General features: G+C 68.3%; 56 protein-coding genes, 1 tRNA gene and 1 pseudogene (1 of these 58 only partly in view). 39 read left to right on the forward strand and 19 right to left on the reverse strand.

What is annotated here, in order from left to right; all coding sequences use genetic code 11:
- Together ABD210_RS04310 and ABD210_RS04315 are read left to right on the forward strand one after the other, a co-directional pair.
- A pseudogene (locus ABD210_RS04310) lies at positions 1 to 766 on the forward strand (hypothetical protein); the annotation flags it as partial.
- Positions 767 to 1,427: 661 nt separating this feature from the next.
- Positions 1,428 to 2,054, forward strand: coding sequence for a hypothetical protein (locus tag ABD210_RS04315; RefSeq protein ID WP_344108973.1), 627 nt, complete (start codon positions 1,428 to 1,430; stop codon positions 2,052 to 2,054).
- An 8-nt stretch (positions 2,055 to 2,062) separates the two neighbouring features.
- On the opposite strand, the gene ABD210_RS04320 is transcribed toward ABD210_RS04315, so the two are convergent.
- Positions 2,063 to 2,824, reverse strand: coding sequence for a polysaccharide deacetylase family protein (locus ABD210_RS04320; protein ID WP_344108975.1), 762 nt, complete (start codon positions 2,822 to 2,824; stop codon positions 2,063 to 2,065).
- A gap of 90 nt (positions 2,825 to 2,914) precedes the next feature.
- On the opposite strand from ABD210_RS04320, the gene ABD210_RS04325 reads away from it, so the two are divergent.
- The gene (locus ABD210_RS04325) at positions 2,915 to 4,768 is read left to right on the forward strand and encodes a bifunctional metallophosphatase/5'-nucleotidase (RefSeq protein ID WP_344108977.1); all 1,854 of its coding nucleotides are present in this window, start codon (positions 2,915 to 2,917) and stop codon (positions 4,766 to 4,768) included.
- On the opposite strand, the gene ABD210_RS04330 is transcribed toward ABD210_RS04325, so the two are convergent.
- The 5 genes from ABD210_RS04330 to ABD210_RS04350 form a co-directional block, all read right to left on the reverse strand.
- The gene (locus ABD210_RS04330; RefSeq protein ID WP_344108979.1) at positions 4,761 to 5,336 is read right to left on the reverse strand and encodes a nicotinamidase; all 576 of its coding nucleotides are present in this window, start codon (positions 5,334 to 5,336) and stop codon (positions 4,761 to 4,763) included. The two genes, ABD210_RS04325 and ABD210_RS04330, sit on opposite strands and share 8 nt — an antisense overlap.
- Before the next feature lie 235 nt (positions 5,337 to 5,571).
- Positions 5,572 to 7,098, reverse strand: a complete 1,527-nt coding sequence (locus ABD210_RS04335; protein ID WP_344108981.1) for a hypothetical protein — start codon at positions 7,096 to 7,098, stop codon at positions 5,572 to 5,574.
- A gap of 99 nt (positions 7,099 to 7,197) precedes the next feature.
- The gene (locus tag ABD210_RS04340) at positions 7,198 to 8,529 is read right to left on the reverse strand and encodes a carboxyl transferase domain-containing protein (protein ID WP_344108983.1); all 1,332 of its coding nucleotides are present in this window, start codon (positions 8,527 to 8,529) and stop codon (positions 7,198 to 7,200) included.
- Entirely contained in the window at positions 8,517 to 9,665 is a 1,149-nt protein-coding gene (locus tag ABD210_RS04345; protein WP_344108985.1) for a CaiB/BaiF CoA transferase family protein, read from the reverse strand. Before ABD210_RS04345 ends, ABD210_RS04340 begins: the two co-directional genes overlap by 13 nt.
- Before the next feature lie 3 nt (positions 9,666 to 9,668).
- Complete coding sequence (locus ABD210_RS04350; protein WP_344108987.1) at positions 9,669 to 10,991, reverse strand: SLC13 family permease; 1,323 nt, start codon at positions 10,989 to 10,991, stop codon at positions 9,669 to 9,671.
- A 73-nt stretch (positions 10,992 to 11,064) separates the two neighbouring features.
- Between ABD210_RS04350 and ABD210_RS04355 the strand changes: the two genes are divergently transcribed.
- Complete coding sequence (locus ABD210_RS04355) at positions 11,065 to 11,766, forward strand: FadR/GntR family transcriptional regulator (protein ID WP_344108989.1); 702 nt, start codon at positions 11,065 to 11,067, stop codon at positions 11,764 to 11,766.
- Positions 11,763 to 12,527, forward strand: a complete 765-nt coding sequence (locus ABD210_RS04360; RefSeq protein WP_344108991.1) for a sulfite exporter TauE/SafE family protein — start codon at positions 11,763 to 11,765, stop codon at positions 12,525 to 12,527. The genes ABD210_RS04355 and ABD210_RS04360 overlap by 4 nt, the downstream gene beginning before the upstream one ends.
- A 105-nt stretch (positions 12,528 to 12,632) precedes the next feature.
- Here the strand turns inward: ABD210_RS04360 and ABD210_RS04365 are convergent, their stop codons facing one another.
- Positions 12,633 to 13,661: a hypothetical protein gene (locus ABD210_RS04365; RefSeq protein WP_344108993.1), complete on the reverse strand. Its 1,029-nt coding sequence runs from the start codon at positions 13,659 to 13,661 to the stop codon at positions 12,633 to 12,635.
- Between the two features lie 108 nt (positions 13,662 to 13,769).
- Here ABD210_RS04365 and ABD210_RS04370 point away from each other — a divergent pair, with 108 nt between their 5' ends.
- The 3 genes from ABD210_RS04370 (at position 13,770) to yicI (ending at position 18,339) form a co-directional block, all read left to right on the forward strand.
- Entirely contained in the window at positions 13,770 to 15,008 is a 1,239-nt protein-coding gene (locus ABD210_RS04370) for a D-arabinono-1,4-lactone oxidase (protein WP_344108997.1), read from the forward strand.
- A gap of 86 nt (positions 15,009 to 15,094) precedes the next feature.
- Positions 15,095 to 16,120, forward strand: a complete 1,026-nt coding sequence (locus ABD210_RS04375) for a LacI family DNA-binding transcriptional regulator (protein WP_344108999.1) — start codon at positions 15,095 to 15,097, stop codon at positions 16,118 to 16,120.
- On the forward strand, positions 16,117 to 18,339 hold the full coding sequence (gene yicI / locus ABD210_RS04380; RefSeq protein ID WP_344109002.1) for an alpha-xylosidase: 2,223 nt from the start codon (positions 16,117 to 16,119) through the stop codon (positions 18,337 to 18,339). The genes ABD210_RS04375 and yicI overlap by 4 nt, the downstream gene beginning before the upstream one ends.
- Here yicI and ABD210_RS04385 read toward each other — a convergent pair.
- Together ABD210_RS04385 and ABD210_RS04390 are read right to left on the reverse strand one after the other, a co-directional pair.
- Positions 18,322 to 19,029, reverse strand: a complete 708-nt coding sequence (locus tag ABD210_RS04385; RefSeq protein WP_344109004.1) for a cache domain-containing protein — start codon at positions 19,027 to 19,029, stop codon at positions 18,322 to 18,324. The two genes, yicI and ABD210_RS04385, sit on opposite strands and share 18 nt — an antisense overlap.
- Before the next feature lie 2 nt (positions 19,030 to 19,031).
- Positions 19,032 to 19,775, reverse strand: coding sequence for a FadR/GntR family transcriptional regulator (locus tag ABD210_RS04390; protein ID WP_344109006.1), 744 nt, complete (start codon positions 19,773 to 19,775; stop codon positions 19,032 to 19,034).
- Between the two features lie 131 nt (positions 19,776 to 19,906).
- Between ABD210_RS04390 and ABD210_RS04395 the strand changes: the two genes are divergently transcribed.
- From ABD210_RS04395 to gabT, 6 genes are all read left to right on the forward strand, one after another.
- A complete protein-coding gene (locus tag ABD210_RS04395) occupies positions 19,907 to 21,340 on the forward strand; it encodes an aminobutyraldehyde dehydrogenase (protein WP_344109008.1) in 1,434 nt (477 codons plus the stop codon).
- An 11-nt stretch (positions 21,341 to 21,351) separates the two neighbouring features.
- The gene (locus ABD210_RS04400; RefSeq protein ID WP_344109010.1) at positions 21,352 to 22,437 is read left to right on the forward strand and encodes an ABC transporter ATP-binding protein; all 1,086 of its coding nucleotides are present in this window, start codon (positions 21,352 to 21,354) and stop codon (positions 22,435 to 22,437) included.
- Between the two features lie 31 nt (positions 22,438 to 22,468).
- Entirely contained in the window at positions 22,469 to 23,680 is a 1,212-nt protein-coding gene (locus tag ABD210_RS04405; RefSeq protein ID WP_344109012.1) for an extracellular solute-binding protein, read from the forward strand.
- Between the two features lie 746 nt (positions 23,681 to 24,426).
- The gene (locus ABD210_RS04410; RefSeq protein WP_344109014.1) at positions 24,427 to 25,287 is read left to right on the forward strand and encodes an ABC transporter permease; all 861 of its coding nucleotides are present in this window, start codon (positions 24,427 to 24,429) and stop codon (positions 25,285 to 25,287) included.
- On the forward strand, positions 25,287 to 26,096 hold the full coding sequence (locus ABD210_RS04415; protein ID WP_344109016.1) for an ABC transporter permease: 810 nt from the start codon (positions 25,287 to 25,289) through the stop codon (positions 26,094 to 26,096). The genes ABD210_RS04410 and ABD210_RS04415 overlap by 1 nt, the downstream gene beginning before the upstream one ends.
- Positions 26,093 to 27,412: a 4-aminobutyrate--2-oxoglutarate transaminase gene (gene gabT, locus ABD210_RS04420; RefSeq protein ID WP_344109018.1), complete on the forward strand. Its 1,320-nt coding sequence runs from the start codon at positions 26,093 to 26,095 to the stop codon at positions 27,410 to 27,412. Before ABD210_RS04415 ends, gabT begins: the two co-directional genes overlap by 4 nt.
- A gap of 392 nt (positions 27,413 to 27,804) precedes the next feature.
- Here the strand turns inward: gabT and ABD210_RS04425 are convergent, their stop codons facing one another.
- Both ABD210_RS04425 and ABD210_RS04430 read right to left on the reverse strand, forming a co-directional pair.
- Positions 27,805 to 28,293 (reverse strand): MarR family winged helix-turn-helix transcriptional regulator, encoded by a 489-nt coding sequence (locus ABD210_RS04425; protein WP_344109020.1) that lies wholly within the window; start codon positions 28,291 to 28,293, stop codon positions 27,805 to 27,807.
- On the reverse strand, positions 28,290 to 29,579 hold the full coding sequence (locus tag ABD210_RS04430; RefSeq protein WP_425552634.1) for a nicotinate phosphoribosyltransferase: 1,290 nt from the start codon (positions 29,577 to 29,579) through the stop codon (positions 28,290 to 28,292). The genes ABD210_RS04425 and ABD210_RS04430 overlap by 4 nt, the downstream gene beginning before the upstream one ends.
- A 97-nt stretch (positions 29,580 to 29,676) precedes the next feature.
- On the opposite strand from ABD210_RS04430, the gene clpS reads away from it, so the two are divergent.
- The 9 genes from clpS to ABD210_RS04475 all read left to right on the forward strand — a co-directional run bounded on the left by clpS (position 29,677) and on the right by ABD210_RS04475 (position 35,915).
- Positions 29,677 to 29,964 (forward strand): ATP-dependent Clp protease adapter ClpS, encoded by a 288-nt coding sequence (gene clpS / locus ABD210_RS04435; protein ID WP_344109024.1) that lies wholly within the window; start codon positions 29,677 to 29,679, stop codon positions 29,962 to 29,964.
- On the forward strand, positions 29,961 to 30,518 hold the full coding sequence (locus tag ABD210_RS04440; RefSeq protein WP_344109026.1) for a DUF2017 domain-containing protein: 558 nt from the start codon (positions 29,961 to 29,963) through the stop codon (positions 30,516 to 30,518). Before clpS ends, ABD210_RS04440 begins: the two co-directional genes overlap by 4 nt.
- Positions 30,519 to 30,569: 51 nt before the next feature.
- Positions 30,570 to 31,727 carry a baeRF10 domain-containing protein gene (locus tag ABD210_RS04445; RefSeq protein WP_344109028.1) on the forward strand — a complete coding sequence of 386 codons (1,158 nt, stop codon included), beginning with the start codon at positions 30,570 to 30,572 and terminating at the stop codon, positions 31,725 to 31,727.
- 10 nt (positions 31,728 to 31,737) lie between these two features.
- Positions 31,738 to 32,715: an aldo/keto reductase gene (locus ABD210_RS04450; protein ID WP_344109031.1), complete on the forward strand. Its 978-nt coding sequence runs from the start codon at positions 31,738 to 31,740 to the stop codon at positions 32,713 to 32,715.
- Between the two features lie 70 nt (positions 32,716 to 32,785).
- On the forward strand, positions 32,786 to 33,241 hold the full coding sequence (locus tag ABD210_RS04455) for a M67 family metallopeptidase (RefSeq protein ID WP_344109033.1): 456 nt from the start codon (positions 32,786 to 32,788) through the stop codon (positions 33,239 to 33,241).
- A gap of 1 nt (position 33,242) precedes the next feature.
- Positions 33,243 to 33,521: a MoaD/ThiS family protein gene (locus ABD210_RS04460; protein WP_344109036.1), complete on the forward strand. Its 279-nt coding sequence runs from the start codon at positions 33,243 to 33,245 to the stop codon at positions 33,519 to 33,521.
- Between the two features lie 2 nt (positions 33,522 to 33,523).
- Complete coding sequence (locus ABD210_RS04465; RefSeq protein WP_425552623.1) at positions 33,524 to 34,471, forward strand: PLP-dependent cysteine synthase family protein; 948 nt, start codon at positions 33,524 to 33,526, stop codon at positions 34,469 to 34,471.
- A 102-nt stretch (positions 34,472 to 34,573) separates the two neighbouring features.
- Positions 34,574 to 35,350, forward strand: coding sequence for a DUF2267 domain-containing protein (locus tag ABD210_RS04470; protein ID WP_344109038.1), 777 nt, complete (start codon positions 34,574 to 34,576; stop codon positions 35,348 to 35,350).
- Positions 35,351 to 35,360: 10 nt separating this feature from the next.
- Complete coding sequence (locus ABD210_RS04475) at positions 35,361 to 35,915, forward strand: hemerythrin domain-containing protein (RefSeq protein WP_344109040.1); 555 nt, start codon at positions 35,361 to 35,363, stop codon at positions 35,913 to 35,915.
- A 3-nt stretch (positions 35,916 to 35,918) separates the two neighbouring features.
- Here ABD210_RS04475 and ABD210_RS04480 read toward each other — a convergent pair whose 3' ends face one another.
- Positions 35,919 to 36,287, reverse strand: coding sequence for a hypothetical protein (locus ABD210_RS04480; protein ID WP_344109042.1), 369 nt, complete (start codon positions 36,285 to 36,287; stop codon positions 35,919 to 35,921).
- A gap of 168 nt (positions 36,288 to 36,455) precedes the next feature.
- On the opposite strand from ABD210_RS04480, the gene murI reads away from it, so the two are divergent.
- Both murI and ABD210_RS04490 read left to right on the forward strand, forming a co-directional pair.
- Positions 36,456 to 37,259: a glutamate racemase gene (gene murI, locus ABD210_RS04485; RefSeq protein WP_344109044.1), complete on the forward strand. Its 804-nt coding sequence runs from the start codon at positions 36,456 to 36,458 to the stop codon at positions 37,257 to 37,259.
- Between the two features lie 96 nt (positions 37,260 to 37,355).
- Entirely contained in the window at positions 37,356 to 38,102 is a 747-nt protein-coding gene (locus ABD210_RS04490) for an MBL fold metallo-hydrolase (protein ID WP_344109046.1), read from the forward strand.
- 289 nt (positions 38,103 to 38,391) lie between these two features.
- Here ABD210_RS04490 and ABD210_RS04495 read toward each other — a convergent pair whose 3' ends face one another.
- On the reverse strand, positions 38,392 to 39,573 hold the full coding sequence (locus ABD210_RS04495) for a Gfo/Idh/MocA family protein (protein ID WP_344109048.1): 1,182 nt from the start codon (positions 39,571 to 39,573) through the stop codon (positions 38,392 to 38,394).
- A gap of 145 nt (positions 39,574 to 39,718) precedes the next feature.
- Between ABD210_RS04495 and ABD210_RS04500 the strand changes: the two genes are divergently transcribed.
- From ABD210_RS04500 to ABD210_RS04515, 4 genes are read left to right on the forward strand one after another with little or no spacing between them, the layout of a single operon-like run.
- On the forward strand, positions 39,719 to 40,543 hold the full coding sequence (locus tag ABD210_RS04500) for an SGNH/GDSL hydrolase family protein (RefSeq protein WP_344109050.1): 825 nt from the start codon (positions 39,719 to 39,721) through the stop codon (positions 40,541 to 40,543).
- A 10-nt stretch (positions 40,544 to 40,553) separates the two neighbouring features.
- Positions 40,554 to 41,270, forward strand: a complete 717-nt coding sequence (rph, locus tag ABD210_RS04505) for a ribonuclease PH (protein ID WP_344109052.1) — start codon at positions 40,554 to 40,556, stop codon at positions 41,268 to 41,270.
- Complete coding sequence (gene rdgB / locus ABD210_RS04510; RefSeq protein ID WP_344109054.1) at positions 41,267 to 41,875, forward strand: RdgB/HAM1 family non-canonical purine NTP pyrophosphatase; 609 nt, start codon at positions 41,267 to 41,269, stop codon at positions 41,873 to 41,875. The genes rph and rdgB overlap by 4 nt, the downstream gene beginning before the upstream one ends.
- A complete protein-coding gene (locus tag ABD210_RS04515; RefSeq protein ID WP_344109056.1) occupies positions 41,875 to 42,459 on the forward strand; it encodes a hypothetical protein in 585 nt (194 codons plus the stop codon). The genes rdgB and ABD210_RS04515 overlap by 1 nt, the downstream gene beginning before the upstream one ends.
- 37 nt (positions 42,460 to 42,496) lie before the next feature.
- Here ABD210_RS04515 and ABD210_RS04520 read toward each other — a convergent pair.
- The 3 genes from ABD210_RS04520 to bcp all read right to left on the reverse strand — a co-directional run bounded on the left by ABD210_RS04520 (position 42,497) and on the right by bcp (position 45,069).
- A tRNA-Leu gene (locus tag ABD210_RS04520) sits at positions 42,497 to 42,577 on the reverse strand.
- 50 nt (positions 42,578 to 42,627) lie between these two features.
- Positions 42,628 to 44,256, reverse strand: a complete 1,629-nt coding sequence (locus ABD210_RS04525; RefSeq protein WP_344109058.1) for a substrate-binding domain-containing protein — start codon at positions 44,254 to 44,256, stop codon at positions 42,628 to 42,630.
- Positions 44,257 to 44,601: 345 nt separating this feature from the next.
- On the reverse strand, positions 44,602 to 45,069 hold the full coding sequence (gene bcp, locus ABD210_RS04530) for a thioredoxin-dependent thiol peroxidase (RefSeq protein ID WP_344109060.1): 468 nt from the start codon (positions 45,067 to 45,069) through the stop codon (positions 44,602 to 44,604).
- Positions 45,070 to 45,264: 195 nt separating this feature from the next.
- Here bcp and ABD210_RS04535 point away from each other — a divergent pair, with 195 nt between their 5' ends.
- Genes ABD210_RS04535 through ABD210_RS04545 form a run of 3 tightly spaced genes read left to right on the forward strand, consistent with a single transcriptional unit; the run spans position 45,265 to position 46,964 of the window.
- A complete protein-coding gene (locus ABD210_RS04535) occupies positions 45,265 to 46,308 on the forward strand; it encodes a glucose 1-dehydrogenase (RefSeq protein ID WP_344109063.1) in 1,044 nt (347 codons plus the stop codon).
- A gap of 57 nt (positions 46,309 to 46,365) precedes the next feature.
- Positions 46,366 to 46,629, forward strand: coding sequence for a DUF3618 domain-containing protein (locus ABD210_RS04540; protein ID WP_344109066.1), 264 nt, complete (start codon positions 46,366 to 46,368; stop codon positions 46,627 to 46,629).
- Entirely contained in the window at positions 46,626 to 46,964 is a 339-nt protein-coding gene (locus ABD210_RS04545; RefSeq protein ID WP_425552625.1) for a GroES family chaperonin, read from the forward strand. The genes ABD210_RS04540 and ABD210_RS04545 overlap by 4 nt, the downstream gene beginning before the upstream one ends.
- A gap of 9 nt (positions 46,965 to 46,973) precedes the next feature.
- Here ABD210_RS04545 and ABD210_RS04550 read toward each other — a convergent pair whose 3' ends face one another.
- Complete coding sequence (locus ABD210_RS04550; RefSeq protein ID WP_344109068.1) at positions 46,974 to 47,351, reverse strand: DoxX family protein; 378 nt, start codon at positions 47,349 to 47,351, stop codon at positions 46,974 to 46,976.
- Positions 47,352 to 47,440: 89 nt separating this feature from the next.
- On the opposite strand from ABD210_RS04550, the gene ABD210_RS04555 reads away from it, so the two are divergent.
- The 7 genes from ABD210_RS04555 to ABD210_RS04585 all read left to right on the forward strand — a co-directional run bounded on the left by ABD210_RS04555 (position 47,441) and on the right by ABD210_RS04585 (position 54,162).
- Positions 47,441 to 47,911: a MarR family winged helix-turn-helix transcriptional regulator gene (locus ABD210_RS04555; protein ID WP_344109070.1), complete on the forward strand. Its 471-nt coding sequence runs from the start codon at positions 47,441 to 47,443 to the stop codon at positions 47,909 to 47,911.
- A 41-nt stretch (positions 47,912 to 47,952) separates the two neighbouring features.
- The gene (locus ABD210_RS04560) at positions 47,953 to 48,549 is read left to right on the forward strand and encodes a TetR/AcrR family transcriptional regulator (RefSeq protein WP_344109073.1); all 597 of its coding nucleotides are present in this window, start codon (positions 47,953 to 47,955) and stop codon (positions 48,547 to 48,549) included.
- A 36-nt stretch (positions 48,550 to 48,585) separates the two neighbouring features.
- Positions 48,586 to 49,494 (forward strand): alpha/beta fold hydrolase, encoded by a 909-nt coding sequence (locus ABD210_RS04565; protein WP_344109076.1) that lies wholly within the window; start codon positions 48,586 to 48,588, stop codon positions 49,492 to 49,494.
- Positions 49,491 to 50,600 carry a succinyldiaminopimelate transaminase gene (gene dapC / locus ABD210_RS04570; protein WP_344109078.1) on the forward strand — a complete coding sequence of 370 codons (1,110 nt, stop codon included), beginning with the start codon at positions 49,491 to 49,493 and terminating at the stop codon, positions 50,598 to 50,600. Before ABD210_RS04565 ends, dapC begins: the two co-directional genes overlap by 4 nt.
- Before the next feature lie 229 nt (positions 50,601 to 50,829).
- Positions 50,830 to 51,984 (forward strand): amino acid deaminase/aldolase, encoded by a 1,155-nt coding sequence (locus ABD210_RS04575; RefSeq protein WP_344109080.1) that lies wholly within the window; start codon positions 50,830 to 50,832, stop codon positions 51,982 to 51,984.
- The gene (locus ABD210_RS04580; protein WP_344109082.1) at positions 51,981 to 53,282 is read left to right on the forward strand and encodes a D-arabinono-1,4-lactone oxidase; all 1,302 of its coding nucleotides are present in this window, start codon (positions 51,981 to 51,983) and stop codon (positions 53,280 to 53,282) included. The genes ABD210_RS04575 and ABD210_RS04580 overlap by 4 nt, the downstream gene beginning before the upstream one ends.
- Before the next feature lie 157 nt (positions 53,283 to 53,439).
- Positions 53,440 to 54,162 carry a PIG-L deacetylase family protein gene (locus ABD210_RS04585; RefSeq protein ID WP_344109084.1) on the forward strand — a complete coding sequence of 241 codons (723 nt, stop codon included), beginning with the start codon at positions 53,440 to 53,442 and terminating at the stop codon, positions 54,160 to 54,162.
- A 40-nt stretch (positions 54,163 to 54,202) separates the two neighbouring features.
- Here the strand turns inward: ABD210_RS04585 and ABD210_RS04590 are convergent, their stop codons facing one another.
- Both ABD210_RS04590 and ABD210_RS04595 read right to left on the reverse strand, forming a co-directional pair.
- Positions 54,203 to 54,739, reverse strand: coding sequence for a DUF6817 domain-containing protein (locus ABD210_RS04590; protein WP_344109086.1), 537 nt, complete (start codon positions 54,737 to 54,739; stop codon positions 54,203 to 54,205).
- Between the two features lie 227 nt (positions 54,740 to 54,966).
- Positions 54,967 to 55,026 carry the 3' end of a DUF6319 family protein gene (locus ABD210_RS04595; RefSeq protein ID WP_344109088.1) on the reverse strand. 417 nt of this gene lie beyond the right edge of the window, so only the last 60 of its 477 coding nucleotides appear in the window; its start codon lies beyond the right edge, outside the window — the gene reads right to left on this strand; its stop codon occupies positions 54,967 to 54,969.

Consider the following 55,026-nt stretch of genomic DNA (forward strand, 5'->3'; position numbering starts at 1 on the left):
AGCCGACCGCGACACCCCCCACCCCAGCCACCCCGCCCACCCACTCGACCCACCCCCACGCCGACCCCACACCCACACCCACACCCGCGCCGGCACCGGCACCGGCACCGGCACCGCCGAACAGATCGTCTACGGGCTGGACACCGCCGCACGCCAGGACCTGGCCGCGAAACTGGCCGCGATCAAACACGCTGCCGACACCAACATGAGCAGCAGCAGCGGCGGCGGTGGCGGTGGTGGTGGGTCCGGTGGTGGTGGGTCCGGTGGGCGTAGACCCGGGCGGATCAAGCTGTATGTCCACATCACCGACGAGACCCTGCTCGCCGGTGCCGGAACCGCGCGCGTCGAAGCCTTCGGACCCGTGTTCGCCGCCAAGCTCGCCGAACTGCTCGGCCACGACCGCATCACCGTCCAGCCCGTGATCGACCTGAACGACCACGTCAGCGTCAACGCCTACGAAATCCCGCACCGGATCCGGGAACGCATCAAACTCACCTACCCGGTCGAGCAGTTCCCCTACGGCACCCTCGAAACCACCACCAGCACCGACCTCGACCACGTCACCCCGTTCGACCCGACCGGACCCCCGGGACAAACCAGCACCAGCAACCTGCGACCCCAAGGCCGCCTCAGCCACCGCATCAAAACCCACGGCGGCTGGAAAGTCCGCACCCTGAACAACCACGCCCTCGAATGGACCACCAAACACGGCTACAAATTCCGCGTCGACCACACCGGCACCCACCCCATCACCAACGACGACTAGCCGGCTACAACGAGCCGACCTGACGCCCTCTCTATGTCGGCGATTTCTGGAGGTGGTCCGACTCACCGGCCCAGGGTAGAGACGCCGCCAGCCGGCGAATCGCGGGCGCCGCGCCAGCTGCCCTAGCACCGGGGGTTCCGCGCTGGCTAATCGGGCCTTGGAGATCGTTAGGGCTGGCCTCGAGTGGTCCACCGGCCGCAAGCGACCGGATGCCGCATTGGCCGCCCTGCAGTGCGTGCCAAGCCCGGCTCGACAGCCTCCCGCTGGCATAGCGACCGCCTGCGAGACGCCGCGCACGGCGACATAGGAGTCGCGCTTCGTGAGGTCAGCAGCGACGCAGGGCGGCATGAGACCCTGCGGTACGCGTCAGGCCGAGTTCTCCTGCAGACCAGGCCGGCACCCCCTTCCAGTTGCCAGTTGCCAGCGCCGCTGCCGGGGATGCATCAGCCGCACTCCACGGTGGGGGCGTTCGCAACGGGGGAGGGTTTGCGCCAAACCACCACACTCCGCGGCGGGCCGCGCTGCACTACTGGATGGCATATGCGGCGACGTAAGACGCGCTCACCGGGTGGGTGGGAGGTGCGACGGAGGAGCGGCGCGGGGGCGTCGTACGGGGACTAGGTCGGCGGGGCGGTGAACCCCCGGGTGAGAGGCTGGGGGAATGAGTGAGCGAGTACCGGTGCAGACGTTTGTTGTCGGCGTCGATCGTGCGGCCGTGTTGGCTCGGCGGGACCATGTCCGGCGGCTTCAGCGGCGGGGGGCGTGGGTCACCCTGGGGATCGGTGCTGTCGGGATCCTCGCCGCGCTGTTTGCGTTGATCGTGTTCCGGGGTGCGGGACTGTGGCCGTTCGCGGTGTTGCTGATCCTGAGCATGCTGCCGCTCGTCGCAAGCACCGTGCTCGCCCTGCGCCTCAACGCGGAGCGCCAGCGCTGGTACGCCGCGAGCGAGTTGCCGCCGGTCGCCATGCGGATGTCACCCAAGGGGCTGGAGCTCGCCTGCGAGGGAGCGAAGTACCCGGTGATCCTGCCCTGGCCGACAGTGCGCGGGTTCAAGCAGGAGAAGGTGTTCGGGCAGTTCGTGCTCGACTTGCGGCTCGCGCCGGGCATCGGGGCCACCACAGCCGGAGTACGAGGTCTTGATCAGGCGGCGGTGCGGGCGGTCGTCAAGCCCAGCCCGCTGCTGAAGCCGACCGGGCTCTACTTGGTGAGCGCCCTCGACCAGCCGGTGCACGTCATCGACCAAGCCCTCAAGCACTTCTCCGATGGTCAGGCGGGCATCAGTCGGTGAGCCCGGGCTCAGCAGGGGAGTGAACGGAAGGCGTAGCCCTGGGCGGCTAGTTGGGTGAGTGCGCGGTCCAGCGCTGCGACCGTTTCGGAGCGGTTGCCGCCGCCGTCGTGCAGCAGGATGATCGCGCCCGGTCTGGCTCCGCGGAGGATCGCGCGTTCGATCTTGGCCGCGCCCGGCTTCGTCCAGTCCTTGGTGTCCACGTCCCAGAGGACCTGACGCAGGTGGTACGACGCGGCGATGGCCGCGACCCGCGCGTCGGTGTCGCGGAACGGCGGCCGGAAGCACTTCGACTGCACGCCTGTGGAGATCTCCTGCCGGATCCGCGCGTCCGTCAGGTGGGTGAGCATCGGGTGGTCCCAGGTGTGGTTGCCGACGTGGTGTCCGTAGCTGCGCTCCAGCTCGACCAGCCCAGGGTGCGCGGCGACCTCACGGCCGAGCACGAAGAACGTGGCCTTGGCATGGTGCTTCGCCAGCACGGCCAGCACCTTCGGCGTGTAGATGGGCTGCGGACCGTCGTCGAACGTCAGGTAGAGCACCTTGCCGGCGCTCAGATTCCAGTCGGGCTCAGCCGGGTGCGAGGTTCGCGGGTTCTTCCGGGTGGTCGAGGTGGTCCGTCTGCTGAGCTGCAGCGTGAGGGGCGGGTGCGAGGCGGGGTGGACGCTTGGGGCGGCCTGCGCGGTGGTGTCCTCGACGGGCTTCGTCGGCTGGGTGAACGCGGCGGCGAAGAGGATGACGGCGGCGAGCAGGAGTTTGCCGGGCGGCAAGGTCATGGGCGGCATCTTCTAACGCGGACAGGGCCATCCGGGCACCGGCCCCGTATCGTTCTGCCAGCCACAACCCAACGACGCGTGAGGCGGAGCATGACGGACAACGGTGACTCGAGGACCATGGGCAGACGAACGGTGATCGGCGGCGCCGCCGCGACGGCTCTTGCCGCGGCCGGCTTCCAGGCAGTTCCCGCGTACGCCGGGCCGCTGGGCAAGCACGATCCCCGGACGGTCCGCCTGAGCGTGATGGGCACCACCGACCTGCACGGCAACGTCTTCAACTGGGACTACTTCAAGAACACCGAGTACGACGACTCCGCGCACAACGACATCGGCCTGGCCAAGATCTCCACCCTCGTCACAGCGGTCCGCGAGCGGATCGCACGGGAGGGGCGGACCCCGGCTCCGCTGATGCTCGACGCGGGCGACACGATCCAGGGCACGCCGCTGGCCTACTACTTCGCCAAGGTCCAGCCGATCACCGGCGGCCACCTCCACCCGATGGCCGCCGCAATGAACGAGATCGGGTACGACGCGGCCGCCCTCGGCAACCACGAGTTCAACTACGGCCTGGACATCCTGCGCAAGTTCCAGCGGCAGCTGAAGTTCCCGCTGCTCGGCGCGAACGCGCAGGACTGGACCACCGGACTCCCCGTCTTCCCGCCATACGTGCTGAAGCGGGTCCATGTGCCCGGCGAGCGCCCGATCACGGTGGGCATCCTCGGGCTGACCAACCCCGGTATCGCGATCTGGGACAAGGCGAACGTCGAGAACAAGATCAAGTTCGGCGGCATCGTGGAGCTCGCGAAGTACTGGGTGCCGCGGGTCCGCCGGGCCGGCGCCGACGTGGTGATCGTGGCGGCGCACTCCGGAGCGGACCTGTCCTCCTCGTACGGCGATGCGCTGCCGGTCCCGGAGAACGCCTCCGCCCTGATGGCCGAGGAAGTCCCCGGCATCGACGCGGTACTGGTCGGGCATGCCCATCAGGAGATTCCCGAGCGGCTCGTCACGAACAAGGCGACCGGCGATCAGGTCGTGCTCACCGAGCCGCTGAAGTGGGGTATGCGGCTCGCTGTGATCGACCTTGATCTGCAGAAGGTGCACGGCCGCTGGAAGGTGGTCGCCCGGCACAGCCAGGTGCTGAACGCGAACACGGTCGCGGCGGATCCCCGCGTCACGGACCTCCTGCAGAAGGATCACGACAAGGTTGTCGAGTACGTCAACGCGAAGGTCGGCACCTGCACCGAGGCGATGTCGGCTGCGACCGCACCTTGGGAGGACACGGCCGCGCTCGACTTCGTGAACTTCGTCCAGGCCGACGCAGTCAGCAAGGCCCTGGCCGGTACTCCGCAGGCGTCGTTGCCGGTGCTCGCGATCGCGGCGCCGTTCAACCGGGGCGCGGCGATCCCGGCGGGAGACGTCTCCGTGCGGGACGTGGCCGGCCTCTACATCTTCGACAACACCCTGCTCGGGGTGACGATGACCGGAGCCCAGGTGAAGGACTACCTCGAGTTCTCCGCGCAGTACTTCAAGCAGGTCAGCGGTTCCGGCCCGTTCCCGTCGGACCAGGTCACGAACGCGCCGACCTCCACCGCGCCCACCGGGACACCCGACTACAACTACGACATCCTCGGCGGCCTGACGAAGCCGATGTCGTACCAGATCGACATCGCCAAGCCGGTCGGCTCACGCATCACGGACCTCCAGTACGGCGGGGTCGCGGTGGCGGCGGACCAGCAGTTCGTCGTTGCCGTGAACAACTATCGGCAGTCCGGCGGCGGGAACTTCCCGCACGTGAAGACGGCGCCGGTGGTCTACAACCGCCAGGTGGAGATCCGCCAGCTGATGATCGACTACGTCAGCACCACCGGCGAGGTGAACCCGGCGACCTTCCACACCACCGACTGGTCGCTCACCTCCAACGGCAGCCCGATCGTCGTCAGCTGAGAGTCACACCCGCTGTGCGCAGGTCGTTGATGGCCTGCTCGGTGCTGGCCGGCGCCACCCCTGCGGTGAGGCCGGCCAGCACCGTGGTACTGAATCCTTCGGTCCGGGCGTCCAGAGCGGTGGCCCGGACGCAGTAGTCGGTCGCGATGCCGCAGACGTCGACCTGGGTGACGCCCTTCTGCCGGAGCCAGTCGGCGAGGCCGTTGCCGTCCTGGCTCTTCCCCTCGAAGCCGGAGTACGCCGCGGCGTACTCGCCCTTGTCGAAGATCGCGTCGAACGGCTGCGGATCGAGGTTCGGGTGGAAGCCCACGCCGTCCGTGCCCGCTACGCAGTGTCGCGGCCAGGAGTTCACGAAGTCGGGGTTCTCGGAGAAGTGGTCGCCCGGGTCGATGTGGTGGTCCCGGGTGGCGACGACGTAGGAGTACTCCTTGTCCTCCGGCTCGGCCTCGTGCCACTTGTGCAGCAGTTCGCCGATCCGGAACGCGACGTCCGCCCCGCCGCTGACGGCCAGGGTGCCGCCCTCGCAGAAGTCGTTCTGAACATCGACGACGATCAGTGCCCGGGCCATCGCAACGCTCCTTCGGGGTCTCCTTCGCCCCACGTTACAGTCCGGGCCCGGTTTCAGGCGGCGATGACGCTGCCGCCGTTGACGCGGATGATCTCACCGCTGGGTAGCGGTGGTGCGGGGCGAGCAGAGGAACACGATCGCCGCCGCCACGTCCGCGGCCTCCGGCAACCGCCGCGCCGTGAACTGCCGGCACCCACTGCTCGGGCTCGGCGTCGGCCCGCGCAAGCGATGAGGTTCAGGCGGTGAGGCGTTTGCGAAGTTCTTCGAGGTCTGTGGCGATCGAGGCTGCTCGGTCGGCGTCCGTGGCGGTGTACGCCGCGAGTTCTGCTGCGGCTTCGGCGGACTTCTCGCGGAGGCGACCCATGCGAGCGGCGGCATCAGCGTGCTCCGCCGCCTTCCGCTTGCGGGCCTTCAGGTACTGGTAGGCGCCGGCCGCGACGACCGCCAGGCCAACCACGATCCAGAACGGGTGCAGCAGCGAGAGTCCGATCGCGATCACGACACCGGCCGCCGCGGTCGTGAACGGGCCGACGAGGTCGCCGGTCGACAGCGGTTCCACCTTGCCGACGATCGCGGACTCGGCCCATTCCATCGACTGTGCCTCCGGACCATCCGGCGTGAGCGTGATCCGCTGCCACTCGATCTCGCTGGTGACCTGATTCGGGGTGGGCCGGCTCGCGTTCCGGGCCAACTCCTCGGCGCCGGCAACTACTCCGGCGGTCACTACTCGCAGCGCGGCCGCGGCCAGGTGCGGTTCGTCCGAGCGTCGGAGGTCCGCCTCGAGCAGCTTCTGGACTGTTCCGGCCGGGTCGTCGATCGAGCCGCCGCCGATCGCGTTCGCGCCGCCGATCCGTGCCCGTAGTTCGGTGATCCGCGCCAGGGGAACGCGCTCGGGTTCGCTGCCTTCGGAGATCAGCAGGCGCAACAGGGCGGAGGTGCTGTCCGAGTCGGGCCCCTCGGACGCGCCGTACGCGAGGTCGCGATCGGGCTCTAGTACCGCGGTGTCGCCGGTTATGGTCTCGACGGCTGCGCGGAGTCGGCTGAGCCGGGCGCGGGTCTTGACCTGGTCGACGAGCTCGGGGAAGGGCGGAGCAGGTGCCAAATCCAGGTCGGACCTGGACTCCACAGCTGCGAGCCACCGCTCCGCAGAAGCCGTTTCCGGCACTTGCAGCCGCTGGACGATCATGTTCAGCCCCTCTGCACCGAACCCGCCGCGGGCGCCCGCAGTCCACAGCGCGCGCTGAACGCGGGTGACGGTTCCGTCGGGAGCGAGAGCGGCGAACGCCGTGTTCAGCCAGTTTGAGCTCACCTGGTTCCGGCGCCCGAGGGCAGCGAGCGCGAGGCAGAGGAAGATCGAAGTACGGCGTTCGTCGAGCGCCATCGCCTCGTCCAACGGTCCGCCGGCAAGGTCGTCGGATGCGGGTCCGCTGAGTGCCTCCACCGCGGGCCCGAGCCAGTAGCCCGCTACCTTGCGACCGGGTGCGGGCGGCTCGTCGCCGGAAGCCAGAGCTGACAGCACCTGCCCGGCGTGACGCCGGACCTCTGCGGCGTCAGCGAACCCGATCAGTTCGTAGCGGATGTCGGACAGCTCCACGAAGGCATCGAAGGCGGCGGCCAGGCTCGACAGCCTGGACTCCATGCCGCCCTGCAACTGTGAGAGCTGGGAGCGAAGAGTCCACGTCTCCGATGACGCCCGGGCCATCTCGTCCCGCAGTTCTTCGAGCTGCTTGTTCTGGCGGTTCTCGGTGTACCAGTCCGTCATGCCCGCGGCTCCCGTCCGTTCGGATCTTCCGCCGCACAGCATCTCGCGACGCAGGGGTCAGTCCCTTGCTGGACACGGAGGACGCGGACGCCCTGTTCGTCAGCGGGCTGTGAGGTGGGTGGCGCATTCGGCGGCAACCGCGAGGGCGAGTGACTCCGGGGTGTCGTCGTCGCGTTCGGGAACGATGTGGTGGACCGTGCCGGTCTCGCGCAGTGCGGTGGCGGTGATGCGCTGGGCTGACGCGAGCTCGGCGGCGTGGGTGACATCGCCGTAAAGGATCGCGCTGGCGCCCTCGGGCGGCAGCGGCGCCAGCCAGGCGTGCTCTGCCGCGATCACGACAGTTGCCGGGAGCAACGCCAGCGCGCCGCCGCCGGTACCTTGACCCAGCAGGACCGAGACGGTCGGAACCGTCAGCGTGGTCATGGTCGCGATGCATTGCGCGATCTCGCCGGCGATCCCGGCTTCCTCGGCGGCAGGGGACAGCTCAGCGCCTGGTGTGTCGATCACGGTGACCAGCGGAAGGCCGAGTTCCTGGGCGAGGCGCATCCCGCGGCGCGCCTGCCTCAGGGCGACCGGGCCGAGCAGGGTCGACTGCGAACGATCCTGGCCGACCAGCACGCACGGCTGCCCGTCCAGTCTGGTGAGAGCGACGATGACGCTGGCATCGGGCTCGGTCAGCCGGACCGTGCAAGTTGCGCCGTACCGCAGCAGATCCCGGACCCCCGCGCGGCCCGGGCGCCGGGTCCGCAGTACAGAGCTCCAGCCGTCGGTCGCGTTGGTTTCTCCCGTACGCCGAGGCAGCGCGGGCGCGGTCGCCGGATCGACCAGTACGCCGAGAGCGCGATCCAGCAGCACCGGGAGCTCCGCGGACTCGACCACGCCATCGATCACCCCATGGGCGGCGAGGTTCTCGGCGGTCTGGACGCCGGCTGGAAACGACTCTCCGTTGAGGGCCTCGAAGACCTTAGGGCCAAGGAAGCCGATCAGCGCGCCGGGCTCCGCCACGGTCAGGTGTCCGAGCGACCCCCAGGACGCGTAGACGCCACCGGTGGTCGGATGCCGGAGGTGGACCAGGTAGGGCAGGCCCGCCGCGCGGTGATCCATCAGCGCACGCGAGATCCGGACCATCTCCACGAAGGCGGGCGCGCCTTCCTGCATCCGGGTTCCACCCGAGGCGGTCGAAGCCAGGATCGGAAGTCGCTCGGCGGTCGCCCGTCGTACGGCGTTGGTGATCCGGGTGGCGGCGACCTCCCCGATGGAGCCCGCCTGGAAGGCGAATTCGCTGACCAGTACGGCGACCGGTCGGCCGCGCATGACTCCGCGTCCGGTCACCACCGACTCCTCGGTGCCGTCGTCGAGGGACTCGAAAGACCCAGCATCGAGCACGACGTCGATCAAGTCGCGCGCGCCCGGCCGCTTCACGACAGCCATGCTCGGATCGCGTCGCCATGCTGATCAAGCGTCGGGGGAGCGGTGTGCTCGCGCGGCGTCGTTTCCGCAGTGCCCGCGAAGAAGCGCAGCGGCGGCCCCGGCAGCGTCAAAGATCCCAGCGTCGGGTGCTCGACGATGACCAGGAGTCCTTGGCTCGCCGTTTGGTCCCACGCGTACACCTCGTCGAGGGTTCGCACCTTCCCGGCGGGGATGCCGGCCTCGCCCAATCGCGCCAGCAACTCCTCGGCCGGCCAATCGGCGAACGCCGCCTCGACCACCTCGATCACCCGCGAACGGTTGGCGACCCGCTCCGCATTGGTGCTCAGCCCGTCCACGTCCAGCTCGAAGGCCTCGCAGAACCGTTGCCAGAGGCCCTCACTGCCGACCGCGATCTGAACGGCACCGTCGGCGCAGTGGAACAACCCGTACGGCGCGATCGACGGATGGTGGTTGCCTTGAGCAACGCCGACCTCGCCGGCCACGGTGTATCGCGTGCCCTGGAACGCATGCACCCCGACGACGGCCGCAAGCAGGGACGTCCGTACTACGCTGCCGGTCCCGGTGCGGGAGCGTTCGTGCAGCGCGGCGAGCACCCCGTACGCCCCGTACATGCCGGCGAGCAAATCCCCGATCGGCGTACCGACGCGTTGCGGGTCGTCAGGACCCGAACCTGTGAGCGACATCAGGCCGGCCTCGCCCTGAGCGATCTGGTCGTAGCCCGCGCGGCCGCCCTCCGGGCCGTCGTGGCCGAAGCCGGTGATCGACAGCACCACCAGGCGCGGGTTGCGGTCCCGGAGTTCGTCGACGCCGAGTCCGAGCCGCTCGAGCACGCCGGTCCGGAAGTTCTCCACCAGCACGTCCGCACGATCGACCAGGCGTAGCAGCAAGTCCCGATCGGCGTCGTCCTTGAGGTCGAGGGTGATCGACTCCTTGTTGCGGTTCGCCGACAAGAAGTAGGTCGACTCGCGGGGTTCGCCGACGAACGGTGGTCCCCAGCCGCGGGTGTCGTCGCCGCGGCCGGGTGCCTCGACCTTGATCACCCGGGCGCCGAGGTCGCCGAGCATCATCGTCGCGTGTGGTCCGGCGAGTGCCCGGGACAGGTCGACCACCAGTACGTCATCAAGGGGTCCGGTCATCCTCTATCGCCACCCCGGCAGCACGAGTGCGGCCCAGACCAGCAGCGGGCCGACGACGACCACGATCGTGCTGTAGATCAGAATCTGCTTGTAGTAAACGGGTTCCGAGATCGTGTCCGGCTTGTTCGCCAGCATCAGCGCGCCATTGGTCGAGAAGGGGCTGACGTCGACGATCGTGGAGGCGATGGCCAGCGCGGCGACGAAGAAGCCCGCGCTGATCCCGCCGTTGGCGATCAGTGGGACGGCGATCGGGATGATCACCGGCAGCAGGGCGGTCGAGGACGCGAAGGCCGACACGACACCACCGACGTAGCAGAGGATGAGCGCGCCGATCACCGCCGCGCCGAGCCCCGCCGCCCAGTTGCCGACGAACTCGGGGGAGCCCGCCTCGGTCAGGATCGCCGCGTAGGTGCTGACGCCGGCGACCAGCAGCACGGTCGGCCAGGCGATCTGCCGGACCGCGTCCTTGTGCTCCTTGGGGGCGAGCATGGCCAGGATCACCGCCGCCGTGATGGACACGAAGCCGATGTTCTTGTCGAAGACCAGCGCGACCAGGGCGACGCCGACGAAGGCGATCAGGGTGAGCACCTGGTCCCGCCGTACGCCGAGGGCCTGGGTGCCGGTCCGCGGGGCCGCGCCGAGACCACGGGCGGGCACGGTCGCGCCTCCCTTGTGCAGGTCCTCTGCCACGGTGTCGGGATCGTTCGGGTCGACGCGCTGCGCCATCAGCCGGCGTCCACCCAGGACGAAGAACAGGATGGTCGCCATCACCAGGTTGACGACCAGGCTGGACAGGAAGATCGTCAGCGGGCTGGACGGCAGTTTGTTCTGCTCCATCACCGAGTTGGTGATGGTCCCGTAGATACTGATCGGCGAGAAGCCGCCGCCCTGGGCGCCGTGCACGACGAACATGCCCATCATCAGCGGGTTGATCTTGTAGCGCCCCGCGAATCCGAGGGCGATCGGCCCGATGATTGCGCACGCGGCGGGACTGGCCGCACCGATCGCGGTCAGCAGCGCAGTCACCGCGAACATCACCCAGGGGATGAGTGCGACCCGGCCGCCGACTGCCCGGACGGCACTACTGACTATCAGGTCGACGGTGCCGTTGTTCTTGGCTATCGCGAAGAGATAGGTGACCCCGATCAACGTCAGGATCAGGTCGCCGCTGACGCCGGCCAGGATCTCCTTCTCGCTCAGATCGAGCGAGTACATTCCGACGAGCCACGCCGCGACATATGCGAGCGCGCCCATATTGATCGGCAGCACCGTGCCGATGACGAAGAGCGCGACCAACGCGATGATCGCTACCCATTCCGGTCCCATGTGAAGTCCTTACTCCGGTGGCTCAGTGGCCTAGCCAATAGCTCAGTGGCCCAATTGTCAATACTCTGTTCTCATGGACGACGGCAGCTTTCCCAGACCTGTGCTCCGTACCCGTTTGTACGAGCAGGTCGCCGAACAGATCACCGGGTGGATCGCGGAGAACGACCTCCGCGCGGGTGATCGGCTGCCACCCGAGCGGGAGCTGGCGGTCCGGCTCGGGGTCAGCCGGGCCACGTTGAGCCAGGCACTGGTGGCTCTCGAGGTGATCGGCGTGGTGGTTGTCCGGCACGGTGACGGCACCGTGCTGACCGAACGCGCCCGGACCGGGCCGGTGATCGAGGCGATCCGCGCGCATGCGGATCGACTGCCGGAGATCATCGAGGCACGCGACGCCTTGGAGTCGAAGCTCGCCGCGCTCGCGGCAACCCGTCGTACGGATGCGGACCTGGCCGCGATCCGGGCCGCGCTGGAAGAAATGGAGCGCGAGATCGAGGCGGGCGAGCGTGGGGTCGACGCGGACGGGCAGTTCCACGCGGCCGTCACCGCAGCGGCCCGGTCGGACCTGCTCGCGCAGATGATGGCGGCGCTGGAGGGCTTGATCAAGGAGTCGCGGATCGAGTCGCTGTCCCAACCCGGCCGCCCGCGCGACTCATTGGCCGGACACCGCCGGATCGCCGACGCGATCGCGGCCGGGGATCCGGAGGGCGCGGCGCAGGCTATGCACGACCACGTGATGCTGGTCAGCGACGTGGCGCTGCTTCGCGAGCAGTCGTGACGGGACTCGAGCATCTCGCCCTCCTGGGCGCCGGACTCGGCGCGGGCCTGCTGACGTCAACGGTCGGAGTCGCTTCGCTGCTGAGCTTCCCGGTGCTGATCGCCCTCGGCATCCCGCCGGTCGTCGCCAACGCGTCGAACACCCTCGGCCTGATCCCGGGCAGTTTGAGCGGTTCGTTCGGCTATCGGCGCGAGCTTCGGGAGCAACCACGCATCATGTGGTTCGTCGTGGCCACCTGCGCGATCGGCTCTGTCGGCGGGGCGGCGCTACTCCTGGCTCTCCCCGCTGAGGTGTTCGCCGTCGCAGTACCGTGGCTGATCTTGTTCACCTGTCTGATCGTCGGCGTGCAGCCCTGGATCTCGCGCTGGCTGCAGTCGCGGCACGACGAGTCGCACACCCTTAGACCCCGTACTTCGATGTCGCCGGCAACCACCGTGTTCGCCACTCTGACGGGCGTCTACGGTGGGTACTTCGGCGCCGGCGCCGGGGTGATGATGATGGCCGTGCTCGGGCTGGGACTCGACCTGGAGCTGCGGGTGATCAACGCGCTCAAGACGATCGGCCTGCTGGCCGCGAACCTCGTCGCCGGGGTGATCTTCATCTTCGTCGCCGAGCTCAACCTCACCGCGGTCGGACTCCTGGCCGCGGGCTCCGTCGTCGGCGGCTACCTCGGCTCCCACATCGGTCGCCGCCTGCCGGCCACCCTCCTCCGCATCCTCGTTGTCCTTGCGGGCGTCATTGCCGCCATCCTGATGTTCTGACGCTGTGGCACTCGACCTGCAACGTAGCCGGATCAAGGAAGCGGCGAGGACCGTTGGGGCACTGCATCTCGGCCACCAGCGCGCTCCATGGTTACGTGCAGGCACCTAGCCGTGGGTCTTCGGCGGGGGGATGGTCTGGAGTTTCCGGTGCAGGAGGATGAGGGTTTTGGGGGTCTGGTGGTCCAGGGCAAGGGCGATCTGGTCGAGGATCAGCCAGTACTCCTGCTTGTGTTCCCACTCGAGGGGCAGTGAGGTGATCCGGGCGGTGGCGCAGCGCAGCTGCAGGCGGAACTCGATGATGGTGTGCTCGCCGGCGTAGGCGGGCGACTTGGAGAGGTTCCGGGCGAGGGACAGTTCCTCGAGGAGGGCGGCGTGCATGCGCTGGGCCACGGCGTACGGGTCGTGGTCCTTCTGCCATTCGCGGGCGAGGTCGACGCCTTGTTGCAGCCCGAGGGCGACGAGAGCGATGACGCCGGTCTTGATGGCTTCGGAGAGCACGGAGTCGCCGACCGCGAGGGCGCCCAGTGGTGTCGCGGCGACGGCAACGCCCACCAGCAAGGCGATCTTGACGACGTAGCCGATCAGCTGGTCGAGCAGTGAGTGGTCCCGGTTGATCTCGACTTCCTGCAGTTGGGCGCGGAGGCGGCCGATCTGGTCGCGGGCCGCGCGACGTTCGGCCGGGGTGACGTCGCCGTGTTCGGACAAGGTCGCCAGTACGCCGGCGACGTCGGCGCGGGAGAGATCGAGGAACTCGGCGACCTCGCCCAGCGGCAGGTAGCCGAGTTCGTCGATCGCGACGAGTTGCGGCACCGCCTTCCTGAGCTGTTTCCGCGACCGCCGCCCACTGGTCTCTTGCAGGTGGGCAGCGGCGGATTGAAGCAGCCCGTCCAGATCGCCGACCACGTCCCGAAGGGCGCTGTCCGCGAGGCGCTTGTCGCCGGCGCTGCGGGCCGCCGACCGGCTCTGCTCGTGTGACAGCAGACGTTGCAAGGCTGGCGGGCCTGACGAAACCACCTGATCACCGGCGAGCGGCGGACGGGAGGCAGGCGGGGCGCCGGGCACCTTCGGGGCGCCCTGCGTCCTCGTCACCGACAGCGAATCGTCCCGTCGCGGACCCGGTGCCGAGAAACTCATCAACGCCTCCGAAATGGTTGTCGGATCTCCAGCCTGAGTCGAAGCCGGCTGGTGCCCGCAGGTCGGAACCTCGCCGCCGGCCTACCAGTGCGCGGTTAGGGTTCGAGCATGGCAGACCTGACAAACTGGGCGGGCAATATCACCTTCTCTACCGGGCTGGAGCGGCCTGAGTCGATCCTGGATCTGCAGGAGCTGGTGAGCCGCTCGGACAAGGTGCGCGTGCTCGGCACCGGGCACTCGTTCAACCGGATCGCGGACACCACCGGCACGCTGGTCTCGGTGGCCGACCTGCCCCGGATGACCGAACTCCGCGAGGGGTCCGTCACGGTCTCCGCCGGCCTCCGGTACGGCGAGGTGACGGCCGCCCTGCAGTCCCAGGGATTCGCCCTGCACAACCTGGGGTCGCTGCCGCACATCTCGGTGGCCGGTGCCTGCTCAACCGGCACCCATGGCTCGGGCAACACCAACGGCACCCTCGCCTCGGCGGTCTCCGCGATCATCTTCGTCCGGGCCGACGGCGAACTCGTCACGCTCACCAGGGACGACCCCGACTTCCTCGGCTCGGTGATCTCCCTCGGCGCGCTCGGCGTCACGGTCGGCCTCGCGCTCGACGTGCAGCCGTCGTACGAGATCAGTCAGGTCGTGTACGACGGGTTGCCGGTGAGCAGGCTCGGCTCGGACTTCGAGGAGGTGTTCGCCGGCGCGTACAGCGTGAGCGCGTTCACCGACTGGGTCGACCCGGACGTGATGGTCTGGCGGAAGCTGCGCGCCACCGACGGTGCGGCGCCCCGCGAATGGCTCGGTGCGACGGTCGCCGACGGCCCGCGGCATCCGATCAAGGGGATGCCGGCGGATTTCGCCACCCAGCAAGGCGGAGTGGCCGGGCCGTGGAACGAGCGGCTGCCACACTTCCGGCTCGAGTTCACCCCGAGCAACGGGGAGGAACTGCAGTCGGAGTACTTCCTGCCCAGGGCCAGGGCCGCCGAGGCGTTCGAGGAGATGCGTGCTCTCGGCGGCAAAATGGCTCCGGTGATCCAGGTCTCGGAGGTCAGGACGATCGCAGCGGAAGAGCTGTGGCTCAGCCCGAGTCAGGGGCGGGACACGGTCGCGCTGCACTTCACCTGGATTCGGGACGAGGCGGCGGTGCGACCGGTGCTGGAAGAGATGGAGAAGGCGCTGCTGCCGCTGGGAGCACGGCCGCACTGGGGCAAGGTGTTCACTGCCGATGCCGGCACCCTGCGCGAGTGTTATCCGCTCGTGCCGGAATTCACCGAGCTCACCGAGAAGTACGATCCCGCGGGCAAGTTCCGCAACGACTACCTCACCACCTACCTGCCGCGAGGCTGAGGAGTTGTTGACGGCCCCGGGTTGGTGGCCTAACTTTTGTCGAAACGCTTCGACTAAGCGTTTCGACGATCAGCCGGGAGGCGGCCATGGCGACGATGACCGACGTGGCCAAGCGAGCGGGCGTCTCGGTCAGCACTGTGTCCTACGTGCTCACCGGCACGCGGCCGATCTCCGAGGCGACCCGGGAGCGAGTACTGGCCGCGATGGCCGAACTCGACTACCAGCCGAATGCGATGGCCCGCGGGCTGGCGAGTCGCCAGAGCAACATCGTCGGGTTGCTGCTGCCGCTCACCGGCCGGGGGCTGGGGGCGACCGAGACAGCTTTCGTCACTGGTGCGACCGAGGCGGCGAGAGCGGCCGGCTACCACCTGATGCTGTGTCCCGTCGGCGCTGACGACGGCGACGAGCTGCAGGCGTTGGCCACCCAGCGGCTGCTGGACGGGTTCCTGCTGATGGAGGTCCGGCTGACCGATCGCAGGGTCGAGCTGCTCCGCAAGCTCCAGGCGCCGTTCGTCCTGATCGGCCGGACCAAGAACTCCACCGGCCTGGCCTGTGTCGACATCGACTTCGAGCAGACCGTGGGCGACGCGGTCGCGCACCTGGTGTCGCTCGGGCACGAGACCATTGCCTACGTCAACCACTCCAAGGCGAGCCTGGCCAGCGGCTACGGCCCGGCCAAGCGGACCGAGGCGGCCTTCAAGGTGGCGCTGAAGCGGCACGGAATCACGGGTGTGATGGTGCCGACCGACGACACCGCGGCCGGCGGCCGGGCGGCGATCCGTGAGGCCCGGGAGTGCTGCCCGGCGCTGACCGGCGTCCTGGTGATGAACGAGAGCGCGGCACTCGGCATCCTCGCGGAGCTGCGCGAGGCCGGGCTCGACGTGCCGTGGGACGTCTCGGTGGTGTCGATGGTGACTTCGGCGCCGGTCGCGGAGCTGGCGAGTCCACCACTGACCGCGATGACCTCACCGGGAGCCGCCGTGGGGGCAGCCGCCACCCGCATTCTGCTGGAACGGCTCGGCGGCGGGGCCGGGTCGACGTACGAAGAACTGTTGCCGTGCGCGCTGGAGGTGCGGGGAACCACCGGCGCAGCGAAGAAAAGGAAGAGATGAAGTTCACAGACGGCCATTGGCAGCTGCGTGAGGGGCTGAGGCGGATTCGTGCGGCCGAGGTCGAGACTGTGGAGGCGGGCGAGCGGTCACTGACCGTCTACGCGCCGGCCCGGCAACTCGTGCATCGCGGCGACACCCTGAACCAGCCGCTGTTCAGCGTCACGTTCAGTTCACCCGCGGCCGGAATCATCGGCGTCCGCATCCAGCAGCACAGCGGCGGCCGGCCACAGCGCCCGGCGTACCGGCTGAATGCGGGGGACGAGCACGCGGTCAAGGTCGAGGTGGACGCAGAGACCGCACGGCTGACGAGCGGCGGCCTCAGCGCGGTGATCTCCCTAGCGGGCCAGTGGAACGTGCGCTTCGAGCGGGACGGGCGGCAGCTCACCGGGTCGGGCGCGGGCAGCGTAGGGCTGATCACCGATCCGGCCGGACGGCAGTATCTGCACGAGCAGTTGGCACTGGGCGTCGGCGAAACCCTCTACGGTCTGGGCGAACGGTTCGGTCCGCTGGTGAAGAACGGTCAGGTCGTCGACATCTGGAACGCCGACGGCGGCACGTCGAGCGAGCAGGCGTACAAGAACGTACCGTTCTACTTGAGCAGCACCGGGTATGGCGTCTTCGTGGACACCCCGGCGCACGTGTCCTTCGAGCTCGGCTCGGAACTGGTGTCGCGCAACCAGTTCAGCGTCGAGGGGCACGAGTTGACGTACTACGTCATCGACGGCCCGACTCCCAAGGACGTGCTGACTCGCTACACCGGGCTGACCGGGCGGCCCGCTCGGGTGCCTGCCTGGTCGATGGGGTTGTGGTTGTCGACGTCGTTCACCACGGACTACAACGAGCCGACCGTGACCAGCTTCGTCGACGGGATGGCCTCCAGGGACCTGCCGCTGAGCGTCTTCCACTTCGACTGTTTCTGGATGCGGCAGTTCCACTGGTGCGACTTCCTCTGGGACCCGGAGGCGTTCCCGGACCCGGCCGGAATGCTGCAGCGGCTGAAGGAACGCGGCCTGCGGATCAGCCTCTGGATCAACCCGTACATCGCCCAGCGGTCGGTGCTCTTCGAGGAGGGCCGGGAACACGGCTACCTGCTCAAGCGGCCCGACGGATCCGTGTGGCAGTGGGACCTGTGGCAGGCGGGGATGGCGATCGTCGACTTCACCAACCCGGCCGCGACCGAGTGGTTCCGGTCCAAGCTGCAGGCACTGATCGACCTTGGCGTGGACTGTTTCAAGACCGACTTCGGCGAGCGGATCCCGACCGAGGACGTCGTCTGGTACGACGGGTCGGATCCCGGCCGGATGCACAACTACTACCCGCACCTTTACAACGAGGCGGTGTTCGATCTGCTGCGGGACAACCGCGGCGAGGGCGACGCAGTACTGTTCGCGCGGTCCGCGACGGCCGGTGGGCAGCAGTTCCCGGTCCACTGGGGTGGCGACTGCGAGTCCACCTTCGAGGGGATGGCGGAGTCGCTGCGGGGCGGTTTGTCCTTGGCCGCTTCGGGATTCGGCTACTGGAGCCACGACATCGGCGGCTTCGAGGGGACGCCAGATCCCGCGGTCTTCAAGCGGTGGGTGCCGTTCGGCCTGCTCTCGTCGCACTCCCGGCTGCACGGGTCGGGGTCCTACCGGGTCCCGTGGGCCTTCGACGAGGAGGCCGTCGACGTACTGCGCAAGTTCACGAAGCTGAAGTTGTCCCTGATGCCGTATCTGGCGATGGTCGCGTCCGACGCCCACACAGCCGGTACGCCGATGATGCGGCCGATGGTGCTGGAGTTCCCCGAGGACCCGGCGGTGGCGTATCTCGACCGGCAATACATGCTCGGGCCGGATCTCCTGGTCGCACCGGTGATGAGCGCCGAGGGGGAGGCGCGGTTCTACCTGCCCGAGGGCACCTGGACCGAACTGCTCACGGGTGAACGGGTTGCCGGTTCGCGGTGGATCACCCGGACCTACGGCTTCGACGCGCTGCCGTTGTTCGTGCGGCAGGGTGCCGTGATCGCTTTCGGGGCGGTGGACGACCAGCCCGAGTACGACTGGACCGACGACGTGAGGCTGCGGTGGTACGCACCGGCCGAGGGCGAGGTCGGCCGCGTCCGTCTGCCCGCGCCCGATGGAGGGACGGCTGCGGTTCTCGAACTGACCTTGACGTCCGGCGAACCTCGGGCACGCGTGCTCGAAGGTGCCTGTGATCGGTTCTCAGTGCAGGTCGACTAGCGCCAACGGGAGATCGCGGATCTGGTGTGGGGTGGCGTCCGGCGCGCGGAGCAGTGTGCCGCTGACATGCCGGGCGCTGTTGCTCAGGACGACGCGGCCCTCGGCGTTCACGATGGCAACGGTTCGGCCGGCGGCACGGAGTGAGGGCAGGACCGCCTTCTCGAAGGTGAACACCCGCACGTCGGCACCGGCGACTCCGACGAACGTGCTGCCGGCCGCCACCGGGACGGTGAACGTCAGCGTGTAGTCGTCCGTGCAGAGATAGTCCACGTACGGTCCGGTGATGTGCCGTCGCCCGGTGTCGCGCGGGACGTCGTACCAGGGCAGCGAGCCGTAGTCGTAGAAGTTCTCGCCGCGCGGATCGGTGTCCACCAGGAGCCGCTCGGCAGACCCGTTCCGGAGCATGAACCACTCGAGCCACCAGCGTGAGTCCGCCAATGCGTCCACGGCAGCGACGAAACCAGCGCCCTGAATGCGCGCGGACGGGTCCTCGAGGCTCGGCAGCACCAGCGCGCCGACGCCCGCCAGATCGGTACGGCGGACAGCTTCGTGGCTGGTGAAGACCTCGGCCACGTTCGCGGCGATCTTCTCGGCCAGGCCGAAGGCCTCCCCGACGACGGCGTCGACCAGGGTCAGGATGCCCGCGATGCCGGGATCGTCGGTGCGCGCGGGTGTCTGCTGTGTGCTCACGGTCAGTCCTCCATCGCCAGTCTGAGGTCGATCAGGCGTGCGGTCGAGTCAGCCACGCGCTCCTCGGCCGCGGCGCGGGCCGCGTCGGGGTCCGTGCGGCCGATCGCGGAGACGACCGTGCGGCAGCTCTGCACGGTCAGGCGATGGCTTTCGTCGTCGCCGAAGGCTAGCCAGAGGAGCGTGCCCACCTCGGCCTGCAGGCTCACTTCAGCCCGGTAGAGCCGCGTCGATTGCGCCGTCGCGGCGACCTCGATGTGGAACTGCGCGTCGGCACGACGCCGCGCGCCGGCACCCACAGCACTGTCGAGCGCGTCGCAGACTGCGTCGAGCCGCTTGACATCTTGCGGCGTGGCTCGTTCCGCGGCCAGCCGGGCCGCGGTGCCGGCGATCGCGCTGTAGTGGTCACCGAGATCGCGCAACTGGGCGAGGCTCAGCTCCTCCAGCCGGTCGCGCACGATCGAGGTCGACATCTCTTCCTTGGCGTTGACGAAGCTCCCACCACCGCGTCCGCGCCTGGTCTTGATCAGGCCGCGCAGCCGCAGCGCCGACAGGGCCTCACGGATCGTGGTGGTGGAGACGCCGAAGATGCCGGCCAGGTCGGCCTCGCCGGGGAGCTGCTCGGAATCGGGCAGCAGGCCGAGCGCGATCGCGTCGGTGAGTCGCCGGGCCACCAGCTCGGAGCGGCTCAGTGACTCCAGCGGCGCGAAGACTGCCGCCGCCCCACTGCCGTAGAACCGCAGCGCCATCCAGCCCCCACCTCCTCACCCACCGAACGGACACAGCTCCGACACAGTTCCGGCCTCTTCTCGCCGATCGCTTGAACTTTAACATCTGGTTTCATATGTTTACGCAATCCTGCCGAGCCGAGGAGAGCGTGATGCGAACCGTTCAGAACGTGATCGACGGGCAACCGCGGGACGCGATCAGCGGCGCCACCAGCGAGCTCGTGGATCCCGCCACGGGCAAGGTCTTCGGCACGGCTCCGTTGTCCGGCGCCGAGGACGTCGACCAGGCCTACCGTGCTGCCGCCGAAGCCGCTGCCGGCTGGGCAGCCGCCACGCCGTCCGAGCGGCAACGCGCACTGCTCCGGTTCGCGGACCAGATCGAGGCGCGCGCGGACGAGTTCGTCGCCGCCGAGTCCGAGAACACCGGCAAGCTGCTGGAGCTCACCCGCACCGAGGAGCTCGCAGTACTGGTCGATCAGTTGAGGTTCTTCGCCGGTGCCGCCCGGATGCTGGAGGGCAAGTCGGCTGGTGAGTATCTGGCCGGTCATACGTCCTGGGTCCGCCGGGAGCCGATCGGAGTCGTCGGTCAGGTGACCCCGTGGAACTACCCGATGATGATGGCGATCTGGAAGTTCGCCCCGGCCGTTGCCGCCGGCAACACGGTGGTGTTGAAGCCGGCCGAGACGACCCCGGTGACCACCGTGATGCTGGCGGAGATCGCGGCCGAGGTGCTGCCGCCCGGCGTACTGAACGTCGTCTGTGGTGATCGGGACACCGGGCAGGAGGTGGTTTCGCATCCGACGCCGGACCTGGTCAGCATCACCGGCTCGACCCGCGCGGGCACGCAGGTGGCGAGCGCCGCGGCCCTGGATCTCAAGCGGACTCACCTGGAGCTGGGCGGGAAGGCGGCGGCGGTGGTCTTCGCCGACGCGGACCTGCCCGCGGCGGCCGAGGCGATCGGCGTCGGCGGCTACTTCAACGCCGGACAGGACTGTACTGCGGCCTGCCGGGTGCTCGTGCACGAAAGTGTTCACGACGCCTTCGTGGAAACGCTCGCCGACTGGGCGCGATCCAACGCCCGGGCGGGGTTGGCCGACGACGCCGACGCGTTGTTCGGGCCACTCAACAGCAGCGTCCAACTCCAACGGGTGCAGGGTTTCCTCAGTCGGCGGCCGTCGCACGCCGAAGTCGTACTCGGTGGAAAGCGTCCCGGCGGAGCCCTTGCGGACGGGTTCTTCCACGAGGCGACCATCGTCACCGGGTTGCGGCAGGAGGACGAGCTGATCCAGGACGAGGTCTTCGGTCCGGTGATCACCGTCCAGCCGTTCAGCGACGACGACGAGGCGCTGCGGCTGGCCAACGGCGTGCAGTACGGGCTCGCCTCCAGCGTGTTCACCAGCGACCACTCCCGGGCGCTGCGGATGTCGTCCCGGCTGGATTTCGGCTGCGTCTGGATCAACACGCACATCCCGCTGGTGGCCGAGATGCCACACGGCGGCTTCAAGCACTCGGGGTACGGCAAGGACCTGTCCATGTATGGGTTCGAGGACTACACCCGCGTCAAGCACGTGATGTCGGCCTTCTGAGGACAAGCTTGATGACGACACCTCTCACTGACTCGCCCGTCACCGGGACCGCTCCGCCCGCGACGGCCGTCAGCCTGCGCGGGCTGCGCAAGACGTTCGGGCCGGTGACGGCCGTGGACGGGATCGACCTGGACGTCGCCGAGGGCGAGTTCTTCTCGATGCTCGGACCGTCGGGGTCTGGCAAGACCACCGTGCTGCGGATGATCGCCGGATTCGAGGAGCCGACCGAGGGCCGCATCCTGCTCGGTGGCGCCGATGTCACCGGCCGGCCGCCGTTCGCGCGGGACGTCAACACGGTCTTCCAGGACTATGCGCTGTTCCCGCACATGAGCGTGCTGCAGAACGTCGAGTACGGCCTGCGGGTGAAGCGGGTCGAACGGCGGCTCCGGCGTCCGCGTGCGCTGGAGGCCCTGGAGACGGTTCGGCTGAGCGGGTTCGAGGACCGGCGGCCGCATCAGCTGTCGGGCGGTCAGCGGCAGCGGGTCGCGTTGGCCCGTGCACTGGTCAACCGTCCCAAGGTGCTGCTGCTCGACGAGCCGCTCGGAGCGCTCGACCTGAAGCTGCGCCGGGAGATGCAGATCGAGCTCAAGGCCCTGCAGCGCGATGTCGGGATCACCTTCGTGTTCGTCACCCACGACCAGGAAGAGGCCCTGACCATGAGCGACCGGATCGCCGTCTTCAGCGGTGGCCGGATCGAGCAGGTGGCCGCACCCGCCGAGCTGTACGAGCACCCGGCCACCGCCTTCGTCGCTGGGTTCGTCGGCACCTCGAACCTCCTCGAAGGGCCCGTCGCGCGGGCCGTGCTCGGTCGCGAGGGACTATTCACCGTCCGGCCCGAGAAGATCCACATGCAACCGCGCGACGCCGTCGCCGTCGCCGTCGCCAGCAGCTTGTGCACCGCGGACGGGGTGGTGCGCGAGGTCGTGTACCTCGGCTCGGCCACCCAGTCCGTCGTCGACCTCGATGCCGGCGGCTCATTGATCGTCCTCCAGCAGAACCTGCGGGGATCCGTCCAGGACAAGCTCGACCTCCGCGGTTCCGCGGTCAGATTGACGTGGCTCCGCGAACACACCGTCGCCATCGGCGGTCCGGCATGACGCCCCAACCCCTCCTTGTTAGGAGCTTCCGATGAAGTCACTGGTCAAACTCACGGCCGTGACTGGCCTGTCTCTGCTCGCCCTCGTCGCGGCCTCCTGCGGCACCTCGAAGGACAGCAGTTCGGACAACGCCGCGGCGAACCCCGGGTTCACCGCGCCGGACCTGCCGAAGCTCGACAAGGTCGGCACCGGTGAAGGCAAACTCAGCGTGCTCGCGTGGCCCGGCTATGCCGAGGACGGCACGAACGACCCGAAGGTCGACTGGGTCACGCCGTTCGAGAAGAAGACCGGCTGCCAGGTCACCGTGAAGACCTTCGGCACCTCGGACGAGGCCGTCAGCCTGATGAAGACCGGCGCGTACGACGTGGTGTCCGCCTCGGGTGACGCGTCCCTGCGGCTGATCGCCGGCGGTCAGGTCGAGCCGGTGAACACCGACCTGATCCCGAACTACGCCGACATCTACCCGTTCCTCAAGAACCGCCCGTGGAACTCCGTGAAGGGCCAGATGTACGGCGTACCGCACGGCTATGGCGCGAACCTGCTGATGTGGCGCACCGACAAGGTGAAACCCGCGCCGACTTCCTGGGGCGTAGTGTTCGAGGCGGACTCGCCGTACAAGGGCAACGTGACGGCGTACGACTCGCCCATCTACATCGCCGACGCCGCGATGTACCTGATGGCGAAGAAGCCTGACCTGGGGATCAAGAACCCGTATGCGCTGGACGACAAGCAGTTGCAGGCCGTGGTGGACCTGCTGAAGACGCAGAAGACGATGGTGTCGGAGTACTGGTCCGACTACCTCAAGGAGGTGCAGGCGTTCACCAGCGGCAACTCGGTGGTCGGGACCACCTGGCAGGTGATCGCGAACGTGGCGACCGGCGAGAAGGTGCCGGTGTCCGTCACGGTTCCGACCGAGGGCGTCACCGGCTGGTCGGACACCTGGATGGTCAGTGCGACCTCGAAGAGCAAGAACTGCGCCTACCTGTGGATGGACCACATCGTCAGCCCGGAGGCGAACGCGGCGGTGGCCGAGTACTTCGGTGAGTCGCCGTCCAACGGCAAGGCGTGCGGGCAGACCGCGGACAAGAAGCACTGCGAGACGTTCCATGCGGGCGACCAGGCCTACTCGGAGAAGATCTGGTACTGGACCACCCCGATCGAGCAGTGCCTGGACGGTCGTACCGACGTGAAGTGCACTGACTACGGCAAGTGGACCCAGGCCTGGACCCAGATCAAGGGTTGACGTCCTCTCTGCCAGAACGGCGGAGATTCCAACCACTACGCGGAGGTAGCGAGTTTGCGACGTGTGTGCGGGGCTCACTTTCTCGACCCGGTCAGCAGCCTTGTGCTCGAGGCGACAGACGAGGGCGCCCCAGCCACTGGCCAGGATCCCCCGGTTCAGTCCTGCCTTCGCGCGGCGCCGGTTCGGGAGATAACGGCCGGTCCGTTCGGCGTCCGCTCGGGGCTTGGGGCGCCTGGTCATCTGTGCGATCCGCAGATCTTCGACACGGATGACATCGAAGCGCCGGGCAAGGTCGGTGCTGGTCTTCTCCACCCAGTCCCCGGTGCTCAGTGCTGCCGAGACTTTCACTCCACGGTCCAGGCCGACAACCGTCCCTGTGTCCGGTGCTGGGATCGGCGGCGGGATCACGGCGAACGCGATATACCAGCGGCCCACTCGGTCGCGGGTTACGCGGTACGACTTCGCGTCGGGAAGACGGCGAGACAAACGGAATCGCACCCAGCCGATCTTCGGTACGTTGACCGCGGCCCATCTTCTGTTCAGTTGGCTGATCCGCGATGCCTGCGGCCCAACGATACGGAACCCGTCCTTCCGCCCGGCCACCTGCTGTACATCAGTCGGGTACATCCGAAACCGGGACATGGAAGCGATCCAATCAGCCGGCACCGACAGTTCCGAGTCGCTGAAGGGAGGCAGTCGCGGGTCCTCTCGGCTCTCAACGACGAGGTTTCACCGCGACCACTTCAATGAGCACCCTCCGTCGACCTCTCCACCGCCGCCCGCGGGTTCGTCTGGCGTTGTTGCTCGGGCCACCGATGCTCTGGCTCGGTGTCGCGTACCTGGGCGCGCTGGCGGCGTTGTTCGTCACGGCCCTCTGGTCGCAGAACAGCTTCACCGGACTGGTCGAGCGGAACTGGACGCTGGACAGTTTCCGCACGCTGTTCACGGTCGACGTTTACCGGACCATCGCGCTGCGCACGGTCGGGGTCGCCGTCCTGGTGACCGTGATCGACGCGGTGGTCGCCTTCCCGATCGCGCTCTACATGTCGAAGGTCGCGCGGCCCGGACTGCGGCGGTTCCTGCTCGTCGCGGTGCTGATGCCGTTATGGGCGAGCTATCTGGTCAAGGCCTACGCCTGGCGCGGGATGTTCTCCGAAGGTGGCCTGGTGTCGTCGATCGCCGGGCTCGTGGGGCTGAACTCGCCGGGTTATGGGCTCACGGCAACTATCGTGACGCTGGCCTATCTGTGGCTGCCGTACATGATCCTGCCGATCTATGCCGGCCTGGAGCGATTGCCCAACTCGTTGCTGGAGGCGTCGTCCGATCTGGGGTCCAAATCGCTCGGGACGGTACGGCGGGTCGTGCTGCCGATGGTGTTCCCCGCGGTGGTGGCCGGGTCGATCTTCACCTTCTCGCTGACACTGGGCGACTACATCGCGGTGCGCATCGTCGGTGGAACCAACCAACTGCTGGGCAACGTGGTCTACGACAACGTGGGCGCGGCGAACAACCTGCCCTTCGCCGCCGCGGTGGCGACGGTTCCCGTGGTGGTGATGCTGGTCTACCTGGCCGCGATCCGCCGTACGGGTGCGATGGAGAGCTTGTGATGACGATCTCGCGGACGACCCGGATCGTGCTGCGGTGCCTCACCGTGCTGATCCTCGGGGCGATCTATGTGCCGCTGGCGTTGGTGCTGGTCAACTCGTTCAACGTGAACAAGACCTTCGCCTGGCCGCCGCGGGACTTCACCCTGGAGTGGTGGAAGCGGGCCGCGGAGAGCCAGGGGGCATTGGACGCGCTGTGGGTCAGTGTGCGGGTCGGCCTCGCGGCGACGGCGATCGCGCTGGTGCTGGGGACGATGATCGCGTTCGCCCTGCAGCGGTTCAAGTTCTATGGCCGGGACGCGGTGTCGCTGTTGGTGATCCTGCCGATCGCGTTGCCGGGCATCGTCACCGGGATCGCGCTGAACAACGCGTTCCGGACCATCCTCGGGTGGGAGCTCGGCTTCATCACCATCGTGGTCGCGCATGCCACCTTCTGCATCGTGACTGTGTTCAACAACGTGATCGCAAGGCTCCGGCGGATGGGATCCGCGCTGGAGCAGGCCTCGGCGGACCTCGGCGCGTCCGCGTTCACCACCTTCCGGCTGATCACTTTTCCGCTGCTGCGGTCGGCTCTGCTCGCGGGGGCGCTGTTGGCGTTCGCGCTCTCGTTCGACGAGATCATCGTGACCACCTTCACGGCCGGTGCCCAGCAACAGACCCTGCCGATCTGGATCTTCAACAACCTCTTCCGGCCGAACCAGGCGCCGATCGTCAACGTGGTCGCCGCCGCGCTGATCGCCGTCTCGGTAATCCCGGTCTGGCTGGCACAGAAACTCTCGGGCGACGCGGAATCACTAGGGGCTGGGCGATGACGGTTTCACAGCAACGATCACTGCTGACCAAGATCCCCGGGCCGCGCTCGGTGGAGCTGCTCGCGCGGAGCCGACAGGCGGTGGCGCGTGGGGTCGGGATCACTTTGCCGGTGTTCATCGAGCGCGCCGGCGGCGGCATCCTGGTCGATGCCGATGGCAACCACCTGATCGACTTCGGGTCGGGGATCGCGGTGACGAACGTGGGGAACTCGGCCGAGCGGGTGGTGGCCGCAGTACAGGAGCAGGTGGCTCGGTTCACGCACACCTGCTTCATGGTCACGCCGTACGACGGGTATGTGTCGGTGTGCGAGGCGTTGAACCGGTTGACGCCCGGTACGCACGAGAAGCGGTCGATGCTGGTCAACTCCGGGGCCGAGGCGGTGGAGAACGCCGTCAAGATCGCGCGGGCGCATACCGGGCGTGATGCGGTGGTCGTGTTCGACCACGGGTATCACGGGAGGACCAACCTGACGATGGCGATGACGGCGAAGAACCTGCCGTACAAGGACGGGTTCGGGCCGTTCGCGCCGGAGGTCTATCGGGTGCCCACGTCGTATCCGTTCCGCGAGCCGGTGCCGATCACCGGCGCCGAGGCGGCTGCTCGTGCCGTCGGTGCGATCGAGAAGTACGTCGGGGCCTCGAACGTGGCCTGCGTGGTGCTCGAACCGATCCACGGCGAGGGCGGCTTCGTCGTACCGGCTCGGGGTTTCCTCCCTGCCGTGGCCGCGTGGTGCCGTGAGAACGGCGTGGTCTTCGTGGCCGACGAGATCCAGACCGGCTTCGGGCGCACGGGGGACATGTTCGCCTGCTCGGCCGAGGGCGTCGTGCCGGACCTGATCACCCTGGCCAAGGGCATCGCCGGCGGACTGCCGCTCGCTGCCGTGACCGGGCGCGCGGAGATCATGGACGCCGCACAGGTGAGCGGGCTGGGCGGGACCTATGGCGGCAACCCCGTCGCCTGCGCAGCTGCCCTCGGCGCCATCGCGACTCTGGAGGAGCTGGATCTGCCGGCCCGGGCTCGCGAGATCGAGTCCATCATGCTGCCTTTTCTCCAAGACCTGGCCGAGCGTCACCCAGTGATCGGCGACGTCCGGGGACGAGGCGCCATGCTGGCCATCGAACTGGTCGACTCTGCCGGCGTGCCTGACCCTGTGACGACAGCCGCCATCGCCAAGGCCTGCCACGCCGAGGGGCTGGTCGTCCTCACCGCCGGCACCTACAGCAACGTCCTGCGCTTCCTCCCCCCGCTGGTCATCCCCCTCGACCTCCTCCACGAGGGCCTCGGCATCCTGGCCAAGGCTTTCGACGGCCGCTGAGCTTCTCGAAGGGTCGGCGGACATATTGTTTACAGATACTCGAGACCTGCAAGCGATACGTTTGCCGCGAGAGGAGCTCTCATGGGCGCCGAACCGGACCCAGTACTTCGTCCGTCGCTGTCGGCCGATGTGGGCTCTGTCCAACATTCGGTGTAAGTCGGATCGCGAGACGGCTCCTCGGCGGGCTCGATTAGCGGGTTGGGTCGGCCAGATCTGGGGACCTCGGACACCTACAGGGGACCGGGGACAAGGTATTTCATGTCCGAGGTCCCGACTTGGTGTCCGAACCCCCGACAACTGGCCCGCCACCCCAACCCGTCGTATACACCGTTAGCGAGATGGTCCGCCGGTGTGCGCTGGAATCCGGCGCGTCAAGCATTGGGTAGCCACCGCTAGGAGGGGAGGGCCTCGATGTTGGCGGTGATGGTCCAGAGGAGGTTTCGGAGCAGGCGGCGGTCTTCCGGGGCGATGCCGCTGAGTGCGCGGCGGCCTGCCTGGGCGTGGAGTTCGCGGACGGTGTGGGCCACCTCGGTGCCGTGGTCGGTGAGCTCGATGCTGACCTGACGGGCGTCCTTGTCGTTCTTCACCCGGCGCACGAGCCCGGCCGCCTCCATCCGCTGCGTCGTGCGGGTGGCGGTCGGGACCTCGACGTCGAGCACCTTGGCCAGCTGGGCGACCGGCAGTGAACCGAGGTGGAGCAGCTTGGCGAGCACGATCTCCTGGCCGGTGTGGACGCCGCTGCCGGCCAGCTCGTCGCCGACGGCCTTCCGTGCGGCACGATCGGCGAAGCGCAGTGCGATCAGGATGTCGGCCTCAGTCGCCGGCGCATCCGGCGACCACCGCGGCCCTGCCGCTTCCGTACTGCGTTCCGTGGCGCTCACATCGCGCTCCTCGGGGCGAACGGGTTGCGGGCATCGAAGTCGCCGATGTACTCGGTGGGAATCGCGGGCTCGCCACGGCTGAGCTGGCTCGCGCTGCGCGGGAGTTCGTCGCGGACCTTGAGGTGATGGGCCTGGGACTCGGCCGGCGTGGTCCGGCCGACGATCTTGCCGGCCTCGACCAACGGCTTCAGCAGCATCCGGTCGTCGCCGTCGTCCTCGGGTGGCTCGCCGACGCCGATCAGCTCGACCTCGGCGACACCCTGGGGGGAGCGGCGGCGCAGCGCGTACTTGCGGCCGCCGATGGAGATCTTGTCCGGGCTTCTCTTCGCGACCGGGACCATCGTGCCGCCGGAGTCTTCCCGCGACACCAGCTTGTAGACGAACCCGCAGGTCGGGTAGCCGCTTCCCGTCACCAGCGACGTGCCCACGCCGTACCCGTCGACGGCGGCCGGCGCGAGGGCTGCGATCTGGTACTCGTCGAGGTCGCTGGTCACGATGATCCGGGTCTTGGTCGCCCCCAGCGAGTCGAGCTGGTCACGGACCTGGCCGGCCAGCGACGGCAGGTCGCCCGAGTCGAGCCGGACCGCGCCCAGCTCCGTACCGGTGACGGAGATCGCCATCGCGACCGCCTCGGTCAGGTCGTAGGTGTCGACCAGCAGCGTCGTTCCCTTGCCGAGGGCATCGACCTGGGAGACGAACGCGTCTCGCTCGGAGTCGTGCAGCAGCGTGAAGGAGTGCGCGGCCGTGCCGGCACTGGGAATTCCGAACCGGCGCGCCGCTTCCAGGTTGGAGGTGGTCGCGAACCCCGCGATGTACGCCGCCAGTGCCGAGGCGACGGCTGCCTCCTCGTGGGTCCGGCGCGAGCCCATCTCGATGCAGGGGCGGCCGCCGGCCCACCAGGTCATCCGGGACGCAGCCGAGGCGACGGCGGAATCGTGGTTCAGGATCGACAGGAAGACGGTTTCCAGCAGCACCGCCTCGGCGAAGCTGGACTCCACCACCAGCACCGGGGAACCCGGGAAGAAGATCTCGCCGTCGGCGTAGCCGGAGATGTCGCCGCTGAACCGGTAGTTCGCCAGCCACTGGCAAGTAGCCTGATCGACGATGCCGTGGTCGGCCAGGAAGGTGAGTTCCGGCTCCCCGAAGCGGAACCGCTCGAGCGCGTCCAGGAGGCGGTTCACCCCGGCCACCACGCCGTACCGGCGGCCGTCGGGCAGGCGCCGCGCGAACAGTTCGAAGGCGGAACGGCGATGTGCCGTACCGTCGGCCAGACTGGCCTGCAGCATGGTCAGCTCGTAGTGGTCCGTCAGCAAGGCGGTCGAGGGTGCTGTCACAGGGGCAGCCTATTGCGAGTCCGGAACCGATAGTGGAGAGAATGGTCAGGTGACCACCGCACCAAGCGAACTCGAAAGCCCCGAAGTCGACGAGGCGATCGAGCTGAGCCCACCGTGGGTGACGATCGTCTGGAACGACCCGGTGAACCTGATGGACTACGTCACGTTCGTCTTCCAGACGTACTTCGGCTACTCCAAGTCGAAGGCGGAGAAGCTGATGATGCAGGTCCACCAGGAGGGCAAGTCGGCCGTGTCGAACGGCAACCGCGAGGCGATGGAACGCGACGTCGAGGCCATGCACACCTATGGCCTCTGGGCCACCTGCGAGAAGTCGTGACGAGGTTCCGCCGGCGCAAGAAGACCGTCATCGTCAGCTTCGCCGAGCACGAAGCCGACATCCTGGCCAACCTGCTCCGCAACCTGGTCGAGCTCTTGTACGACGGGATGCCGCCGCGCGTGTCGGAGTCCAGCGACCCACTGGCGGCACTGCTGGACAACGACGGGCCTACCTCGCCGCCGGAGGACGTAGTACTGCAGCGCCTGCTGCCGGACGCGTACAAGGAGGACGACAATGCCGCGGCCGAGTTCCGGCGCTTCACCGAGCGGGGGCTCCGCGACGGCAAGGTGTCCGACGCCAAGCGGGTGCTGGCAGCGCTGGAGGGATCCTCGGCGGTCGACGACGGCATCACCCTGGAACCGGACGACCAGCTCTCCTGGCTCCGCGCCCTGAACGACCTCCGGCTCGCGATCGGGACCCGCCTCGACATCAAGGAAGAGGACGACTACGGCGTCTGGGAGAAGCTCCCGGACGACGATCCGCGCCGCCTCACCTACGACCTCTACGACTGGCTCGGCTACCTCCAGTCGGCGCTCCTCCACAACATGCGCTGACCGCGCATGATGACCGGCCGGAGGGGTACCCACCCCGCCGGAGGGCGATCGATGATCACTTCGGAAACTGTTCAGCGCATCATCCGCCTCGACGGCGGCGGTCTGCCGATCGTCTCGCTGTACGTCCGCGTGCCGGCGGACTACGGCGAGCGGGACCGCCTACACAGCTACGTCCACAGTCTGCTGGCTGACGTCCGTGAAATGGCGCAGGACAAGTCGATCGATCGGGACGCGCGGCTGTCACTCCGCGGCGACCTCGAGCGGATCGAGCAGACCTTCCAGGAAGGGGAACCCCCGGCCGGCGCGGTGGCCGTCTTCTCCTGCAGCCGCCGCGACATCTACGAGGTCGTCAACCTGCCCCGCCCGGTCCGCGAACGGGCCGTGGTGGATGAGACGCCGTTCGTCCGCCCGATGCTGGCCGTGCTGGACGAGTACCGCCGGTGCTGCGTGGTCGTCGTCGACGAGGCGTTCACCCAGCTCTGGGAGCTGTACCAGGACGAGCTCGAGGAGCTCCGCAGGTTCCGGGATCCGGCCCTGCGCAAGCCGGACTTCGCCTACGGCTTCAAGGAGTTCACCATCCACAACCGGGTCCGCGAACTGGCGAAGCGGCACTACCGGAACACAGTGACGATGCTGGAGGGACTCTTCCGCGGGAACGCTTTCGACGTCATCGCGGTGGGCGGCCACGACTACGAGACACGGCCCTTCCTCGAGTCCCTGCCGCCGCGGCTGCGCGAGCGAGTCGCCGGGACGTTCGTGATCGACGCGAAGACTGCCACCCGCAACGACATCAAGCAGCAGGCGGGCGAGGTCCTCGAGCGGTACGAGCGCGAGGAGGAGCGGCGGCTGGTCGAGCAGACGCTGGAGCGGGCTGCCGCCGGCGGATGGGCCGCGGTCGGCCTGTCCGACTGCCTGTGGGCCGGGAGCGTAGCTGCGATCGAGAAACTGCTGGTCCAGGAGGACGCGATCGTGCCGGGAGTGGTCTGCGACGAGTCCGGCTGGCTGGGCACCGCGGGCGAGACCTGCCCGCTGTGTGGCAAGCCGTTGCGCCAGACCCCCGACATCCTGGACGAACTGGCCCAGACCGTCATCGACGAGGGCGGGTCGATCGAGCATGTCGAGGCCGACACCCAGCTGAAGGCACTGCTCGCCGCCGCGGAACTGCGGTTCCCGTTGCCGCCGAAGCCTGGAGGTCAGCCCGCCGACTAGGGTTGACCGCATGGAGAAGCGGACGCTTGGGCGGACTGGACGGGATGTCGGCGTGGTCGGGCTGGGAGCCTGGCAGCTTGGAGCCGACTGGGGCGAGGTCGACGAGGGCGACGCGCTGGCGGTGCTGAACTCGGCCGTCGAAGGCGGCGTGACCTTCATCGACACGGCCGACGTGTATGGCGACGGCCGGAGCGAGCGGCTCGTCGGACAGTTGCTGAAGGACCACAAGGGCCTGACGGTCGCCACCAAGATGGGCCGGCGGGTCGAGCAGCGCCCGGAGAACTACGACCTGGACGCGTTCCGCGCCTGGAACGACCGCTCCCGGGAGAACCTGGGTGTCGACACGATTGATCTGGTCCAGCTGCACTGCCCGCCGACCGAGGTCTACTCCACCGACGAGGTGTTCGACGCGCTCGACACCCTGGTCCAGGAGAAGCGGATCGCGGCTTACGGAGTGAGCGTGGAGACGTGCGCGGAAGCACTCACCGCGATCGCCCGGCCGAACGTGGCCAGCGTGCAGATCATCCTGAACGCGTTCCGGCTGAAGCCGCTCGACGAGGTGCTCCCGGCCGCGGTCGAGGCGGGGGTCGGCATCATCGCCCGGGTCCCGCTGGCGAGCGGCCTGCTGTCCGGCAAGTACGACGAGAACACCACCTTCGGCGAGGACGACCACCGCAACTACAACCGCAAGGGCGAGGCGTTCGACGTCGGCGAGACCTTCTCCGGCGTCGACTTCGCGACCGGGCTGGAAGCAGTCAAGCGGCTGGTCCCGCTGGTCCCCGAGGACGCGACGATGGCCCAGTTCGCGCTCCGCTGGATCCTGGACCAGCCCGGCGTGTCCGTGGTCATCCCCGGCGCCCGCAACCCTTCGCAGGTCGCCGGCAACGTGGCCGCAGCCTCGCTGACCCCCCTCGGCCCGGACCAGCTGAGCGCAGTACGGGGCGTCTACGACGACCTGATCCGGCCGCAGGTGCATAACCGCTGGTAGTACCTGTCCGCATAGTGGACCGACCCCGGCGTTGTCAGGGCCGGTTCCGCGGTCGCCGTACCGTGGTCCCGTGCTGATCATCGAGACCGCTACGTACGACGCGATCGTGGCGCACGCGCGGCGGGATCACCCGGACGAGGCGTGCGGCGTGGTCGCCGGGCCGGCCGGTTCCGACCGGGCCGAGCGGTTCATCCCGATGCTGAACGCGGCGATGTCGCCGACGTTCTACGAGTTCGACTCGGGTGACCTGCTCAAGCTCTACAAGGAGCTGGACTCCCGCGACGAGGAGCCGGTGGTGATCTACCACTCGCACACCGCCACGCAGGCCTACCCGTCGCGCACCGACATCAACCTCGCCGGCGAGCCGGGCGCGCACTACGTGCTGGTCTCGACGCGGGACGGTGCGGACTCGCCCTCGTACGACGGACCGGTCGAGTTCAGGTCGTACCGGATCATCGACGGCGAGGTCCAGGAAGAAGAAGTGCGCGTGGTTGGTTCATATGAAGAGACAGAAGGAGAAAGCTGAGATGGCGATCGAACTGCGCGTTCCGACGATCCTGCGCACCTACACCGGCGGCGAGAAGGCCGTGAACGGGGCCGGCAGCACGCTGGAGGAGTTCATCGACGACGTGAACGGCGCCCACCCGGGCCTGAAGGAGCGGATCGTCGAGGGCGAACCGGGCGAGCTGCGCCGGTTCGTGAACGTGTACGTGAACGACGAGGACGTGCGGTTCACCGGCGGCCTGCAGACCGGGGTCAAGGACGGCGACGTGGTCGTCGTACTACCTGCCGTCGCGGGCGGCTGATCGTGCGTTTCGACAGCCTGCTCGACTCGGTCGGTGGTACGCCGCTGGTCGGCCTGCCCAAGCTGTCCCCGTCCGCGGACGTGAGGTTGTGGGCCAAGCTGGAGGACCACAACCCGACCGGGTCGATCAAGGACCGGGCCGCGCTGCGGATGCTGCTGGACGCCGAGAAGGACGGGCGGCTGCGGCCGGGCAACACCATCCTCGAGCCGACCTCGGGCAACACCGGGATCTCGCTGGCGATGGCAGCCAAGCTGCGCGGCTACCGGATGGTCTGTGTGATGCCGGAGAACACCTCCGAGGAGCGCCGGCAGATCCTGCGGATGTGGGGGGCCGAGATCATCTCCTCCCCGGCCGCGGGCGGTTCGAACGAGGCGGTCCGGGTGGCGAAGCAGGTCGCGGAGGAGCACCCCGACTGGGTGATGCTCTACCAGTACGGCAACCCCTCGAACGCGGCCGCGCACTACGACGGCACGGCGCGGGAGATCTTCACCGATCTGCCGTCGGTGACCCACTTCGTCGCGGGACTCGGCACCACCGGCACGTTGATGGGCGCCGGGCGGTTCTTCCGGGAGCACAAGCCCGAGGTCCGGATCGTCGCCGCCGAACCCCGGTACGGCGAGCTGGTGTACGGCCTGCGCAACCTGGACGAGGGCTTCGTGCCTGAGCTCTATGACGAGACGCTGATCGACGCGAGGTTCTCCGTCGGCCCGCGCGACGCCGTACGCCGGGTCCGCGAGCTGCTGGACAACGAGGGAATCTTCGCCGGGATCTCCACCGGCGCCATCCTGCACGCGGCCCTCGGCCAGGCAGCCAAGTGCGTCCGCGACGGCGAGTCGGCCGACATCGCCTTCGTGGTGGCCGACGGCGGCTGGAAGTACCTGTCCACCGGCGCCTACGAAGGCACCATCGACGAAGCCGAGGATCGGCTGGAAGGCCAACTCTGGGCCTGATCCATCCCGCGATCGAGTGGTCCGTAGTGCGTGAGCACTCCCTGTTCGTGTGGTCCGCGGGGGCGGAACTCTTCCTAGGCTGGCTCTGGGAGGTGGGCGGCCATGGACTATCAGAAGTTCGTCGGGATCGTTCAACGGGAGGCTGGCCGGGTCAGCCGCGAGGTGGCAGAGCTTGCCACCCAGGCGACCTTCCAGACCTTGGCGGAGCGGCTGTCGCGCGGGCAGGCCAGGGATCTGGTCCAGCAGTTGCCCGGCTCGGGGCCGTGGCTGTTCCCTGACAGCGACAAGGAGCCCCTGCGCTACGACGAGTTCCTGCTGCGGGTGGCCAAACGCGAGGGGGTCGACGAGGCCACAGCCGAACGCCACGCGAAGGCGGTGTTCGCCGCGCTCGGCCGGGCGATCGACCCCGACGAGCTGGCCGACCTGATCGCCGACCTGCCGCAGGACTTCGCGCCGCTGGTCGCCGAGGCGCAGGGACGGATCGACCAGCGGACCCCGGCCGACGAGCTGGTACGCCGGGTCGCCGAGCGCGGGCACCTCCACGTCGACCAAGCCGAGCGTGCGGTCGAGGCAGTCTTGGAGACGCTGGCCGAGCGGCTGGCGCCAGGGGAGGTCGACGACCTGATCGCCCGGCTGGACCGAGACTTCCACCCGGTGCTCGAGCGCGGGAAGAACGGTCAGACGACGGCGACCCGCCGGATGGACCGGATGGAGTTCTTGCAGCGGGTGGCCGATCGCGCCGGCATTTCTCCTGAGGAGGCGTTCGACCAGGCCCGGGCGGTGTTCACCACCCTCCGTGACGCCCTGCCCGGCGGGGAGTTCTGGGACATCGCCGCGGAACTGCCGGCCGAGTACGCCGCGCTCTGGTCGGCGAGGTAGGCGCTGAGCCATGGCCGCGGACGTGATCGAGCTGATCAAGCAGGACCACCGCGAGATCGAGCGGCTGTTCGAGCAGGCGGACCAGCACCCGGCCAGGCGACCTCTGCTGAAGCCGTCCCTGGCCGCGCTCCTCATCGCCCATGATCGTGCCGAGGAGGAAGCGGTCTACCCGGCGGTCCGCGAAGCAGGTGCCGAGGACCTGATCGTGCGGAGCCAGCAGGAGCACCTCAAGACCGAGGACCTGCTCGCCAAACTGACTCGGGTGGACGCCGACGATGCCGCGTTCGACACGGTCCTGACGCAGTTGTCCGACCTGGTCACCGCCCACGTGAAGCTGGAGGAGTCCGAGGTACTGCCCGCGCTGCGGGAGCACCTTGACGAGCAGCAGCTGGGGTCACTCGCCGAGGAGTTCCTCCGCAGTCGCACGAAGCACTACGGGGAACTACCTCTCGTCCGGCCGATCGGGGTGCTCAGGCAGCAGGCGTACAACGCCGGCCTGGTCGGCATCTCCGACCTGGCTAAGAGCGACCTGGAAGATCTGCTCTGGAAGCTGTCCGCCAGTTGACGGTTACGACGGTTGTTTGAAGAGCAACTTTCGTCCTAGTCGGGGATGCGTGCCACGGCCCTTGCAGCTGTTGCAAGGCCGGGTGGCGTAGCTGAACAACGAGCCCTTGTGCCGTCCGGCCCCCTTGCAGCGATTGCACTTGGCGTTCGGATGCAGGCCGAGCGAGATGACGTAGACGGCGAAGGCGGCGATCGCGAGCAGCAACAACATGCCGGTCGGCCCGATGCTCGAGGCGACGTCTGCGGGTGTGCTGGACGTGGTCGTTTCCGCAGCCTGGCTGGCGGCGTGCCCTGCGGCCGCGGCGTTGCTGGGTTGCGGATTCGGTGCGGTGGTGGAGGTCAGAGCCACCACGATGTGGACTGCCAGATTCATGGCGTCGCTGGGGGCGGTCGGAAACACATCCGTCCAGAGTGGCTTGGGTCACGTCACAAAGCAATTCCTGACAGTAAAGATGTGGATAACTCCGGCGTGTCGTTCGCAGACTCAGGTAAGCCTCACCTACAAGGCTTCCGCTCGTGACCACAGGCTAGGGTTTGAGCCGTGGCAGACGCACCGATCGGCATCTTCGACTCCGGCTTCGGAGGGCTCACCGTCGCCCGTGCGGTGCTCGACCAGTTGCCGCATGAACCGATCCTCTACCTCGGCGACACGGCCCGTCAGCCGTACGGCCCGCTGCCCATCGCCGAGGTCCGCGAGTACGCGCTCGAATGCCTGGACCACCTGGTCGAGGGCGGCGTCAAAGCGCTCGTCATCGCCTGCAACTCGGCCAGCGCGGCCATGCTCAGAGACGCCCGCGAACGGTACGACGTACCGGTGGTCGAGGTGATCCTGCCGGCGGCCCGTCGCGCGGTCGCCGCGACCCGCAACCAACAGGTCGGGGTGATCTGCACCAGGGCGACGGCTGCGTCCCAGGCCTACGACGACGCGTTCGCCGCGGCCCCGCAGGTGGAGCTGCTGACCCAGGCCTGCCCGAGCTTCGTGGACTTCGTGGAGCGCGGGGTGACTTCCGGGCCGGAGCTGCTCGCGGCCGCGCACGAATACCTTGATCCGCTGGTCGCTGCGGGTGTCGACACGCTGATTCTCGGCTGCACCCACTACCCGCTGCTGACGGGTGTCATCTCGTACGTGATGGGCGACCAGGTGACGCTGGTGAGCAGCGCCGAGGAGTGCGCCAAGGACGTCTACGGCGTACTGACCAAGAGCGGGCTGCTGCGCCCCGACGAGCTGCCCGAACCGCAGCACCGCTTCGTCACCACCGGCAACCCCGCCGAGTTCGCTGCCATCGGGTCCCGCTTCCTCGGCCCTGTCATCTCCGGTGTCGACCAGTTCGCCTGGATCCGTTGACCCTCGGGACACTGTTGTCCAAGGCACCGACGCCACAATCGTCCTGCGCCACAACCATTCCTGCGAAGGCCGCAACCCGCCGGTAATGTTCAAGCTATGAAGCTCACCGTGCTCGGCTGCTCCGGGTCCGTCCCCGGGCCGGACTCGCCCGCCTCGAGCTATCTGGTCACCGCGGACGGATTCAACCTGATCCTGGACCTCGGCAGCGGCTCGCTCGGCGCACTTCAGCGCTACCTGAGCGTGCCCGAGATCGGCACGATCTGCCTGTCCCACCTGCACCCTGACCACTGCATGGATCTCTGCGGGCTGTACGTCGCGGCGAAGTACTCGCCGGCCTCGCCCTTTCCCCGCATCCCGGTGTACGGGCCGCCCGGAACGGCGAGCCGGATGGCGCTTGCCTATGACCTGCCCGACGACCCGGGCATGGAGGAGGAGTTGGAGTTCCACACCTGGCAGGAAGTCCAGCAGATCGGGCCGTTCACCGTGCGGACGACTTCGGTCGTGCACCCCGTCCCGGCGTACGCGATCAGGGTTGAGCACGGCAACAAAGCGCTCGTCTACACGGGCGACACCGGACCGACCGACGCACTGGTCGAACTGGCCCGCGGCGCGGACCTGCTGTTGTCGGAGGCGGCCTTGCAGGACAACGATCCGAACAACCCGCTCAGGCTGCACCTGACCCCGGCGGATGCCGGCGAGCAGGCCAAGCGAGCCGGCGTGAAACGTCTTGTCATCACCCACGTCCCGCCGTGGTTCAACCGCGACCACCAGACCGAAGCCGCGCGCCGCACCTTCCCCGGCGAAGTCCTCACCGCCACCCCGAACGCCACCTACGACATCTGACGGACTTCGTCAGACTGTCCGACGGGATCCGTCTGCGCACTTGGACCAGCGGGTACGCCGAGCGCGGCGCCCGGCGGTGATCCTCGTGCGTGGCGGATCCGGCTCTGGGACTACCTGCAGCCGCCAGTTGTGGGGGGCTCGGACAGCTACTGGGGACCGCGGACACGAAATAGCCTGTCCGCGGTCCCCAGTAAGTGACCGAAGTCCCCAGACCTGGCGGGGTGGCGGCGACTTCGACCACCCACGGCAGGTCTTCTCGGGTCAGTCCACGAACTCGACGCGTCCTCAGTCAGTCGCGGGTCTGGCCGCGGTCGAAGTAGTCGACCAAGGAGGCGTCGAGCGGTGGGACGTCGATGGGGGTCCCGTTGGAGCGGAGGGAGGTGGTGGCGGCGTACCCGGCGGCGACGGCGGCGCGGGCGGCGACCGGAGACGTGAGAGTCGCTCCACCCTCGCGGACGAAGCGGACGAACTCGCCGACCAGGCGTGGATCCGCCCCCGCGTGACCGCCTGCCGCCTCGGGGATCTCGACGACCTGGTCGGCGTCCTCGCGGTAGCCCGAGCGCCCGCTGTTCCATACCTTCACGACGCCGCCCGAGGTGTCACCGAAGTTCTCCAGCCGTCCAGCTGTGCCGATCACCGTGTAGTTGCGCCAGTAGTCCGGCGTGAAGTGGCACTGCTGGTAGGTGAGGAAAACCCCGTTGTCCAGTTGGAGATTCGCCATCGAGAGATCCTCGACGTCCATCACCGGCGCCATCCCCTGCTGCGACAGCGGAGGCCAGTTGTCCTCGGAGACGAACTCGTTGAACCGCTGCCCGGACCGATCGAGCCGGTCCTCGATCCCGCCGTACAGGACCAGCCCGCCGAGCGCGTTCGCGCGCGTCGTGTAGCCGTCGGCGAGCCAGTGCATCACATCGATGTCGTGGGCACCTTTCTGCAGCAGCAGGCTGGTGGTGCGGCGACGGTCGGCGTGCCAGTCCTTGAAATAGAAGTCGCCGCCGTGCCCGACGAAGTGCCGGCACCAGATCGCCTTCACCTCACCGATCGCGCCCGACTGGATCAGCTCCCGCATCGTCTGTACTACGGGCATGTGGCGCATGTTGTGCCCGACGTACAGGCGTGATCCGCTGTCATAGGCGACCTGGAGGACGCGGTCGCAGCCCGAGGTGGTGATCGCCAGCGGCTTCTCGACGAACACCGCTACGCCCGCCTGGAGGAAGTCGATCGCCGGGTCCTCGTGCAGGTCGTCGGGCGTGGTCAGGAAGACCCCGTCCAGTTTCAGGTCCAGCAGTTCGCGATGATCGGCGTACGCCGTGGCTTCGGGCAGCTCGGTCAAGGTGGCCGTGCGCTGCGCCTCGGCGGGGTCGCACACGGCGACGATGCGGGATCCCTCTCCGGGCTTGTGCGCGTGCCGCGCCAGCTTGCTGCGGGCACCCAGTCCGACGACGCCGAACCGAAGGTCTTCTGTACTCATGAGCCAGGCTCCTGCACGTAGATGATTGCAGGAGCCTATGTCTGAACAGTTCCGCCCTTCAACACCCATTTCATCCTTCGGTGTCAACCGATCGGCCACCTGGGTCTCACCCGGGCATCGCTCGATGGCGTCACCATGACGGAACGTGAGCCTCCACTATGTGGCACTGGGCGACTCGACCACCGTGGGTGTCGGGGACCCGATGAACGGCAGTACGACGGACCTTTCCGGTGCCGGTGCGCGTCCAGGGGAGGGGTGGCGGGGCTGGGCCTCGCTGCTCGCCGACTCCCTGGGCAGTTCCCACCGTGTGACGTTCTCCAACCTCGCGACCAGCGGCGCCACCGCGCCGATGGTGGCGACCGAACAACTTCCCGCGACGGGCACCGGCCCGATCGAGCTCGCCTCCCTGATCGTCGGGGTGAACGACACCCTGCGGTCGACCTTCGACCTGGGCCAGATCCGGGACTGCCTGCAGCAGTGCGCGGAACACCTCACCAGCCGAGGAGCCCTGCTGCTCACCGTCCGCTTCCACGATCACGGCCAGGTCTTCGGGCTGCCGTCCTGGTTGCGCCGGCCGCTGTGGCAGCGGATCGAGCAGGTCAACACTGTGTACGACGACCTGTACGTGAAGTTCGGCGGCATCCGGATCGACATGGCGGACTACCCGGAGGTGTATCGCCGGGACTTCTGGAGCGTGGACCGGTTGCACCCGGGGGAGCGCGGGCATCGCCAGCTGGCCCGGGCCTTCGCCGACGAACTCGGCCGGCACGGCATGCGCATCGCAGTACCTCCCGCTCTGGACTGCGTCGGCCAGACGCCGAGCAAGTGGGCGGACGCCGTCTGGATGGTCCGCGAGGGAGTTCCGTGGCTCGGCCGGCGGGCCGGCGACCTCACCCCGTGGGCCGCCCGGATGGCCCTCACCCAGCTTCGCCCGGCGGCCAATGCGGAGGTGCAGCGGCTCCGGGCATAGGGTTTCGGGCATGGCTCGTATCGATGGACGTACCCCTGATCAGCTCCGGCCGGTGACCCTGACCCGGAACTGGCTCGACCACGCCGAGGGATCGGTGCTGATCGAGTTCGGCCGGACCCGGGTGCTCTGCGCGGCCAGCGTCACCGAGGGTGTGCCGCGCTGGCGCAAGGGGTCCGGCCTGGGCTGGGTGAGCGCGGAGTACGCGATGTTGCCGCGCTCGACCAACACCCGCTCGGACCGTGAGTCGGTGAAGGGCCGGATCGGCGGCCGGACGCACGAGATCTCCCGGCTGATCGGCCGCTCGCTGCGCGCGGTGATCGACTACAAGGCGCTCGGCGAGAACACGATCCTGCTGGACTGCGACGTGCTCCAGGCCGACGGCGGCACGCGTACCGCGGCGATCACCGGCGCGTACGTCGCACTCGCCGACGCGGTGTCGTACCTGCGGGACCGCAAGGCGCTCAAGGGCGAACCGCTGACCGGCTCGGTGTCGGCTGTGTCCGTCGGCATCATCGACGGGATCCCGATGCTCGACCTCTGCTACGAGGAGGACGTGCGGGCCGAGACAGACATGAACCTGGTCCTCACCGGCGACGGCAAGTTCATCGAGGTGCAGGGCACGGCCGAGGGCGCCCCCTTCGACCGGGCAGAGCTCGACAGCCTGCTCGAACTCGGTACTGCGGGCTGTGCCGAGCTGACCAAGCTCCAGCAGGAAGCGCTGTCATGAGCAAGGTGCTGCTCGCCTCGAACAACCAGAAGAAGCTCGAGGAGCTCCGCCGCATCCTCACCCCGATCGTGCCCGGCATCGAGGTGCTCGGCCTGGCCGACGTCACGCCGTACGAGGAGCCGGCCGAGACCGAGCCGACCTTCGAGGGCAACGCGCTGCTCAAGGCCCGGGCCGCCGTGGCGGCGACCGGCCTGCCCTCGATCGCGGACGACAGCGGGATCTGCGTCGACGCGCTGAACGGGATGCCGGGAGTGCTGTCCGCGCGCTGGTCCGGCCCGGCGAAGGACAACCACGCCAACAATCTGCTGCTGCTCGGTCAACTTGAGGACGTGCCGGACGAGCGCCGGGGAGCCGCCTTCGTGGCGGCCGTCGCGTTCAGTCGGCCGGGCGCCGAGGACGAGATCGTCCGTGGCGAGATGCGCGGCTCGGTGATCCGGGAGCTGCGCGGCACCGGCGGTTTCGGGTACGACGTGCTGTTCCAGCCGGACGGGTACGACCGGACCACCGCCGAGCTGTCCATCGAGGAGAAGGACGCGATCAGCCACCGGGGCAAGTCCCTGCGGGCGATCGCGCCGATCGTGGCCAAGGCGTTGGGGGAAGTCTGATGTTGTTCGCGGGTTCCGATCGTGACGGGGTCGCCGACGGGCGGATCACCACCGCCTACCGGCGCTGGTCCGAGGCTCGGGTGGTCGAGGGGCGGATCTACCGAACCAACGCCGGCCGGATCGAGGTCGAGAGCGTGCGGGAGGTCAACCCGGACCTGATCGCCGACAACGACGCCGACGTGATCGCAGCCGACCGCCAGAACGCCAAGGACGTCCGCCGCCGGTTGCGCGGCAACGAGGACTGGCCGACCTTCCTGATCAAGTTCCACCTGGTCGAAGGCCCGGACCCGCGCGACGAACTGGCCGCGCAGACCGACCTGTCGGCGGACGACCTCGAAGACCTGAAGGCCCGGCTGGCCAAGCTCGACGACCTGAGCCGCCACGGCGCCTGGACCACAGACACGCTCCGCCTGATCCAGTCCAAACCAGCCACCCGAGCCGGCGACCTGGCCGCCGAGGTAGGCCGCGACCTGGCCGGCTTCAAGCTGGACGTCCGCAAACTCAAGAACCTGGGCCTGACCCACAGCCTCGAAACGGGCTACGAACTAAGCCCGCGCGGCCAGGCGTACCTGTCGTCCCTCTGAGCGGGGGGATCCGGGTTCGTAGTACAGGAAGAGCTTGTGCCAGAGGCGGGACTCGAACCCGCACACCCGAAGGCACCGGCACCTAAAGCCGGCGTGTCTGCCATTCCACCACTCTGGCTCGGAGACCTGCTCCCCAGGACATCTTAGGGAGCAGGTCTCCGGCTTCGCTCAGCGACTCTGCAGGGCGTCGATGAAGACCTGCTGCAGGTCCGTCGGGTTGCGGGCCACATAGGCCTGACCGCCCGTCGCCTGGGCCAGTTGCCTGAGCTCGGTGCCGTCGACGTCCGGGCCCATACCGAGGGCGATGATGCGGACCGGGCGGGCCGGGTCGCGGAGCCCCTCGAGGGTCTGGATGGTCTGCTGCAGGGTCGGGCTGCCCGGGTCGTCGTTCTTCCCGTCGGTGAACAGCAGGACCGCGTTCACCGCGCTGGAGTCGTAGTTCGACCGGACCGCCTTCACCGCGGCGATGGCCGTGTCGAACAACCCGGTGCCACCGTTGGGTATCGCCTTCTGCGCTTTCAGGCTGGTCAGCATCTTGTTCCGCTGCGCCTGGGTGAGCTTGGAGATCGGGACCAGTTCGCGGAAGTCCGCGCCGTACGGCCCGATCTTGGTCGAGAACGACCACAGCCCGAGAGCCGCGTTGTCCGGGAACAGCTTGAGCCCCTTCGCGGCGGCATCGATGGTGAGCTGCATCCGGGTCTTGTCGCCGACCTTCTGGTTCATCGAGCCGGACACGTCGATCACCGCGATCGAGTGCGCCGACAGCGACAGCCTGGTCCAGTCCAGCAGTGCCTTCTGCACCGCTGCCGCGGTCGGCTTGGTCAGCTGGGTGATGTCGCCGACCCCGCGTCCGCCGGCCAGCGGCGACAGCAGCGGGTCGCGGAATCCCGCGTCGTCGCGGGCCTGGCTGAGCCCGTCCGACAGCATCTCCTCGGCGAGCGCCTTGGCTGCCTCGGTGATCGCTGCGTTGTCCGACTTGGCGGTGACCGCGATCGGGTAGTCGAGCACGAGCGTGCCGGTCTGCGGCACGACAGCCTTCAACTGGACGTCCGGGTGCTCTTCCTGGAACTTGACGAAGCTCTGCTCCGAGGCCGGCACGACGACGTCGGAGTTGTCCTGCCCGGCCCGGCCGAACAGTCCGGTCGGGTCTATGTACGGCTTCGGCATCGAGCCGAGCCGCTGGGCGATCGGCACCATCACAGCCGCCACCTGGTTGTTGGTGGTGGAGGTCTTCGCCCGCTCCTGCCCGATCGAGAGCAGGGTCAGCGCGCCCGCGGACGTGGTCAGCGGGTCGAGCAGCGCCGGCTGGACGCCGCCCTCGAACGCGCCGAGCCAGGATGAGGTGTTGGCGAAGTTCTCACTCCGGCCGACGAGCACCAGTGGTGAGGTGGCGATCGACGGGACCGCGACGGTCGGGACCGATTGGCCGTCATCGGCCTGAGCGACCCACAGCGACGAGTCCGGCACCCAGAGGTCGGGGCGGTTGTCACTGCCGGACGCGATGTCCTTGGCATCCGTCGCGGACGGGACCGCGGTGATCGTGAACTGGTAGCACGGCGCGTTGCTGTCCTTCTTCGTGGACAGCGCCTTCGCCGCGGACTCCAGCTGTGGCTGCATCTCGGGCGTGGTGTGGAGCTGGATCTGGGTCGGGTCGTCGCACGACCCACCGCCCAGGAACCCGTCGGCACCCGATGACGATCCGAAGGAGCGGACCACAAACACGGCGCCCAACGACAACACCAGTAGGCCGACGGCGGTCAGATACACCGGACGACGGTTGTTGTTACTTTTCGTCACCGCAGAGGAATGTTTTCCCATCGCGGCAGGTCCCTCCCTCCCAGAGGCAGACTGCGCGCGCAGATTACCCGGTTTGCACTGGTCAGGGCGACGACCTCGACCGGGATTGACCTGCTTGACACGAGCGTGCAACTGGACGCCGGATGCCTGTGCAGTACTGCTCATCGCCGCTGAGCAGTGAAACGGTGACAGAGGGTAGGCCGACGGCTCCGATCAGGTGAGATCGGAGTGTGATCCAAATCACAGCGTTCGTCTGCTCAAACGACCGTTGTATGGACCAGGGCTCATGAAACGGTCGGGGGTTTCCCAGCCTGTTGTCCTGACAAGCGGGCCAGGCGGTAGCGATCAGAGGCCGAGGTCCCGGCGGAGCTTGGCGACGTGGCCGGTCGCCTTCACGTTGTACTGCGCGATCGCGATCTTGCCGTCCGGGTCGATCACGAAGGTGGACCGGATCACCCCGGTGACCTTCTTGCCGTACATCGTCTTCTCGCCGAACGCGCCGTACGCCATGAGCACGTCCTTGTCCGGGTCGCTCAGCAGCGGGAAGGTGACGCCGTCGCGCTCGCGGAACTTCGCCAGCTTGGCCGGCTTGTCCGGCGAGATTCCCAGTACGGCGTACCCGGCCGCGGCGAGCGAGTCCAGCGAGTCGCGGAAGTCGCACGCCTGCTTGGTGCAGCCGGGGGTCATCGCCGCCGGGTAGAAGTACACGATCACGTTCTTGCCGCGCAGTTCCTTCAGCGCCACATCGTTGCCGTCGGCATCGGGAAGGGTGAAGTCGGGTGCGGCGTCGCCGACGGACAGACGTTCGGACATCAGGCCCCTCCAGGTGATCAATGACTATCCGACATTCTGCCACTGTGTGAATTCACATCTACTCCGGCAGCGCCGCCACCGCCATCGAGGTCACCGTCGACATGACCCGCCTCGCCTAGCCCGCATTTGCGCCCCGTCCCACGGGTACCGGCGGGGTGACTTGCGCGCGGTGACGCACCGGAGTGGAGTGGATGCATGAGAGCGATGACGATAGTGCCAGGCAAGGCCGACTCTGCTTCGCTCGGCGAGGTCGGCGAGCCACCGGAGGACGACGGCTCGATCCTGGTCGAAGGACTACTGGCCGGGATCTGTGGCACCGATGTAGAGCTCACCTCCGGCGCCTTCGGCAGCGGCCGCCCCGGCTCGGATCACCTGATCCTCGGGCACGAGTCGCTGGGCCGGGTGCTGGAAGCGCCACCCGGCTCTGGTTTCGCCGTCGGTGACCTGGTCTCGGGAATCGTCCGGCGGCCCGACCCTGAGCCGTGCCCGGCCTGTGCCCGCGGTGAGTGGGACTTCTGTCGCAACGGGCGATACACCGAACGCGGCATCAAGGACATGGACGGATACGGCTCGGAGCGCTGGCGTGTCGACCCGTACTTCGCCGTGCCGGTGCCCGCCGAACTCGGGCGCCTCGGCGTATTGGTGGAGCCGGCAAGCATTCTGACCAAGGCGTGGGACCAGGTGGACCAGATCGGAGCCCGCTCGTGGTTCCGGCCCGAGCATGTCCTGGTCACCGGTGCCGGTCCGATCGGCCTGCTGGCAGCGCTGATCGCGGGGCAGCGCGGGTACACCGTGCATGTGCTGGACCGAGCTGCCGACGGACCGAAGCCGCAGTTGGTGCAGGCGCTCGGCGGGCAGTACATAACCGACCTGTCCGACCTGCAGGTCACGCCGGACGTCGTGATCGAGGCCACCGGCGCGGGGCAGGTGGTGGTGGAGACGGCCAAGCTGCTGGGGTGGGCCGGGGTGCTGTGCCTGACCGGGATCTCCCCGGACCCGCAGCCGATCGACGTACAGATGGATGCGCTGACAAGGCAGCTGGTGATCCGCAACGCGGCCGTGGTCGGGTCGGTGAACGCTGCCAAGCGGCACTACGCCGATGCCATCGAGGTCTTGCTGACGGCGGATTCGGCCTGGCTGGAACGGCTGATCACCCGGACGGTGCCGCTGTCCGAGTGGCCCTCGGCACTGACCAAGGAGCCCGACGACATCAAGGTGGTCGTCGACCTGCGGGGCTGACCTGCGAGGCTGACCTGACAGGATGGGGACCAACGATTCGAAGGGAGCGTCGGACAGGTGTCGGACACGAAGGCTCGGACGGCCGAGCAGATCGAGGCGGACATCGCCGCCACCCGTGCGCGACTGGCCTCGACCGTGGACGAACTGGTCGACCGCGCACATCCCAGGAACGTCGCCAGGCGCGAGGTGGAGAAGGCCAAGGCGCAGGTCTTCGACGAGCGCGGTCAGCTGCGGACCCAGAAAATCGTCGCGGTCGGTGGAGCTGCCGTCGGCGTGATCGCCCTACTGCTGCTGATCCGTCGGCTGGTGGGTCGCCGGTGACTCCTCGCAAGCGGCTCTCCGACGACAAGCTCCCGATCCGGATGCTGCACGACCGGGTGCTCGTCTCGCTGGAGGCAGAAGGCGAGCGCAAGTCCTCGGCCGGCATCCTGATCCCGGCGACGGCGCAACTGGGCCGTCGGCTGGCCTGGGCCAAGGTGGTCGCGATCGGTGCGAACGTCCGCACGGTCGAGGTGGACGACCGGGTTCTGTTCGACCCCGAGGACCGGGCCGAGGTCGAGGTCCGCGGCGACGACTACATCCTGCTCCGCGAGCGCGACCTGCACGCGGTAGCCGCCGGCCGCCTCGAAGACGGCCAGACGGGTCTCTACCTGTAGTTGCCGTCCTCAGAAGCTGTTCGGGCCGAAGCGGAAAATGGCCACGAGCAGGGTGAGGATCAGCAGCACTGTGTTGACGGCGGCATTCTGGTACTCCTTGCGCCGGACGTGCGTGATGATCGCGCCGATCATGATGATCGCCAGACCGCACGCGGCGAGCGGGGTCAGGATCGGCGCGATGTCGAGCGCGGCCGGCAGGATCAGGCCGAGGGCGCCGAGTACCTCCGCCGTACCGATGAGCTTGACCGTCCCGGCAGAGAAGTCCTCGGTCCACGCGAAGTTCGGGTTCTTGCCCAGGTTCTCCTTGGATTGGCTGAGTTTGGTGGCTCCCGCGACGAGGAACAAGGCGGCCAGCACACCGGCGACGATCCACAGAAAGACGTTCATGGTCTGCTCTCAGTAGTTAGTTGATACTTCAAGTGAGACCGTACGCGGAACTGACTTGAAGCGTCAACTAACGGGCGTAGAATGTTTGCATGTCGGATGAGGTCGAGTGGTTGGAGCCGGAGGAGCTACGCAGCTGGATGACGCTGGCGGCGCTGATGTTCAAGCTGCCCGGCGCCCTCGACTACCAACTGCAGCGGGACTCGGGGCTCACGCACTTCGAGTACACCGTGCTGGCCGGCCTGTCGGAGTCGCCGGAGCGTTCCTTGCGGATGAGCAACCTGGCCGGGTTCGCGAACGGGTCATTGTCGCGGCTCTCGCACGTCGTGAAGCGGCTCGAGCGGCGTGGCTTCGTGGAGCGCCGACCGTCCGAGGACGACCGCCGGATCACGGTCGCCACGATCACCGACGCCGGTTTCGAGCAGTTGGTAGCGGCCGCACCCGGACATGTCGCGACAGTGCGGAAGTACGTCATCGACGCGCTCAGTCCGGAGCAGCTCCAGCAGCTCAAGGTGATCGGCGACCAGATCCTGGAGAAGGTCGATCCCGACAAGGATTGCTGATTGCTTGCGGTGAATAGAACGGCCGTGCTTTTATTGGTCGCGTGAGCAAGGGCGAGGAGACCAGAGCGGCGGTGCTCGACGAGGCCGCGCGGCTGGTGAGCGTCGCGGGGCTGGGCGGTGTGACCATCGGCCTGCTCGCCGACCGGACCAACCTGTCCAAGAGCGGCCTGTTCGCCCATTTCAAGTCGAAGGAGCAGTTGCAGGTCGCGGTGATCGAGCGAGCCAGTGACCTGTTCGCCGAGCGGGTTGTCAGACCGGTTGTCAAAGCTCCCCGGGGTGAACCGCGACTGCGCGAACTCTTCGACCGTCTACTTCGCTGGGACAACGGCGATCTGTCGCTGCCTGGCGGGTGCTTCTTCACCAGCGTCTCCGCCGAACTGGACGACGCTCCGCCCGGACCGGTCCGCGACCGGTTCCTCCAGGCCGCACGCGACTACCTGGACACACTCGTCACGGTCTTCTCCAGCGGTGTGAGCGAGGGGCAGTTCACCTCGGACATCGACCCCCAGCAGTTCGCCTTCGACCTGAAGGGCGTGCTGATGTCGTACCACCACGCCAGCCGGCTGCTGGCCGACCCCAAAGCCGAGGATCGCGCCCGCACCGCCTTCGAGGCGTTGCTCGACGCGGTCCGGAGCTGAACCTTCCCTGCACCCCGAATCCCTGGAGCTCCGGATATGGCGGCAAAGAAAAGCACGAACGGTCGGACCTTGGGCTTCGCGATGCTGGAGCGAGCCGCGCCGGGCGTCGGGGCGATGCTGCTCGACCGCATCTGGTTCCGACTGCCCGTGGTGTCCGAGAAGGCTCGCCGGCTGCGGGTCGAGCTGCCTGAGCCGACGCTGTTCGAAGTCCCCTTCGGTGAAGGAACGCTGCACGGCACGTCCTACGGCGACGGCCCGACGATCTACCTGGTCCATGGCTGGGGTGGTTGGGGCCTGCAGCTTGCCGCCTATATCCCGCCGCTGCTCGCGGACGGGTTCCGTGTCGTCGCGTACGACGGTCCGAGCCACGGTTGCTCGTCGGCCGGCGCGGAAGGTCCGCACCGGAGCACGATGCCGGAACTCGCCGACGCCTTCGAAGCGGTAGTCGCCGCACAAGGTCCGGCGTACGGGGTGATCGCTCATTCGCTGGGCGCGGCGGCGGTCTCACAGGCGTTGAAGCGGGGTCTGCGCGCCACGAAGATCGTGTTCCTGGCGACGGCGACGGACTTCCGGCCGACGCTCGACCTGTTCCAGGCGTACCTCGGCTTCGGCCCGCGCGTCCGTGATCGGTTCCTGCGACGGTTCGCCCGCAAGTTCGGCCCGATGGAGGACTTCGTGGTGTCCTCGGTGATCGAGAAGCTGACGGGGCTGCCGGAGTTGCTGGTGATCCACGACCGGGGCGACCGCGAGACGCCGTACGAGGGCAGCGTCAGGCTTGCCGAGGTCTGGCCGGGCGCGAGGATCGAGCTCACCGAGGGCCTCGGACACAACCGGGTCCTGTGGGACCCGGCCGTGGTCGAGTCGGCCCGTTCGTTCTTCGCTGCGTCCGAGGACCGGGCGCCCGGCGATCAGGTGGGGACCGCGCAGGAGACAATGCAGGGGTGACCTTCACGTCTACCTCCAGCCGCCTGCCCGATTTCCCCTGGGACAAGCTCGCCCCGTTCAAGCAGAAGGCGGCCGCTCATCCCGACGGCATCGTCGACCTGTCCATCGGCAGCCCGGTCGACCCGGTTCCGGACCTGGTGAAGAAGGCGCTCGCCGACGCGGCCGACGCCCCGGCGTACCCGACCACCATCGGTACGTCGACCGCGCGCCAGGCCGCGGTCGACTGGCTGGCCCGCCGCCTGGACGTGCCGAACGTGGACCCGCAGGACGGCGTGCTGCCGGTGATCGGCACGAAGGAGCTGATCATGCTGCTGCCGACGCTGCTCGGCATCGGCTCGGGCGACACCGTGCTCATCCCGGACCTGGCCTACCCGACGTACGAGGCTGGCGCCGCGCTCGCCCGCGCGACGAGCGTCCCGGTCGCCGACCCGACGTCGTACGACGCGGGCCCTGTGCGAGTCGCCTACCTCAACTCCCCGCGGAACCCGTCCGGCGAGATCACCTCGGCAGTCGACCTGCGTGCGGCCGTCGAGTGGGCCCGGGCGAACGACGTGCTGCTGGTGAGCGACGAGTGCTATGCCGAGTTCGGCTGGGACGCGCAGCCCGTGTCGGTGCTCCACCCGGACGTTTGCGGCGGCAGGTTCGACAACCTGCTCGCGGTGCACTCGCTCTCGAAGCGGTCGAACCTGGCCGGCTACCGAGCGGGGTTCGTCGCCGGTGACGAGGCCGTTGTCGCCGAACTGCTCGCGGTTCGCAAGCACGCCGGGCTGATGGTGCCGTCGCCGATCCAGGCAGCGATGGCGGCGGCGTTCGCGGACGACGCCCATGTCGACGAACAACGCGCACGGTACATCCGCCGCCGGAGCGTTCTGCGCCAGGCGCTCACCGATGCCGGCTGGGCGATCACCTTGTCGCAGGGCGGGCTCTACCTGTGGGCCGAGCACCCGTCGTACGACGCCTATGGATCGGTTGGTGCACTGGCCGATCGGGGAATTCTGGTGGCACCGGGCGCTTTCTACGGCACGGCAGGGCAGCGGCATGTGCGGGTGGCGTTGACCGGCATCGACGAGCGGGTCGATGCAGCGGTGAAGAGGCTGCAGGAGTAACCGAACCTTGGGCGCGGGTGTGACGTCCTCTCCAGTGAATGCCTCGGCGTCAGCGCGGTACGTCATCAAGGCAGCACTGGACCCGAAGGTCTACACCGTCGTCCCGAGCATGGTCCCGAAGACCTATCGAGCCGGCTGCCCGGTGGCGCCGTCCTCGCTGCGGCTGCTGTCATCGAGCTGCCACAAAGATGTACTACCTTTCAGTATTTCTTCGGCTTAAACTCCTGACATGGCTGACTTCGACAGGTACGAGCGGCTCACGGCGGACCTCGAGCCGCCGTACGCGGTGGTCGACCTCGCTGCGTTCCGGCGGAACGCGGACGATCTCGTCCGGCGTGCTGCCGGGACGCCGATCCGGGTGGCGTCCAAGTCCGTGCGCTGCCGCGTGCTGATCGCCGAGGCGCTGGGGCGGCCGGGGTTCCACGGCGTGATGAGCTACTCGCTGCCGGAGGCGCTGTGGCTCGCGCGCAACGGGGTTGACGACATCCTGATGGGCTATCCGACCGTGCATCGGGCGGCATTGCGCGAGCTCGCCGGCGACGCCGAGGCAGCCACGCGGATCACGCTGATGATCGACGACATCGAGCACCTCGCGTTCATCAAGGCGGCCACCGGAGGCGGCGAACGCATCCGGGTCTGCCTCGACGTCGACGCCTCACTGCGAATCCTCGGCCAGCACCTCGGCGTAAGGCGGTCGCCGCTCCGCACTCCCGCCCAGGTGCTCGCGCTGGCGCGAACCGCGGTCGACGACGACGCCTTCGAGTTGGTCGGCGTGATGTTCTACGAAGCGCAGATCGCGGGGCTGCCCGACACGTCGCCCGCAGTGCGCTGGATGAAGCGCCGGTCCGCGGCCGAGCTCGCCGATCGGCGCGGCCTGATCGTCGACGCGGTCAAGCAGGTCGCCCCGCTGCAATTGGTGAACAGCGGCGGCAGCGGCAGCATCGAGGTCAGCAGCGCCGACCCGGCTGTCACCGAAGTCACCGCCGGCTCCGGTCTGTACGGCCCGACACTCTTCGACCGGTACGACGTGTTCCAGCCCGAGCACGCGGTCGCGTACGCGCTCGGCGTGGTCCGGCGGCCGGCGCCGCGGATCGCCACCCTGTTCGGCGGCGGGTATGTCGCATCCGGTCCGGCCAAGAAGTCCCGCCTGCCCTCGCCGACCTGGCCCACCGGCCTCGGGCTGCTCGGCACCGAGGGAGCCGGGGAGGTCCAGACCCCGGTGCAGGGAGAATCGGCTCGCGGCCTGCGGATCGGCGACCGCGTCTGGATGCGCTATGCCAAGGCAGGCGAGATGCTGGAGCGGTTCGACCGGCTGTACGCGATCGACGGCAACGAGCTGACCGAGCTCGTGACGTACCGGGGCGAGGGGAAGAACTTCGGATGAGCACCTGGCGCAACTGGGCCGGCACCGAATCGGCGACCGGCGTGGAAACGCTGCGCCCGCGCTCCGCCGATGAGGTTTCGGCCGCGGTCAAAACGGCCGTCGAGCAGGGCAAGAAGCTCAAGGCGGTCGGAGCGGGCCACTCGTTCACCGGGTGTTCGGTCCCGGAGCAGGTGATGGTCCGGCTCGACGGGCTGGCCTCGATCACCAACGCCGACAAGGAATCCGGACGCGTCACGGTCGGCGCCGGGACCGGCCTGGCGAAGCTGAACGCGGGGCTAGCATCCTTCGACCTTGCGATGGCGAACCTGGGCGACATCGACAAGCAGACCATTTCCGGCGCGATCTCCACCGGCACCCACGGCACCGGCGCCCGGCTCGGCGGACTGGCCACCCAGGTCGTCGGGCTCGAGCTGGTGACAGCCGACGGCTCGGTGCTGAACTGCTCGGCCGAGGAGAACGCCGACGTGTTCGCGGCCGCGCGGGTCTCGATCGGCGCGCTCGGCGTGATCACCTCGCTGACCCTGCAGACGGTGCCCGCGTTCCTGCTCCGGGCGCAGGAGATGCCGCTGGCCCTGGCCGAGGTGCTCGGCGGCTTCGACGAACTTGCCGACGGCAACGATCACTTCGAGTTCTACTGGTTCCCGCACACCGAGCTCGCGTTGACCAAGCGCAACAACCGGGTGGCTGCCGGGGTCGGCGCATCGCCGGTCGGCCGGATCCGCGGCTGGGTGGATGACGAGCTGCTGTCGAACCGGGTCTTCGAGCTCACCAACAGGCTGGCCGTCCGACGGCCCGCGCTGGTGCCGCGGATCAACCAGCTTGCCTCTCGGGCGTTGTCGGCCCGCGAGTACGTCGACGCGTCGTACAAGGTGTTCTGTTCACAGCGGAACGTGATCTTCCGGGAGTCCGAGTACGCCGTACCACGCGAGCAGGTGGTCGAGGTGGTCGACCAGCTGCGCGCGTGGATCGACCGGTCGGGGGAGCGGATCCCGTTCCCGATCGAGGTCCGGGTGGCCGCCGCGGACGACATCTGGCTGTCCACGGCGTACGGGCGCGACACGGCGTACGTCGCGATCCATCAGTACCACCGGCTCGCGCACGACAAGTACTTCGACGCCTTCGAGCGGATCGTGTCCGCGTTCGGGGGGCGGCCGCACTGGGGCAAGCTGCACACGCTCGGCGCGGAGCAACTGCGCGAGCGATACCCCCGGTTCGACGACTTCATGGCGGTGCGTGACCGCCTGGACCCCGGCCGAACCTTCACCAACCCCTACACCCGCCACATCCTCGGCGCCTAGGCGGCGCCCTGCGTGATGCCTTGCGTGGCGCCTCGCGTAGTGCCTTGCGTCCGAAGTACTGAGGGTCCTGCCCCGCGGTTGTTCGGACGCTGTTCTTTTGCCGCGCTTTGGGGCAGAACCGTTCCCGGTGGCTTGTGCCGGGCTTAGCCTTCGGAGCATGACTGCACCCGAGCCGTTCGAACCGTTGACCGAGGACTGGAACAAGGCCCTTGCCGTCGTCGCGCATCCCGACGACCTGGAGTTCGGCGCCGCCGCGGCGATCGCCCGCTGGACCGCCCAGGGCAAGGAGATCGTCTACTGCCTGCTCACCTCCGGCGAGGCGGGCATCGAAGGCATCCCGCCGGCCGAGTGTGGTCCGCTGCGCGAGGCGGAGCAGATCGAGTCCGCCCGGATCGTCGGCGTCTCCGAGGTCGAGTTCCTCGGCCAGCCCGACGGCACGATCGAGTACGGCGTACCGCTGCGCCGACTGATCGCCACGGCCGTGCGACGGCACCAACCCGAGATCGTGATCACGAACAACTTCCGCGACACCTGGGACGGCGACGTCATGCTTAACATGGCGGACCACATCAACACCGGCCGAGCCACCCTCGACGCGGTCCGCGACGCGGCCAACCGGTGGATCTTCCCCGACGACGGCGAACAGTGGAAGGGCGTCCGCCAGGTCTGGGCCGGAGGATCACCCCAGGGCCGCCACGCCGTCGACACCACCGACACGTTCGACGTCGGCGTGAAGTCCCTCCAGGCCCACAAGGCCTACATCGACGGCCTCAACTGGCCGCACTTCGACCCCGCCGAATTCCTGGAAGGCATCTCCCGAGCCTCCGGCACCCGGCTGGGCACCACCTACGCCGCCCCGTTCGAGGTCTTCACCCCATAACCCCAACGCGGCTCCGCCCTCAGAAGGCCGAGGGTTGGGGTCAGAGCTGGAGGACGCGGTAGGCGTCTGCGAGGACGGCTGGGGAGGCAAGGGACTGCCAGCGGGGGATCAGGTCCTGGAGGTAGGGGCGGAGCTTGGCCCCGAGCTTCGGGGCGTGGTCGAGGACGTCCAACTCGTTGACGATGGTGAGGTCGACGAATTCGCGGAGCTCCGCGGCCTCGAGCTCTTCCGACGTGCCGGTGAAGCGGTCCGCCACGGTGTGGTGCTCGGCGAGGTCGCGCCAGCTGGTCTCTCGATCGCAGGAGCCGTAGCGGTAGACGAGCTGCTCCGCTTCGGGGCCGATCACGGCTTCCAGCACGGGGCGTTCCTGCTGCCAGTCGAACAAGTGGGTCGGGAAACCATCGGTCCCGTACGCCGCGTGCGCGAGCCCCGCGATCACCAGGGTGTCGGAGGCGCCGAGGGTGGTGAGCCGTTTGGCGACCCGGTGCAGGTGCACGTAGAGCGTGCCGCCCGCGTGGTCCAGCTCGTCCGCGCCGCGAACCAGCAACAGCGATCCCAGGTCTTCGAAGGTGCTCATCTGACCTCTTCTGCTGAGGAGCGGTCAGGGCCCGACAGGACCGGCCCAGGGGAACACGGTACGACGGCGGGTAGGCCGTCGCCCATCAAAGCGGCGTGCCGGATCGGTCACACTGCGGCAACCACAGGGTCGTCCGCAGGCCACCGATCCGGCACCTCCTCATCACCTTCCCCGGGTGCTCCGCGCCGGACGCCTCGGGCTCGAAGACCTGGGAAGCCTGGTGGGTGTTACTCGTCGAGCTCGGCGAGGGCCTTGCGGGCGGCCTCCAGCTCGGCCTCGAGGGCGGC

This window comes from Kribbella alba, assembly GCF_039529635.1.
GTDB classification, from domain to species: Bacteria; Actinomycetota; Actinomycetes; order Propionibacteriales; family Kribbellaceae; genus Kribbella; species Kribbella alba.

Excerpts from the sequence above, each read along its gene's own strand:
- ABD210_RS04315 (WP_344108973.1), top strand. The coding sequence starts at position 1,428 with ATGAGTGAGCGAGTACCGGTGCAGACGTTTGTTGTCGGCGTCGATCGT.
- ABD210_RS04320 (WP_344108975.1), bottom strand. The coding sequence starts at position 2,824 with ATGACCTTGCCGCCCGGCAAACTCCTGCTCGCCGCCGTCATCCTCTTC.
- ABD210_RS04325 (WP_344108977.1), top strand. The coding sequence starts at position 2,915 with ATGACGGACAACGGTGACTCGAGGACCATGGGCAGACGAACGGTGATC.
- ABD210_RS04330 (WP_344108979.1), bottom strand. The coding sequence starts at position 5,336 with ATGGCCCGGGCACTGATCGTCGTCGATGTTCAGAACGACTTCTGCGAG.
- ABD210_RS04335 (WP_344108981.1), bottom strand. The coding sequence starts at position 7,098 with ATGACGGACTGGTACACCGAGAACCGCCAGAACAAGCAGCTCGAAGAA.
- ABD210_RS04340 (WP_344108983.1), bottom strand. The coding sequence starts at position 8,529 with ATGGCTGTCGTGAAGCGGCCGGGCGCGCGCGACTTGATCGACGTCGTG.
- ABD210_RS04345 (WP_344108985.1), bottom strand. The coding sequence starts at position 9,665 with ATGACCGGACCCCTTGATGACGTACTGGTGGTCGACCTGTCCCGGGCA.
- ABD210_RS04350 (WP_344108987.1), bottom strand. The coding sequence starts at position 10,991 with ATGGGACCGGAATGGGTAGCGATCATCGCGTTGGTCGCGCTCTTCGTC.
- ABD210_RS04355 (WP_344108989.1), top strand. The coding sequence starts at position 11,065 with ATGGACGACGGCAGCTTTCCCAGACCTGTGCTCCGTACCCGTTTGTAC.
- ABD210_RS04365 (WP_344108993.1), bottom strand. The coding sequence starts at position 13,661 with ATGAGTTTCTCGGCACCGGGTCCGCGACGGGACGATTCGCTGTCGGTG.
- ABD210_RS04370 (WP_344108997.1), top strand. The coding sequence starts at position 13,770 with ATGGCAGACCTGACAAACTGGGCGGGCAATATCACCTTCTCTACCGGG.
- ABD210_RS04375 (WP_344108999.1), top strand. The coding sequence starts at position 15,095 with ATGGCGACGATGACCGACGTGGCCAAGCGAGCGGGCGTCTCGGTCAGC.
- yicI (WP_344109002.1), top strand. The coding sequence starts at position 16,117 with ATGAAGTTCACAGACGGCCATTGGCAGCTGCGTGAGGGGCTGAGGCGG.
- ABD210_RS04390 (WP_344109006.1), bottom strand. The coding sequence starts at position 19,775 with ATGGCGCTGCGGTTCTACGGCAGTGGGGCGGCGGCAGTCTTCGCGCCG.
- ABD210_RS04395 (WP_344109008.1), top strand. The coding sequence starts at position 19,907 with ATGCGAACCGTTCAGAACGTGATCGACGGGCAACCGCGGGACGCGATC.
- ABD210_RS04400 (WP_344109010.1), top strand. The coding sequence starts at position 21,352 with ATGACGACACCTCTCACTGACTCGCCCGTCACCGGGACCGCTCCGCCC.
- ABD210_RS04405 (WP_344109012.1), top strand. The coding sequence starts at position 22,469 with ATGAAGTCACTGGTCAAACTCACGGCCGTGACTGGCCTGTCTCTGCTC.
- ABD210_RS04410 (WP_344109014.1), top strand. The coding sequence starts at position 24,427 with ATGAGCACCCTCCGTCGACCTCTCCACCGCCGCCCGCGGGTTCGTCTG.
- ABD210_RS04415 (WP_344109016.1), top strand. The coding sequence starts at position 25,287 with ATGACGATCTCGCGGACGACCCGGATCGTGCTGCGGTGCCTCACCGTG.
- gabT (WP_344109018.1), top strand. The coding sequence starts at position 26,093 with ATGACGGTTTCACAGCAACGATCACTGCTGACCAAGATCCCCGGGCCG.
- ABD210_RS04430 (WP_425552634.1), bottom strand. The coding sequence starts at position 29,579 with ATGCTGCAGGCCAGTCTGGCCGACGGTACGGCACATCGCCGTTCCGCC.
- ABD210_RS04445 (WP_344109028.1), top strand. The coding sequence starts at position 30,570 with ATGATCACTTCGGAAACTGTTCAGCGCATCATCCGCCTCGACGGCGGC.
- ABD210_RS04450 (WP_344109031.1), top strand. The coding sequence starts at position 31,738 with ATGGAGAAGCGGACGCTTGGGCGGACTGGACGGGATGTCGGCGTGGTC.
- ABD210_RS04460 (WP_344109036.1), top strand. The coding sequence starts at position 33,243 with ATGGCGATCGAACTGCGCGTTCCGACGATCCTGCGCACCTACACCGGC.
- ABD210_RS04470 (WP_344109038.1), top strand. The coding sequence starts at position 34,574 with ATGGACTATCAGAAGTTCGTCGGGATCGTTCAACGGGAGGCTGGCCGG.
- ABD210_RS04475 (WP_344109040.1), top strand. The coding sequence starts at position 35,361 with ATGGCCGCGGACGTGATCGAGCTGATCAAGCAGGACCACCGCGAGATC.
- ABD210_RS04480 (WP_344109042.1), bottom strand. The coding sequence starts at position 36,287 with ATGAATCTGGCAGTCCACATCGTGGTGGCTCTGACCTCCACCACCGCA.
- ABD210_RS04490 (WP_344109046.1), top strand. The coding sequence starts at position 37,356 with ATGAAGCTCACCGTGCTCGGCTGCTCCGGGTCCGTCCCCGGGCCGGAC.
- ABD210_RS04495 (WP_344109048.1), bottom strand. The coding sequence starts at position 39,573 with ATGAGTACAGAAGACCTTCGGTTCGGCGTCGTCGGACTGGGTGCCCGC.
- rph (WP_344109052.1), top strand. The coding sequence starts at position 40,554 with ATGGCTCGTATCGATGGACGTACCCCTGATCAGCTCCGGCCGGTGACC.
- rdgB (WP_344109054.1), top strand. The coding sequence starts at position 41,267 with ATGAGCAAGGTGCTGCTCGCCTCGAACAACCAGAAGAAGCTCGAGGAG.
- ABD210_RS04515 (WP_344109056.1), top strand. The coding sequence starts at position 41,875 with ATGTTGTTCGCGGGTTCCGATCGTGACGGGGTCGCCGACGGGCGGATC.
- bcp (WP_344109060.1), bottom strand. The coding sequence starts at position 45,069 with ATGTCCGAACGTCTGTCCGTCGGCGACGCCGCACCCGACTTCACCCTT.
- ABD210_RS04535 (WP_344109063.1), top strand. The coding sequence starts at position 45,265 with ATGAGAGCGATGACGATAGTGCCAGGCAAGGCCGACTCTGCTTCGCTC.
- ABD210_RS04550 (WP_344109068.1), bottom strand. The coding sequence starts at position 47,351 with ATGAACGTCTTTCTGTGGATCGTCGCCGGTGTGCTGGCCGCCTTGTTC.
- ABD210_RS04555 (WP_344109070.1), top strand. The coding sequence starts at position 47,441 with ATGTCGGATGAGGTCGAGTGGTTGGAGCCGGAGGAGCTACGCAGCTGG.
- ABD210_RS04565 (WP_344109076.1), top strand. The coding sequence starts at position 48,586 with ATGGCGGCAAAGAAAAGCACGAACGGTCGGACCTTGGGCTTCGCGATG.
- ABD210_RS04575 (WP_344109080.1), top strand. The coding sequence starts at position 50,830 with ATGGCTGACTTCGACAGGTACGAGCGGCTCACGGCGGACCTCGAGCCG.
- ABD210_RS04580 (WP_344109082.1), top strand. The coding sequence starts at position 51,981 with ATGAGCACCTGGCGCAACTGGGCCGGCACCGAATCGGCGACCGGCGTG.
- ABD210_RS04585 (WP_344109084.1), top strand. The coding sequence starts at position 53,440 with ATGACTGCACCCGAGCCGTTCGAACCGTTGACCGAGGACTGGAACAAG.
- ABD210_RS04590 (WP_344109086.1), bottom strand. The coding sequence starts at position 54,739 with ATGAGCACCTTCGAAGACCTGGGATCGCTGTTGCTGGTTCGCGGCGCG.